Origin of the sequence: Mesorhizobium sp. M0437 (genome assembly GCF_040321335.1) — a bacterium.
In the GTDB taxonomy this organism is placed as follows: Bacteria; Pseudomonadota; Alphaproteobacteria; order Rhizobiales; family Rhizobiaceae; genus Mesorhizobium.
Window position 1 is genome coordinate 1 of record NZ_JAMYRK010000017.1, and the last position, 56,736, is coordinate 56,736.

Annotated in this window: 57 protein-coding genes, 1 tRNA gene and 1 pseudogene (1 of these 59 only partly in view); 35 read left to right on the forward strand and 24 right to left on the reverse strand. The window is 61.7% G+C overall.

The annotated features are described in order from the left end of the window. Positions 1-238 (reverse strand): annotated as a pseudogene (locus NKI72_RS13140) (hypothetical protein); the annotation flags it as partial. A 157-nt stretch (positions 239-395) separates the two neighbouring features. Between NKI72_RS13140 and NKI72_RS13145 the strand changes: the two are divergent. Continuing rightward, complete coding sequence (locus tag NKI72_RS13145; protein WP_023675099.1) at positions 396-869, forward strand: Lrp/AsnC family transcriptional regulator; 474 nt, start codon at positions 396-398, stop codon at positions 867-869. A gap of 13 nt (positions 870-882) precedes the next feature. Here the strand turns inward: NKI72_RS13145 and NKI72_RS13150 are convergent, their stop codons facing one another. Then, the gene (locus tag NKI72_RS13150; protein ID WP_352471829.1) at positions 883-1,539 is read right to left on the reverse strand and encodes a 5-formyltetrahydrofolate cyclo-ligase; all 657 of its coding nucleotides are present in this window, start codon (positions 1,537-1,539) and stop codon (positions 883-885) included. Positions 1,540-1,719: 180 nt separating this feature from the next. Between NKI72_RS13150 and NKI72_RS13155 the strand changes: the two genes are divergently transcribed. The 7 genes from NKI72_RS13155 to NKI72_RS13185 all read left to right on the forward strand — a co-directional run bounded on the left by NKI72_RS13155 (position 1,720) and on the right by NKI72_RS13185 (position 8,522). After that, on the forward strand, positions 1,720-2,985 hold the full coding sequence (locus tag NKI72_RS13155; RefSeq protein WP_352833548.1) for an NAD(P)/FAD-dependent oxidoreductase: 1,266 nt from the start codon (positions 1,720-1,722) through the stop codon (positions 2,983-2,985). A gap of 131 nt (positions 2,986-3,116) precedes the next feature. Beyond that, positions 3,117-5,096: a bifunctional 2',3'-cyclic-nucleotide 2'-phosphodiesterase/3'-nucleotidase gene (locus NKI72_RS13160; protein ID WP_352833551.1), complete on the forward strand. Its 1,980-nt coding sequence runs from the start codon at positions 3,117-3,119 to the stop codon at positions 5,094-5,096. A 371-nt stretch (positions 5,097-5,467) separates the two neighbouring features. Then, the gene (locus NKI72_RS13165; protein ID WP_292655342.1) at positions 5,468-5,602 is read left to right on the forward strand and encodes a hypothetical protein; all 135 of its coding nucleotides are present in this window, start codon (positions 5,468-5,470) and stop codon (positions 5,600-5,602) included. Between the two features lie 103 nt (positions 5,603-5,705). After that, positions 5,706-5,993 carry a Dabb family protein gene (locus tag NKI72_RS13170; protein ID WP_254817185.1) on the forward strand — a complete coding sequence of 96 codons (288 nt, stop codon included), beginning with the start codon at positions 5,706-5,708 and terminating at the stop codon, positions 5,991-5,993. Positions 5,994-6,299: 306 nt separating this feature from the next. Beyond that, the gene (locus NKI72_RS13175; RefSeq protein WP_352833554.1) at positions 6,300-7,187 is read left to right on the forward strand and encodes a VOC family protein; all 888 of its coding nucleotides are present in this window, start codon (positions 6,300-6,302) and stop codon (positions 7,185-7,187) included. Then, complete coding sequence (gene kdsA, locus NKI72_RS13180; protein ID WP_352833556.1) at positions 7,184-8,035, forward strand: 3-deoxy-8-phosphooctulonate synthase; 852 nt, start codon at positions 7,184-7,186, stop codon at positions 8,033-8,035. The genes NKI72_RS13175 and kdsA overlap by 4 nt, the downstream gene beginning before the upstream one ends. A gap of 121 nt (positions 8,036-8,156) precedes the next feature. Further along, positions 8,157-8,522: a PRC-barrel domain-containing protein gene (locus NKI72_RS13185; RefSeq protein WP_352833559.1), complete on the forward strand. Its 366-nt coding sequence runs from the start codon at positions 8,157-8,159 to the stop codon at positions 8,520-8,522. Between the two features lie 77 nt (positions 8,523-8,599). On the opposite strand, the gene NKI72_RS13190 is transcribed toward NKI72_RS13185, so the two are convergent. Beyond that, the gene (locus NKI72_RS13190; protein ID WP_084642452.1) at positions 8,600-8,722 is read right to left on the reverse strand and encodes a hypothetical protein; all 123 of its coding nucleotides are present in this window, start codon (positions 8,720-8,722) and stop codon (positions 8,600-8,602) included. A gap of 202 nt (positions 8,723-8,924) precedes the next feature. On the opposite strand from NKI72_RS13190, the gene eno reads away from it, so the two are divergent. The 11 genes from eno to NKI72_RS13245 all read left to right on the forward strand — a co-directional run bounded on the left by eno (position 8,925) and on the right by NKI72_RS13245 (position 19,138). After that, positions 8,925-10,199 carry a phosphopyruvate hydratase gene (gene eno, locus NKI72_RS13195; RefSeq protein WP_352471834.1) on the forward strand — a complete coding sequence of 425 codons (1,275 nt, stop codon included), beginning with the start codon at positions 8,925-8,927 and terminating at the stop codon, positions 10,197-10,199. Positions 10,200-10,333: 134 nt separating this feature from the next. After that, positions 10,334-10,654, forward strand: a complete 321-nt coding sequence (locus NKI72_RS13200; protein ID WP_023675088.1) for an FtsB family cell division protein — start codon at positions 10,334-10,336, stop codon at positions 10,652-10,654. A 171-nt stretch (positions 10,655-10,825) separates the two neighbouring features. Next, the gene (pdhA, locus tag NKI72_RS13205) at positions 10,826-11,866 is read left to right on the forward strand and encodes a pyruvate dehydrogenase (acetyl-transferring) E1 component subunit alpha (protein WP_352502934.1); all 1,041 of its coding nucleotides are present in this window, start codon (positions 10,826-10,828) and stop codon (positions 11,864-11,866) included. A gap of 15 nt (positions 11,867-11,881) precedes the next feature. Next, entirely contained in the window at positions 11,882-13,285 is a 1,404-nt protein-coding gene (locus NKI72_RS13210) for a pyruvate dehydrogenase complex E1 component subunit beta (RefSeq protein ID WP_352542001.1), read from the forward strand. An 18-nt stretch (positions 13,286-13,303) separates the two neighbouring features. After that, a complete protein-coding gene (locus NKI72_RS13215; protein ID WP_352542002.1) occupies positions 13,304-14,680 on the forward strand; it encodes a pyruvate dehydrogenase complex dihydrolipoamide acetyltransferase in 1,377 nt (458 codons plus the stop codon). Positions 14,681-14,697: 17 nt separating this feature from the next. Continuing rightward, on the forward strand, positions 14,698-15,117 hold the full coding sequence (locus NKI72_RS13220; protein WP_352448942.1) for a hypothetical protein: 420 nt from the start codon (positions 14,698-14,700) through the stop codon (positions 15,115-15,117). After that, positions 15,114-15,752 carry an SGNH/GDSL hydrolase family protein gene (locus NKI72_RS13225; RefSeq protein WP_352833563.1) on the forward strand — a complete coding sequence of 213 codons (639 nt, stop codon included), beginning with the start codon at positions 15,114-15,116 and terminating at the stop codon, positions 15,750-15,752. Before NKI72_RS13220 ends, NKI72_RS13225 begins: the two co-directional genes overlap by 4 nt. Positions 15,753-15,763: 11 nt before the next feature. Continuing rightward, positions 15,764-17,209 (forward strand): dihydrolipoyl dehydrogenase, encoded by a 1,446-nt coding sequence (lpdA, locus tag NKI72_RS13230; RefSeq protein ID WP_352471838.1) that lies wholly within the window; start codon positions 15,764-15,766, stop codon positions 17,207-17,209. Positions 17,210-17,308: 99 nt separating this feature from the next. Beyond that, a complete protein-coding gene (locus tag NKI72_RS13235) occupies positions 17,309-17,566 on the forward strand; it encodes a GlsB/YeaQ/YmgE family stress response membrane protein (RefSeq protein ID WP_292655302.1) in 258 nt (85 codons plus the stop codon). A gap of 137 nt (positions 17,567-17,703) precedes the next feature. Continuing rightward, positions 17,704-18,669, forward strand: coding sequence for a lipoyl synthase (gene lipA / locus NKI72_RS13240; protein ID WP_352471839.1), 966 nt, complete (start codon positions 17,704-17,706; stop codon positions 18,667-18,669). A 10-nt stretch (positions 18,670-18,679) separates the two neighbouring features. Beyond that, positions 18,680-19,138, forward strand: a complete 459-nt coding sequence (locus NKI72_RS13245; RefSeq protein ID WP_352833566.1) for a type II toxin-antitoxin system RatA family toxin — start codon at positions 18,680-18,682, stop codon at positions 19,136-19,138. Here the strand turns inward: NKI72_RS13245 and NKI72_RS13250 are convergent. Together NKI72_RS13250 and NKI72_RS13255 are read right to left on the reverse strand one after the other, a co-directional pair. Next, complete coding sequence (locus tag NKI72_RS13250) at positions 19,114-19,623, reverse strand: CinA family protein (RefSeq protein ID WP_352833569.1); 510 nt, start codon at positions 19,621-19,623, stop codon at positions 19,114-19,116. The two genes, NKI72_RS13245 and NKI72_RS13250, sit on opposite strands and share 25 nt — an antisense overlap. Then, a complete protein-coding gene (locus NKI72_RS13255; protein WP_352502929.1) occupies positions 19,620-20,840 on the reverse strand; it encodes a bifunctional 2-C-methyl-D-erythritol 4-phosphate cytidylyltransferase/2-C-methyl-D-erythritol 2,4-cyclodiphosphate synthase in 1,221 nt (406 codons plus the stop codon). Before NKI72_RS13255 ends, NKI72_RS13250 begins: the two co-directional genes overlap by 4 nt. Positions 20,841-21,021: 181 nt before the next feature. On the opposite strand from NKI72_RS13255, the gene dusB reads away from it, so the two are divergent. The 8 genes from dusB to hflX all read left to right on the forward strand — a co-directional run bounded on the left by dusB (position 21,022) and on the right by hflX (position 31,143). Continuing rightward, a complete protein-coding gene (gene dusB, locus NKI72_RS13260) occupies positions 21,022-22,047 on the forward strand; it encodes a tRNA dihydrouridine synthase DusB (RefSeq protein ID WP_352833571.1) in 1,026 nt (341 codons plus the stop codon). Beyond that, positions 22,044-23,186: a two-component system sensor histidine kinase NtrB gene (locus NKI72_RS13265; protein WP_023675075.1), complete on the forward strand. Its 1,143-nt coding sequence runs from the start codon at positions 22,044-22,046 to the stop codon at positions 23,184-23,186. Before dusB ends, NKI72_RS13265 begins: the two co-directional genes overlap by 4 nt. Then, on the forward strand, positions 23,183-24,643 hold the full coding sequence (ntrC, locus tag NKI72_RS13270) for a nitrogen regulation protein NR(I) (RefSeq protein WP_254817199.1): 1,461 nt from the start codon (positions 23,183-23,185) through the stop codon (positions 24,641-24,643). Before NKI72_RS13265 ends, ntrC begins: the two co-directional genes overlap by 4 nt. A 128-nt stretch (positions 24,644-24,771) precedes the next feature. Continuing rightward, entirely contained in the window at positions 24,772-27,057 is a 2,286-nt protein-coding gene (locus tag NKI72_RS13275) for a sensor histidine kinase NtrY-like (protein WP_352833574.1), read from the forward strand. Further along, complete coding sequence (ntrX, locus tag NKI72_RS13280; RefSeq protein WP_352471845.1) at positions 27,047-28,408, forward strand: nitrogen assimilation response regulator NtrX; 1,362 nt, start codon at positions 27,047-27,049, stop codon at positions 28,406-28,408. The genes NKI72_RS13275 and ntrX overlap by 11 nt, the downstream gene beginning before the upstream one ends. A gap of 88 nt (positions 28,409-28,496) precedes the next feature. After that, complete coding sequence (locus NKI72_RS13285; protein ID WP_352448933.1) at positions 28,497-29,360, forward strand: D-amino-acid transaminase; 864 nt, start codon at positions 28,497-28,499, stop codon at positions 29,358-29,360. A 145-nt stretch (positions 29,361-29,505) separates the two neighbouring features. Then, entirely contained in the window at positions 29,506-29,751 is a 246-nt protein-coding gene (gene hfq, locus NKI72_RS13290; protein ID WP_006202172.1) for an RNA chaperone Hfq, read from the forward strand. Then, a complete protein-coding gene (hflX, locus tag NKI72_RS13295; protein ID WP_352850212.1) occupies positions 29,752-31,143 on the forward strand; it encodes a GTPase HflX in 1,392 nt (463 codons plus the stop codon). Between the two features lie 6 nt (positions 31,144-31,149). On the opposite strand, the gene mazG is transcribed toward hflX, so the two are convergent. Next, a complete protein-coding gene (mazG, locus tag NKI72_RS13300; protein ID WP_352772849.1) occupies positions 31,150-31,974 on the reverse strand; it encodes a nucleoside triphosphate pyrophosphohydrolase in 825 nt (274 codons plus the stop codon). 136 nt (positions 31,975-32,110) lie between these two features. After that, entirely contained in the window at positions 32,111-33,295 is a 1,185-nt protein-coding gene (locus tag NKI72_RS13305) for an amino acid aminotransferase (protein ID WP_352682713.1), read from the reverse strand. Positions 33,296-33,513: 218 nt separating this feature from the next. Between NKI72_RS13305 and NKI72_RS13310 the strand changes: the two genes are divergently transcribed. The 4 genes from NKI72_RS13310 to NKI72_RS13325 are packed head-to-tail and all read left to right on the forward strand — an operon-like array spanning position 33,514 to position 36,136. After that, entirely contained in the window at positions 33,514-34,047 is a 534-nt protein-coding gene (locus tag NKI72_RS13310) for a sigma-70 family RNA polymerase sigma factor (RefSeq protein WP_502896504.1), read from the forward strand. Further along, a complete protein-coding gene (locus tag NKI72_RS13315; protein WP_352833580.1) occupies positions 34,044-34,817 on the forward strand; it encodes an anti-sigma factor family protein in 774 nt (257 codons plus the stop codon). Before NKI72_RS13310 ends, NKI72_RS13315 begins: the two co-directional genes overlap by 4 nt. A gap of 24 nt (positions 34,818-34,841) precedes the next feature. Beyond that, positions 34,842-35,549, forward strand: a complete 708-nt coding sequence (locus NKI72_RS13320) for a Bax inhibitor-1/YccA family protein (RefSeq protein ID WP_352448927.1) — start codon at positions 34,842-34,844, stop codon at positions 35,547-35,549. A 32-nt stretch (positions 35,550-35,581) separates the two neighbouring features. After that, positions 35,582-36,136: a DUF2076 domain-containing protein gene (locus NKI72_RS13325; RefSeq protein WP_352542012.1), complete on the forward strand. Its 555-nt coding sequence runs from the start codon at positions 35,582-35,584 to the stop codon at positions 36,134-36,136. 102 nt (positions 36,137-36,238) lie between these two features. On the opposite strand, the gene NKI72_RS13330 is transcribed toward NKI72_RS13325, so the two are convergent. From NKI72_RS13330 to NKI72_RS13370, 9 genes are all read right to left on the reverse strand, one after another. After that, positions 36,239-36,829 (reverse strand): hypothetical protein, encoded by a 591-nt coding sequence (locus NKI72_RS13330; protein ID WP_352471855.1) that lies wholly within the window; start codon positions 36,827-36,829, stop codon positions 36,239-36,241. Positions 36,830-37,032: 203 nt separating this feature from the next. Continuing rightward, a complete protein-coding gene (locus NKI72_RS13335; RefSeq protein ID WP_352542013.1) occupies positions 37,033-37,851 on the reverse strand; it encodes an MBL fold metallo-hydrolase in 819 nt (272 codons plus the stop codon). A 3-nt stretch (positions 37,852-37,854) separates the two neighbouring features. Next, a complete protein-coding gene (locus NKI72_RS13340) occupies positions 37,855-38,649 on the reverse strand; it encodes a TatD family hydrolase (protein ID WP_352815551.1) in 795 nt (264 codons plus the stop codon). Then, entirely contained in the window at positions 38,649-40,235 is a 1,587-nt protein-coding gene (gene metG / locus NKI72_RS13345; RefSeq protein WP_352815662.1) for a methionine--tRNA ligase, read from the reverse strand. The genes NKI72_RS13340 and metG overlap by 1 nt, the downstream gene beginning before the upstream one ends. A gap of 122 nt (positions 40,236-40,357) precedes the next feature. After that, positions 40,358-41,413 carry a DNA polymerase III subunit delta' gene (locus NKI72_RS13350; protein ID WP_352542015.1) on the reverse strand — a complete coding sequence of 352 codons (1,056 nt, stop codon included), beginning with the start codon at positions 41,411-41,413 and terminating at the stop codon, positions 40,358-40,360. Then, positions 41,410-42,084 (reverse strand): dTMP kinase, encoded by a 675-nt coding sequence (gene tmk, locus NKI72_RS13355; RefSeq protein WP_352833584.1) that lies wholly within the window; start codon positions 42,082-42,084, stop codon positions 41,410-41,412. Before tmk ends, NKI72_RS13350 begins: the two co-directional genes overlap by 4 nt. Positions 42,085-42,148: 64 nt before the next feature. Further along, positions 42,149-43,309, reverse strand: a complete 1,161-nt coding sequence (locus tag NKI72_RS13360; RefSeq protein ID WP_352471861.1) for a D-alanyl-D-alanine carboxypeptidase family protein — start codon at positions 43,307-43,309, stop codon at positions 42,149-42,151. Between the two features lie 101 nt (positions 43,310-43,410). Further along, a complete protein-coding gene (locus tag NKI72_RS13365) occupies positions 43,411-44,634 on the reverse strand; it encodes a septal ring lytic transglycosylase RlpA family protein (protein WP_352833586.1) in 1,224 nt (407 codons plus the stop codon). A gap of 271 nt (positions 44,635-44,905) precedes the next feature. Next, the gene (locus tag NKI72_RS13370) at positions 44,906-45,637 is read right to left on the reverse strand and encodes a hypothetical protein (RefSeq protein ID WP_352615785.1); all 732 of its coding nucleotides are present in this window, start codon (positions 45,635-45,637) and stop codon (positions 44,906-44,908) included. Positions 45,638-46,098: 461 nt separating this feature from the next. Here NKI72_RS13370 and NKI72_RS13375 point away from each other — a divergent pair. From NKI72_RS13375 to rimO, 4 genes are all read left to right on the forward strand, one after another. After that, positions 46,099-46,188 (forward strand) — tRNA-Ser (locus NKI72_RS13375). Between the two features lie 278 nt (positions 46,189-46,466). Then, complete coding sequence (locus NKI72_RS13380; RefSeq protein ID WP_352834955.1) at positions 46,467-46,874, forward strand: DUF930 domain-containing protein; 408 nt, start codon at positions 46,467-46,469, stop codon at positions 46,872-46,874. A 188-nt stretch (positions 46,875-47,062) separates the two neighbouring features. Beyond that, the gene (locus NKI72_RS13385) at positions 47,063-47,722 is read left to right on the forward strand and encodes a TerC family protein (protein ID WP_352834953.1); all 660 of its coding nucleotides are present in this window, start codon (positions 47,063-47,065) and stop codon (positions 47,720-47,722) included. A gap of 141 nt (positions 47,723-47,863) precedes the next feature. After that, positions 47,864-49,177 carry a 30S ribosomal protein S12 methylthiotransferase RimO gene (rimO, locus tag NKI72_RS13390; protein ID WP_352834950.1) on the forward strand — a complete coding sequence of 438 codons (1,314 nt, stop codon included), beginning with the start codon at positions 47,864-47,866 and terminating at the stop codon, positions 49,175-49,177. 64 nt (positions 49,178-49,241) lie between these two features. On the opposite strand, the gene NKI72_RS13395 is transcribed toward rimO, so the two are convergent. The 8 genes from NKI72_RS13395 to NKI72_RS13430 all read right to left on the reverse strand — a co-directional run. Next, positions 49,242-50,309: a BMP family ABC transporter substrate-binding protein gene (locus tag NKI72_RS13395; RefSeq protein WP_352502446.1), complete on the reverse strand. Its 1,068-nt coding sequence runs from the start codon at positions 50,307-50,309 to the stop codon at positions 49,242-49,244. A 47-nt stretch (positions 50,310-50,356) separates the two neighbouring features. Further along, positions 50,357-51,331 carry an ABC transporter permease gene (locus tag NKI72_RS13400; RefSeq protein ID WP_352448916.1) on the reverse strand — a complete coding sequence of 325 codons (975 nt, stop codon included), beginning with the start codon at positions 51,329-51,331 and terminating at the stop codon, positions 50,357-50,359. Further along, positions 51,331-52,443: an ABC transporter permease gene (locus tag NKI72_RS13405; protein WP_352636755.1), complete on the reverse strand. Its 1,113-nt coding sequence runs from the start codon at positions 52,441-52,443 to the stop codon at positions 51,331-51,333. Before NKI72_RS13405 ends, NKI72_RS13400 begins: the two co-directional genes overlap by 1 nt. Next, a complete protein-coding gene (locus tag NKI72_RS13410) occupies positions 52,440-54,032 on the reverse strand; it encodes an ABC transporter ATP-binding protein (RefSeq protein ID WP_502898600.1) in 1,593 nt (530 codons plus the stop codon). The genes NKI72_RS13405 and NKI72_RS13410 overlap by 4 nt, the downstream gene beginning before the upstream one ends. 152 nt (positions 54,033-54,184) lie before the next feature. After that, on the reverse strand, positions 54,185-55,162 hold the full coding sequence (locus tag NKI72_RS13415) for a quinone oxidoreductase family protein (protein ID WP_352502445.1): 978 nt from the start codon (positions 55,160-55,162) through the stop codon (positions 54,185-54,187). 18 nt (positions 55,163-55,180) lie between these two features. Further along, positions 55,181-55,957 (reverse strand): phosphatidylcholine synthase, encoded by a 777-nt coding sequence (gene pcsA, locus NKI72_RS13420; protein ID WP_502893794.1) that lies wholly within the window; start codon positions 55,955-55,957, stop codon positions 55,181-55,183. A 35-nt stretch (positions 55,958-55,992) separates the two neighbouring features. Next, positions 55,993-56,607 carry a DUF1326 domain-containing protein gene (locus NKI72_RS13425; protein ID WP_352502444.1) on the reverse strand — a complete coding sequence of 205 codons (615 nt, stop codon included), beginning with the start codon at positions 56,605-56,607 and terminating at the stop codon, positions 55,993-55,995. 14 nt (positions 56,608-56,621) lie between these two features. Beyond that, positions 56,622-56,736: the 3' end of a DUF2182 domain-containing protein gene (locus NKI72_RS13430; protein ID WP_352834944.1), read on the reverse strand. It continues 782 nt past the right edge of the window; 115 of the gene's 897 nt are visible here — the last part of the coding sequence; its start codon lies off the right edge, out of view; it ends in the stop codon at positions 56,622-56,624.

The following is a 56,736-nucleotide window of genomic DNA, read 5'->3' on the forward strand; positions in this document are numbered from 1 at the left end:
GGGGCGGCGCCCCCCCCCCCACCCCGAGCCGCGCGGCCATCCCAAACCCGGCCGGGGCGGGGGGGGCGCGGGGGCCGCCGGCGCCCCGATCCGCGTTGGCGGCGGCGCCGAGGCCGGCGCCGGCGCCGGTCTCGATCAACACTTCATGGCCATGCGCGACATATTCGCGGACCGAACCCGGCGTCAGGCCGACGCGATATTCGTGATTCTTGATTTCCCGGGGGCAGCCGATGCGCATCGTTCTTCTCCTGATCCGGCCCTTTGGGGCTCGTTCCCTGTCTAGAGATAGTGAACCACGAATCGTTCGGTAAGTGTTTGCGAATGCGCTTGCCTGAGAAGCCACTGTTCGATAATCGTTGCGCGAAACATTAGAATTGTCGCAGGAACCCGCAAAAATGCCGCTCGACAGGATTGATATCGCCATTCTCGAGACGTTGCAGAAGGATGGGCGGATACCCAACGCAGCGCTCGCCGAGAAGGTCGGCCTGTCCCAGTCGGCCTGCTCGCGGCGGCTGGACAATCTGGAGAAATCCGGAACCATCCGCGGCTATCACGCCCGGCTGTCCAACGCTGCACTTGGGCACCAGATGACGGCGATCGTGCATATATCGCTGTCCGGGCAATTCGAGAAGACGTTGTCGGATTTCGAGGCAGCGATAAAGCGCTGCCCGAACGTCTTGTCCTGCCATTTGATGTCGGGCGAATATGACTACATCCTGCGCATAGCGGCAAAGGATCTCGTCGACTACGAACGTATCCACAAGGAGTGGCTGTCGGCAATGCCGCATGTGACGAAGATCAATTCGTCCTTTGCCTTGCGCGAAATCGTCGATCGCACAGCCGTGGGAATGAAGCCTGAACTCGCCTAGGCCCCGAACTCGCCTAGGCCTTGGATGCCTCAGTCACCACACGGTCCATCGGAATATCGTGCGGCTGCGGGTAGATGGTGGTGATGCGCTGCAACTCGTAGCCGACGCCGATGACCAGCGGCTTGAACGGCATCGCGGCAAGCGTGCGATCGAAGAAGCCGCCGCCATAACCCAAGCGGAACTGCCCGGGATCGATGCCGACGATCGGCGAAATGACGACGTCGGGCAACACCGGATCACCGTCAGCCGGTATCGGGATATTCCAGACGCCCTTCTCCAGCCGGTCTCCGTGGGCATAGGCGCGAAAGACAAGCGGCCGGTCTTTCTCGACGACGACGGGCAACGCCGTGCGCCCGCCTCGCGCGTTAACGGTTTCCATCCAAGGGCGCAGGTCCGGCTCGCCGCGAAACGGCCAGTAGAGGCTGACCAAACGGCCGGCGATGTCGCCGATCACCGCGTCGAGCCCTTCGGCAATACGCTGCGACATAGCTGCGCGCGTGTCGGCTGAAACGGCAAGGCGGGATGCGATCAACCGCTCGCGCTCGGCCTTGCGCCAGCGCCTTACGTCGGTCCAGTCGGATAGCGGCGCTTGGAACTCCGGATCGAGCTCGTGCATAAAACAAGGCGGCGAGGCGTACTGCGCTGAGCCTTCGTCTTCATCGCTAGCCATGCTTCACCTGCAATATACAGTTCCAACCAAGTAGTATCCTGGACGCAGGCTATATCCGGGAACGAGTCCGCAGCATGCGTATTCACGACATCAAGCGACGACTCCCAGGTAGTTGCAGCGCAGGCATTGCTGCACTGCACAACGATACTTACATCAGCCTTGGCGAGAGGGATGAGCGAGATGAACACAGCCAACCATCACGTCGTCGTCGTAGGTGCCGGTTTCGGCGGCCTCGAGTTCACCCGCGCACTAGCCGGCTCGCCGGTGCGCATCACGATGATCGACAGGCGCAATCATCACCTTTTTCAGCCGCTGCTCTACCAGGTGGCGACGACGGCGCTGGCCACCTCCGAAGTCGCCTGGCCGATCCGCCATCTTCTGCGCAGGCGCAAGGACGTGACGACGCTGCTCGCCACCGTTACCGGCATCGACCGCACCGGCAAGCGCGTGCTGCTGCAGGACGGCGGCACGGTCGCTTACGACACGCTGGTGCTGGCCACCGGCGCGCGGCACGCCTATTTCGGCCATGACGAATGGGAACCGTTCGCCCCTGGCCTGAAGACGCTGGAGGACGCCACCACCATTCGACGGCGTATTCTTTTGGCTTTCGAGCAGGCCGAGCGGGAAACCGATCCCGCCCAGCGCCAGGCATTGCTGACCCTGGCGATCGTCGGCGGCGGGCCGACCGGCGTGGAACTGGCCGGCACCATTGCCGAGCTGGCGCACGACACGCTGCGCGGCGAGTTCCGCAACATCGACACGCGGCAGACGCGTGTGGTGCTGATTGAGGCCGGTGACCGCATCCTCACCAATTTCGCTCCCGAACTCTCCGATTATGCAACGAAGGCGCTCGAACGGCTCGGCGTGACCGTCGAACTCGGCCGGGCGGTTACGCGCTGCGATGCCGAGGGTGTCGTCTTCGGCGACACACATTTGCCGGCCAGGACAATCCTGTGGGCGGCGGGCGTCGCCGCTTCGCCGGCCGCCGAATGGCTCGGCGCGGCAGCGGACCGCGCGGGCAGGGTGCTTGTCGAGCCCGACTTGAGTGTGCCGGGAAACCCGGAGATTTTCGTCATCGGTGACGCAGCGCACGTCCTGCGGCCGGATGGCCGGCTGGTGCCGGGCGTCGCGCCCGTCGCCAAGCAGCAGGGACGGCATGTCGCCGCGACGATCAAGGCAAGGCTTACCGGTGACACGACACCGCGTCCTTTCAGCTACAGGCATGACGGCGACCTGGCGACGATCGGCAAGCGCGCCGCGGCCATCGATTTCGGCTGGATCAAGCTTACCGGCCGGCTTGCCTGGTGGCTATGGGGCTTGGCGCATATCTACTTCCTGATCGGCTTTCGTAACCGGCTTGCGGTTTCCCTGAGTTGGCTATGGATCTACTTCACCGGTCAGCGCAGCGCGCGGCTGATCACGCAGGGCGACGACGACAAGGGCTGATTGTTCGCTGCCGGACATTTATCGGCGCGTCACCTCCTCTTGATGGAATCGGCTTCTGGACTCGACTGGATTTCGGCGCGAAGCTTTGCTTCGGGCAGGACTTGTCACGTCGTGGAAGAAAGAGAAAACGAATGTCCCAATTGCGCCACCTCGTCTCACGCCGCGATTTCCTCGCCGGCGTCGCCGCCAGCGGAGCGCTGATCATGCTGCACCCGTTCTCCGCCCGGGCTCAAGCCAATCAGGCGCATCTGAGGATTATGGAGACGACCGACATCCACGTGAATGTGCTGCCTTACGACTACTACGCCGACAAAGCTAACGACACGATGGGGCTGTCGCGAACGGCATCGTTGATTGAAGCCGTGCGCAAGGAAGCAACCAACGCGATGCTGATCGATAATGGCGACCTTCTGCAAGGCAACCCGATGGGCGACTACATCGCCTACGAGAGGGGGATGAAGGATGGCGATCTGCATCCGGTCATGAAGGGCATGAACCTGCTCGGCTACGAATGCTCGACCCTCGGCAACCACGAGTTCAACTACGGCCTGTCGTTCATGGACAAGGTGCTGGCCGGTGCCAACTTCCCGTTTGTCTGCGCGAATTTGATCCGCGGCACGGAGCTCGCCGCGAACCCGCGCGACGACAGGCTTTATCTCAAGCCTTACGTCATCCTCGACAGGAAGATCAAAGACGGGTCGGGCGCCGAGCAACCGATCAGGATCGGCATCATCGGCTTCGTGCCGCCGCAGATCATGGTCTGGGACCTGAAAAATCTCGAGGGCAGCGTCAAAACACGCGACATCGTCGAGGCGGCCAAGGCGTGGGTGCCGCAAATGAAGGAAGAAGGCGCCGACATCGTCATTGCGCTCTCCCATTCCGGCATCGACGTGAAGCAAAGTGACATGATGGAGAACGCCTCCTTCTTCGTTGCCGGTGTCGAAGGTATCGATGCGGTGTTCACCGGTCACCAGCATCTGGTCTTCCCCGGCAAGAAGGACTTTCAGTCGCTGGAAGCCGTCGATACGGCGAAAGGCACGTTGCAAGGCAAGCCCGCCGTCATGGCCGGCTTCTGGGGCTCGCACATGGGGCTGATCGATCTGTTGCTGGAGCGCGACGGATCGACGTGGAAAATCGTCTCGGCGACCTCTGAGGCCAGGCCGATCTTTGAGCGGGTCGACAAAACGAACAAGCCGACCGTCGCGGACGACCAGCGCATCATCGACGCGCTCAAACAGGACCACGAGGCGACGCTTGCCTATGTGCGCCGGCCGGTCGGCAAAACCTCGGCGCCGCTCTATTCCTATTTTGCGCTGGTCGCCGATGATCCATCGGTGCAGATCGTCAGCCAGGCGCAGACCTGGTATTTGAAGGACATCCTGAAGAACACAGAGTGGAAGGATATGCCGCTGTTGTCGGCGGCGGCACCGTTCAAGGCCGGCGGGCGCAACGGCGCCGACTATTACACCGACGTGGCGGTGGGCGATATCGCCATCAAGAACGTCGCCGATCTCTACCTCTATCCAAACACGGTGCGCGCCGTTGAAATCACCGGGGCAGAGGTGAAGGAATGGCTGGAAATGTCGGCCGGCATCTTCAACCGGATCGAACCGGGCAAAGCCGACCAGGCGCTCATCAACACTGACTTCCCATCCTATAATTTCGACGTGATCGACGGCGTCACATACAAGATCGATCTGTCGCAGCCACCGAAATATGATTCGAAGGGCGGGCTGGTGAATGCTGGCTCGACCCGCATCATTGACTTGATGTTCGACGGCAAACCGATTGACCCCAAGCGGAAATTCGTCGTCGCCACCAACAACTACCGAGCCGGCGGCGGGGGCAATTTCCCGGAGATCAATGCCTCGAAGATCATCTACGAAGCGCCCGACACCAACCGCGATGTGATCGTGCGCTATATCGTCAGCAAAGGCACCATCAACCCGTCGGCGGACGCCAACTGGTCGTTTGCGCCACTGCCGGGAACCAGCGTCGTATTCGAGACCGGCGCCAAGGCGAAGGAGTTTATTGCGCAAGTGAAGTCGCTGAAGATCGAGCCGGCGGGCGAGGGCGAAGCGGGCTTTGCAAAATACCGCATCACTCTTTGAGGCGAGGATTTGAACGTCGGCTCGAAACTGTCTCAGCGTTAAGATACTGCCCCGATACGGCCAATCCGTTTGAGACAGGGGGCCTCTTCAAGCAGGTGGTGCGAAACGCCGCTTGACGGCGGCATGACCAGATCCAGCGCGTCCGTCGAAATCCCGCCGGAATAATGGTGTGGCAGTCGGTCGATCGAGGCGGGAAGCGGTCGTCGAAGCCGAGCGGGGTTATCTTTCCAAGGCGCCCTGTGGCGGTGGCGCCATTCTGGCCAGCAAGCATCGCAGCAGACAGACCACAAAGGCCATTAAAATTCGGGGAGGGTCCCCAGCAGCGTTGGAATCGCTATGGTTGCAACCGTCCATATGCGCTAGTTTTAGTCATGCGTTATGTCATCGTCATCACGACCGTCACCTTTTTCCTGATCTGGGACGGCATTTACAACCAAGGCCGCTACCTCGACAGGACGGTCAGGGAGGTGACCCGCATCGTGCACTATGTAACCAGCATGGTGTAGTTTCTCTTCGCAGCTATGGTTCGCAGACGCGACAAACCTGCCGATTGACGGCACGCTGCCGCTGACACAAAAGAACGCCGGTCCAACGGTCGAGGAGGCTGGGTTGATCCGGCATATCGTTTTCTTCAGCGCACGGCATAAAGCGGATGTCGAGGCAGTGCGCACGGGCCTCCTGGCGCTTGGCAAGATACCTCATTCGCGTCATTTCGAGGTAACGCTCAACACCAAGGTCGACCCGCTCTCGGATGAGATCGATGTGGTCGTCTACGCCGAGTTCGAGGACGAAGCGGCGCTCGCCGCCTACAAGGCGCATCCGCTCTATGCAGAGACGACCAGCCGGGTCAAACCTCTGCGCGAATTACGCTATTCGGCCGACATCGTTGCAAGTTGACCGCCTCCCAAGGCAGATTTGACGTCGCGGAGGGGCTCCGCGCCGTAGCCCGCTTCACTCCGTCTGAGCCGCGGAGGTTTCGGTCGGATCGACGCCCGGCCGCTTTGGCGCGTTCCAGATCAGCACGGCGATAACTGCTATCGCAATAACGGCTAGGGCGATGAAAAGGTCTCTTCCCATGGCAATGAGCTAGGATGATTTTTGCGGGCGGCAAGTCGGCTCCTCGCGGCCGAGGCCTGCGATCGCCGCTGAGGCACCGGCTAAGCCCTTGAACCATTTTCAGGAATGAGGCACATCGCGCGGGACATGACCGAAAACACCCCCGCAAGGCCTCATCCGCTCGATCACCTGGTGCTGCCGACAGCAAGCCTCGATGTTGCGCGGGCGCGCTTGACCCTGCTCGGCTTTACCGTTGCGCCGACAGGTATCCACCCTTTCGGAACGCAAAACTGCTGTGTCTTTCTCACCGACGGCACCTATCTCGAGCCGCTCGCGGTCGCTGACCGGCAGGCCGTGGCAACGGCGATCGCGAACCGCAATGTCTTTGTCGTGCGTGATCGCACGTATCGCGAAGAAAACGGCGATGAAGGATTTTCTGCCGTGGCGCTGGGCACCGAAAGCGCCGCCGCGGACCACGCGCGCTACATGGAAGCCGGTCTGTCGGCGGGAGACGCGCTAAGCTTTTCGCGCGCCTTCACCGATGCGGCGGGAAAGAGCGATACCGCATCGTTCAAACTGGCCTTCGCGGCTACAGGCAAGACAGCGGACGCTTTTCTCTTCGCCTGCGAGCGGATCAATGCGCCGAACGTTGACCGCACTGCGTTGCAGGCCCACGCTAATGGCGCAACCGGCATTGTCGAAGTCGTGGCGGTCACTGGCGAACCTTTCGAACAAGGCCGTTTGATTTCGATCGCAGCCGGAATGGAGGCGCAGGGCGGCGGCACTGTCTATGAGCTGCCGAATGCCGTCGTGACCGTTCTGGATCCTGCAGCCTATTCGGCACGCTTCGGCATTCCTGCCGGCGCACCATCTGAACTCCGCTTTGCTGGGATCGTCTTTTCGATTAGGCACGGCGATGCCGTCGCCAAGCTGCTTGCAGCCAATTCTGTCGAACACCACATGCGCGGCGGTGATACCATCGTGCCGCCGGCGCCAGGGCAGGGCGCAGCCTTCATTTTCCGGGAGATCGCATGAACAAGCTCAATCCACTGATGCCGAACTCTTCCGTTGCGGTCGGCAAAGTCATTTTCGGCAACAGCGCGCCCCTATCGCTGATCGCCGGTCCATGCCAGCTGGAATCGCGGCAGCACGCTTTCGACATGGCCGGTGCGCTAAAGGAAATGACCGACAGGCTCGGCATCGGGCTCGTCTACAAGACCAGCTACGACAAGGCCAATCGCACCTCGCTTGGCGGCACGCGCGGCGCGGGACTTGAAGCGGCAATGCCGATCTTCGACGACTTGCGCAAGAATTTTGCCCTGCCGATCCTGACCGACGTCCACACTGAGGAACAATGCGCGATCGTCGCTCCGCATGCCGATATCCTGCAGATTCCTGCCTTCCTCAGCCGCCAGACCGATCTGCTGATTGCTGCGGCAAGAACTGGCAAGGTGGTCAATGTGAAGAAGGGGCAATTCCTCGCGCCGTGGGACATGAAGAACGTCGTCGCCAAAATCATCGGCTCCGGCAACGCCAATGTCTTGGTCACCGAGCGCGGCGCATCCTTTGGTTACAACACCCTGGTGTCCGACATGCGGGCGCTGCCGATCATGGCCGAGATCGGCGCGCCGGTGATTTTCGATGCCACCCATTCCGTGCAGCAGCCGGGTGGGCAGGGCGGTTCGTCTGGAGGCGACCGGCGCTTTGTCGAGACGCTGGCGCGCGCGGCCGTCGCGGTTGGCGTCGCCGGCGTCTTCATCGAGACGCACCAGGACCCCGACAACGCGCCTTCCGACGGTCCCAACATGGTGCCGCTAAAGGATCTTCCCGCATTGCTTGAACGGCTGATGGCGTTCGATCGCGTTGCCAAAAGCGTGGGTTGAACCAGCAGTTGCGCCACAGCAGCGCCGCCAGGAAACTTTGAAGAATTTCGAACCCGCCTGGAACCTTAGCCCGCGGCCCTCATTGTCAAAATCTAATGTCAACGACGACGAGGAGCACACCATGACGACCCAGACGGGACACACCGAAGCCATCGCCGCTTCGCGGGTTATCGGCACATCGGTCTACAATACGGAAGGCACTCATATCGGCGACATCGAGGACGTCATGCTCGACAAACTGTCGAACGGAATCATGTTTGCCGTGATCGGTTTTGGTGGATTTCTCGGCATCGGCGAGAAATACCACGCCATTCCGTGGGCGAGCCTTGACTATGACGAGAACAAGGGCGGCTATGTCGTGCCGTTCACCAAAGACCAGCTGAAGGCCGCTCCTTCCTATTCGATCAACGAGTTGACCGGCGCCGACGGCGAGGCCGCGCGTGATGCCTCATACAACTACTACAAGGTCGAGCCTTACTGGCACTGACCTTACTGGCACTGACTAAGTCTCCTGGAATCAAAAAGGCCCCCGGGAAATCGGGGGCCTTTCGATGTGGCGGGATGCTACTGCGCAATCTGCAGGGCCGGCAAAGGCGACGATCCCTGCGGGGGTTGCTGATTGTCGCACGACGTCAGGAACGCAGCCGCGATCAGGAACAAACTCACAATACCGCTCAACTGGGACATGGCGAAACTCCTCCTGTTTCGCCCCGCGCGACAACAGCCATAAACCAGAAACCGGCATGCCGCGTATGACAAATGATGACAGCGCTTCGTGCTTCGTGAATCCGTAGCGCACGGGCAATATTTGCAAGTGCCCCGATTGCGTTTTGCGGCGCTTTGGCTAAGAGGTGCGCGACGCTTCAATCGATCAATCGGGGACATCGCAATGACGGCCATCATCGACATTGTCGGGCGTGAAATCCTGGACAGCCGCGGAAATCCGACCGTCGAGGTCGACGTCGTGCTCGAAGACGGCTCGATGGGTCGCGCCGCGGTGCCGTCCGGCGCCTCGACCGGCGCGCATGAGGCGGTCGAACTGCGCGATGGCGGCCCCCGCTATCTCGGCAAGGGCGTGCTCACTGCGGTCGAGGCGGTGAACGGCGAGCTGTTCGAGGCGATCGGCGGCATGGAGGCAGAGAATCAGATTCATATCGACCAGACCATGATCGAGCTCGATGGTACGCCCAATAAGAGCCGGCTCGGCGCCAATGCCATCCTCGGCGTGTCGCTGGCTGTGGCCAAGGCTGCGGCCGAAGCCGCCGACCTGCCGCTCTATCGTTATGTCGGCGGCACCAAGGCCCATGTGCTGCCGGTGCCTATGATGAACATCATCAATGGCGGCGCGCATGCCGACAACCCGATCGATTTCCAGGAATTCATGATCCTGCCGATCGGCGCGCCGACGCTGCGCGACGGCGTGCGCTGGGGCTCGGAGATCTTTCATACGCTGCGAAAGAAGCTGAAGGACGCCGGCCATAACACCAATGTCGGCGACGAGGGCGGCTTTGCCCCCAACCTGAAGAGCGCGCCGGCCGCGCTCGACTTCATCATGGAATCGATCGAGCAGGCTGGCTTCAAGCCCGGCGAGGAGGTTGCGCTAGGCCTCGACTGCGCGGCGACCGAATTCTTCAAGGATGGCAACTACGTCTATGAAGGCGAGAGGAAAACCCGCGACCCGAAGGTGCAGGCCAGATATCTGGCCAAACTTGCTGCCGACTACCCGATCATCACCATTGAGGACGGCCTGGCGGAGGATGACTGGGACGGTTGGAAAATACTGACCGATCTCATCGGCAAGCAAACGCAGCTGGTTGGCGACGATCTGTTCGTCACCAACACGGCGCGGCTGCGCGACGGCATCCGCATGGGTGTCGCCAATTCGATCCTGGTCAAGGTCAACCAGATCGGCTCGCTTACCGAAACGCTCGACGCCGTCGAGACCGCGCACAAGGCCGGCTATACCGCGGTGATGTCGCACCGCTCGGGCGAGACCGAGGATTCGACCATCGCCGACCTCGCCGTTGCCACCAATTGCGGGCAGATCAAGACGGGCTCGCTGTCACGCTCGGATCGCATGGCCAAGTACAACCAGCTCATCCGCATTGAGGAGGAGCTCGGCAAGCAGGCGCGATATGCCGGCAAGTCGATCGTGAAAAGCTGATTTCGAGAGAAAATCCGTGGCGGCGAGGGCGGGGACATTCCCGCCCTTTTTTGCTTCCTGGCTCTGAATCCAACAGGCTGTAACCGTCCATTAAGCACAATCGGGCGACAAAGGCGGCGTAGAGGATTCGGACCATGTGGACACGCCAGCACAAGCAAAGAAACACCGGCCGGCTGATCATCCCCTCGCTCTGCGTGGTGTTCCTGACTTATTTCGGCTTCCATGCCTATCATGGCGAGTTCGGCATCTATTCCAAGTATCAGCTCGAAGCTGAGACTGCCGAATTGCAGGGCAGGCTCGATGCCGTCAGGGCGCGCCGGATCGATCTCGAGCGCCGCGTTCAGCTGATGCATGAGGGCACCCTGGAGAAGGACATGCTGGACGAGCAGGCGCGCAAGGCGCTTAATCTGTCCCACGCGGACGAGATCACCATCATGCTGCCGGTTGCAAGATAACCGGATTTCAGTTAATCGGTGATATTTGCAATGATTTTAATTGCTTAGATGCATGACAGCCATGCGTTTTCGGCATGGCGAAAGCCTTCCCTGCATGTTAGCCTGCCTCAAACCGGTGGGAGAACTGATCTCCCTCGCTGTCCGCCAAGAGACGCCAACAGGGAGTGATGCATGGCCACCGCCACCAGAAAAGCGCCTGCCAAATCCAAATCGGACGGCAAAACGCCGGGCCTTTCCACCCCAAAGCCTGTTGAATTCACCAAAGACCAGGAGCTTGCCGCCTACCGGCGCATGCTGCTCATCCGCCGCTTCGAGGAAAAGGCCGGCCAGCTTTACGGCATGGGCTTCATCGGCGGTTTCTGCCACCTCTACATCGGGCAGGAAGCGGTCGTTACCGGCATGAAGATGGCGCTGATCGATGGCGACCAGATGATCACCGCCTATCGCGACCATGGTCATATGCTGGCCATGGAGTTGTCGCCGCGCGGCGTCATGGCCGAACTGACCGGGCGCCGTAGCGGCCTGTCCAGAGGCAAGGGCGGCTCGATGCACATGTTCTCCAAGGAGAAGCATTTTTACGGCGGCCACGGCATCGTCGGCGCGCAAGTGTCGCTCGGCACCGGCATTGCGTTCGCCAACCGCTATCGCGGCAACAACAATGTGACGCTGACCTATTTCGGCGATGGCGCGGCGAATCAAGGCCAAGTCTACGAAAGCTTCAACATGGCCTCGCTGTGGAAGCTTCCGGTGATCTACATCATCGAGAACAACCGCTACGCCATGGGCACCTCGGTCTCGCGCTCGTCGGCCGAGACGGATTTCTCGCACCGCGGCGCGTCCTTCAAGATTCCAGGCATCCAGGTCGACGGCATGGATGTGCGCGCTGTAAAGGCAGCCGGCGACCTCGCCGCCGAATGGTGCCGCGCCGGCAACGGGCCGCTCATTCTCGAAATGCAGACCTATCGTTACCGCGGCCATTCGATGTCGGATCCGGCTAAATACCGCTCCAAGGAAGAAGTGCAGAAAATGCGCTCCGAACGTGACCCGATCGAGCAGGTCAAGGCGCGGCTGCTCGATAAGAAATGGGCAAGCGAGGACGAACTCAAGGCCATCGACAAGGAAGTCCGCGACGTTGTCGCCGACGCCGCAGAATTTGCCCAGAACGACGCGGAGCCAGATCCGTCCGAGCTCTGGACCGACATCGTACTTTAACGAGAGGGCAAGGACATGCCGATCGAAATTCTCATGCCCGCCCTCTCGCCGACCATGGAAGAGGGTAATGTTTCGAAGTGGTTGAAGAAAGAAGGCGACAAGGTCGCGGCCGGTGACGCCATTGCCGAAATCGAGACCGACAAGGCAACGATGGAAGTCGAAGCCGTCGACGACGGCACGCTTGCCAAGATCGTGGTTCCTGCCGGCACCGAAGGCGTCAAGGTCAACACACTGATCGCTGTGTTGGCCGTCGATGGCGAAGACATCGACGAGGCGGGCGAAGGCATTGGCGAGGAGGCTGTCGTGTCGCAAGCGGCAGCGCCCGCGGCTGCTCCGCCCCCCGTTGCTGCTCCGGCCAAGAGCGAAGCGGCAGCACCTGTTGCCGCCGCACCCAGGCTGGAAATTGCCGCCGATCCGGACATCCCGGCCGGCACCGAAATGGTCTCGACCACGGTGCGTGAAGCGTTGCGCGACGCAATGGCTGAGGAAATGCGCCGCGACGGCGACGTCTTCGTCATGGGCGAGGAAGTCGCCGAGTACCAGGGCGCCTACAAGATCACACAAGGCCTGTTGCAGGAATTCGGTCCGCGGCGCGTAGTCGACACGCCGATCACCGAGCACGGCTTTGCCGGCGTTGGTGTTGGCGCGGCGATGGCCGGCCTGAAGCCGATCGTCGAATTCATGACCTTCAACTTCGCCATGCAGGCGATCGACCAGATCATCAATTCAGCCGCCAAGACGCTCTATATGTCCGGCGGCCAGATGGGCGCCCCGATCGTCTTTCGCGGCCCGAACGGCGCGGCTGCCCGCGTCGCCGCGCAGCATTCGCAATGCTATGCCGCCTGGTACAGCCATGTTCCCGGGTTGAAGGTGGTGATGCCCTATACCGCCGCCGACGCCAAGGGTCTGCTCAAGGCGGCGATCCGTGACCCGAACCCGGTCATCTTCCTCGAGAACGAAATCCTTTACGGCCACTCCTTCGACGTGCCGAAGATGGACGATTTCGTGCTGCCGATCGGCAAGGCGCGCATTCACAAATCCGGCAAGGACGTGACCATCGTCTCGTTCGGCATCGGTATGACCTACGTGATCAAGGCCGAGGCGGAGTTGCGCGGCATGGGCATCGATGCCGAGATAATCGACTTGCGCACCATCCGCCCGCTCGACTTCGACACGATCATCGCCTCGGTCAAAAAGACCAATCGCCTCGTGGTGGTCGAGGAAGGCTTTCCGCAGAACTCGGTCGGCGACCATGTCGCCAATCAGGTCTCGCAGCGCGCCTTCGATTTCCTCGATGCACCGGTCATTACAATTGCCGGCAAGGACGTGCCGATGCCCTATGCGGCGAACCTCGAAAAGCTGGCGCTGCCCAATGTCGGCGAGGTCGTCGAGGCGGTCAAAGCCGTCACGTATCGCTGAGCAGGGCGGGAGGACAAAATGCCGATCAACATCACCATGCCGGCGCTTTCGCCCACAATGGAAGAGGGCAACCTTTCCAAGTGGCTGGTCAAGGAAGGCGACAAGGTCTCGCCGGGCGACGTGATTGCCGAGATCGAGACGGACAAGGCAACGATGGAAGTCGAAGCCGTCGACGAAGGCACGGTTGCCAAGCTGGTGGTTCCGGCCGGCACTGAAGGCGTCAAGGTCAATGCGCTGATCGCGGTATTGGCGGCTGAGGGGGAGGATGCTGCTTCTGCCGTCAAAAGCGGTGATGGCGCTGCGCCGGCCAAGGCTGAGGCTCCGAAAGCGGAAGCCGCCAAAGCGGAAACATCAAAGCCCGAAGCGTCGAAGCAGGAGCCTGCCGCACCTACGCCTAAGGCGGACGCGGTGCCGGTCGCCAACGGCCACGCAAACGGTGAGCGCATCTTCGCCTCGCCGCTGGCCCGGCGCATCGCCAGCGAAGCTGGTATAGATGTCGCGGCGCTGACAGGCTCCGGCCCCCGCGGCCGCGTGGTAAAGGCCGATGTCGATGCCGCAATTTCCAGTGGCGGCGCCAAGGCGGCACCAGCAGCAAAAGCGGCGCCCGCCGGCGCTCCGGCGCCTGCGGCCGCAGCACCCAAACCAATGTCCGACGAGCAGGTGCTCAAACTGTTTGCCGAAGGCTCCTACGAGCTGGTCCCCCACGACAATATGCGCAAGACCATTGCGCGGCGGCTGGTCGAGGCCAAAACCACCATCCCGCATTTCTATCTGACGCTCGACTGCGAGCTCGACGCGCTTCTGGCCCTGCGCACGCAGATCAATGCGGCCGCCCCGGCGAAGAAGACCGAGAAGGGCGAAACGCCGGCCTACAAGCTTTCGGTCAACGACATGGTTATCAAGGCTCTGGCCATGGCGCTGATGGCGGTGCCGGATGCCAATGTGTCGTGGACAGAAAACGCCATGGTCAAGCACAAGCATGCCGATGTCGGCGTTGCCGTGTCGATCCCCGGCGGCCTGATCACCCCGATCATCCGGCGTGCCGATGAAAAGACGCTGTCCGTCATCTCCAACGAGATGAAGGATCTTGCCGGCCGCGCCCGTAGTCGCAAGCTGAAACCGGAAGAATATCAGGGCGGCACCACGGCGGTGTCCAATCTCGGTATGTTCGGCGTCAAGGATTTTTCTGCCGTCATCAACCCGCCGCATGCGACGATCCTGGCGGTCGGCGCCGGCGAGCAACGCGCAGTGGTGAAGAACGGCGAGATCAAGATCGCCACGATCATGTCGGTGACGTTGTCGACCGATCACCGCGCCGTCGACGGTGCGCTCGGCGCCGAGTTGCTCGTCGCCTTCAAACGCATGGTCGAAAACCCGATGGGCATGCTGGTTTAAGAGAGGGGAACAGGGCGGTGCGGAAATTCTTCACCAGCCTTTTTGCCTTTTTTCTTTCCGGTTTGGCGGGCGGATTGGTGGCGCAGTGGCTCGCCGTCGCCACCAATGCCGACGTAGAGTACATCCTTGTGTTCATGATCTCGGTTCTCGTCACCGTCCTCGTGACGGTCGCGTTCTTCATCGCACAATTCATGTCGGACCCACGACGGGCAACAAAGCTGACGGCGACCATAGGGGTAGCGTTTTTTGTGCTCGTTGGAGTTGCCCTGATCGGCTGGACTTTCTCCCAGCCCCCAGGCAAGAGCCAGTGGTCGGGCGATCTTCCCGTAGTCGCCGGTCTCGTTCTGCCGGGCATCGCTACAGTGCTGGTCCAGTGGCTTTTCGTGCGCTGGCGATTGGCGCGCTCGCAACCAGGTTTCGGCGGGGCAGGCACATGAAGACGGTCCTCTGCTACGGCGATTCGCTGACCTGGGGCTATGACGCGGCAAACCTCGGCCGTCATCCGCCGGCGGATCGCTGGCCGAGCGTGCTGCAGGCAACATTGGGCAGCGGCGTCGAGGTCATCGCCGAAGGCCTGAATGGCCGAACCACCGCCTTCGACGATCACTTGGCCGGGGCGGACCGCAATGGCGCAAGGCTGTTGCCAACAATCCTGACGACGCACGCACCGATCGACTTGATCGTCATCATGCTCGGAGCCAACGATATGAAGCCGTGGATTCACGGTAATCCGGTCGCGGCCAAACAAGGCATGCAACGCCTGATCGACATCGTGCGCGGTCACGATTACCCGTTCGATTGGCTGGCGCCGCAGATCCTGATCGTCGCGCCGCCCGTAGTCAGCCGCACGGAAAACGCCGAGTTCAAGGAAATGTTCGCCGGCGGCGATGACGCGTCAAAGCGGCTGGCGCCGCAATATTCCGCCCTTGCCGACGAGGCCGGCTGCGGCTTCTTCGATGCCGGCACGGTGGCCAAAACCACGCCGCTCGACGGCGTCCACCTGGACGCGGAAAACACGCGGAACGTCGGGCAAGCGCTGGCGCCGCTCGTGCGCCTCATGTTGGAATTGTGAAGGAGAAAGCCGTGGCTGAGAACTACGACGTCATCATCATCGGCTCCGGCCCCGGCGGCTATGTCACTGCAGTGCGTTCGGCCCAGCTTGGCTTCAAGACGGCGATCGTCGAGCGCGAGCACTTGGGCGGCATCTGCCTCAACTGGGGCTGCATTCCGACCAAAGCGCTGCTGCGCTCCGCCGAGATCATGCACTATTCGGATCATCTGAAGGACTACGGCCTGAAGATCGATGGCAAGGTCAGCGTCGACACAGCCGCCGTCGTCGATCGCTCGCGAAAGGTCTCGCTGCGGCTCAACGGCGGCGTCGGCTTCCTGATGAAAAAGAACAAGGTTGACGTCATCTGGGGCGAAGCCAAGCTGACCAAACCTGGCGAGATCGTCGTGTCGAAATCGTCGAAGAAGCCGATGGAGCCGCAGCCGCCGGCGCCCAAGGGCGTCAAGGGCGAGGGCACCTACAGCGCCAAGCACATCATTCTGGCGACCGGAGCGAGGCCGCGCGCATTGCCCGGCATCGAGCCGGACGGCAAGTTGATCTGGACCTATTTCGAGGCCATGGTGCCGAAAGAGATGCCGAAATCGCTGCTGGTGATGGGCTCGGGCGCCATCGGCATCGAGTTCGCCTCGTTCTACCGCACCATGGGCGCCGAGGTGACGGTGGTCGAACTGCTGCCGGCTGTGATGCCGGTCGAGGACGCCGAGGTCTCGAAATTCGCGCAGAAGCAGTTCGAGAAGCAGGGCATGAAGATCATTCTAGAAGCCAAGGTGACCAAGGTCGAGCAGGGCACTAACTCGGTCACGGCGCATGTCGAGATGAAGGACGGCAAGGTCGAGAAGATCACCGCCGATCGTATGATCTCGGCCGTCGGCGTACAGGGTAACATCGAAAACCTCGGCCTCGAGACGCTCGGCGTGAAGACGGACCGCGGTTGCGTCGTCGTCGACGGCTACGGCAAGACAAATGTGCCGGGCGTCTACGCCATCGGCGACGTTGCCGGACCGCCGATGCTCGCCCACAAGGCCGAGCATGAGGGCGTGGTCTGTGTGGAAAAGATCGCCAATTTCCCCGGCGTGCATGCCATCGACAAGCTGAAGATCCCGGGCTGCACCTATTGCAATCCGCAAGTCGCCTCGGTCGGACTGACGGAAGCCAAAGCGAAAGCCGATGGCAAGGACATCCGCGTCGGCCGCTTCCAGTTCGCCGCAAACGGCAAGGCGATTGCGCTGGGCGAAGACCAAGGTTTCGTCAAGACCATTTTCGACAAGAAGACCGGCCAGTTGCTGGGTGCCCACATGGTCGGCGCAGAAGTAACCGAACTGATCCAGGGCTTCGTCGTGGCGATGAATCTGGAGACCACCGAGGAAGAGCTGATGCACACGATCTTCCCGCACCCGACGCTGTCGGAGATGATGAAGGAGAGTGTACTCGACGCCTATGGTCGCGCACTGAATGCATGATAAATTAGTTGGGGCGAGTCTCACACGGAAGACACAGAGGAACTCGACGGCAGAGCAATTCGTTTCGCAGGCATCATCCATCATACAAGGAGAGGGCATATGGAAATGAACGGCGTGGGCTGGGTTGCAGCCATCATCATCGGTGGCCTGGCGGGGTGGCTGGCCGAGATGGTCATGAAGAGCAATACCGGCATCCTCATGAACATCATTCTCGGCATTGTCGGCGCAATCGTGTTGAACGCCATCTTGCAGGCCCTGAACATCGGCATCTTCGGCGTCGGCTGGATAGCCTATCTGATCACCGGCTTCATCGGTGCCTGCATTCTGATTGCGGTCGGACGACTGGTGCGCCGCTAACCTCTGTCGGCACTTGCTATGCGAAAAAGGTCACCGCGGCATGCGTGATCGCGGCCTTTTTCTTTTCGCCGAAAAGTCCTAGATGATGTGGGTAGAGCGAGCGCTGGACAAGCGCTTGCCAATGAGCCGGGTTTCACATGGTCACCGTCCTCGACACGATTGCCAATGCGCCGCGCCTGCGGCATCCCGAAAAGGCGCACAAGCCGGATCAGGACGTACTGCGCAAGCCTGACTGGATCCGCGTCAAGGCGCCGATGTCGAAAGGCTATGCCGAGACGCGCGAAATCGTGAAGTCTCACAAACTGGTGACGGTTTGCGAAGAGGCGGGCTGCCCCAATATCGGCGAGTGCTGGGAGAAGAAGCACGCCACCTTCATGATCATGGGCGAGATCTGCACGCGGGCCTGCGCCTTTTGCAATGTCGCCACCGGCATCCCGACCGCACTCGATCCCGACGAGCCGGCGCGCGTCGCGCATGCGGTCAAGCAAATGGGCTTGAGCCATGTCGTCATCACCTCCGTCGATCGCGACGATCTGGCCGACGGCGGGGCCCAGCATTTTGCTGATGTCATCCGTGCGATCAGGGCAGCAACCCCGTCGACGACGATCGAAATCCTGACGCCCGATTTCCTGCGCAAGGACGGTGCGCTGGAGATCGTGGTGGCGGCCAGGCCGGATGTTTTCAACCATAATCTCGAGACCGTGCCGTCTAACTATCTGACGGTTCGGCCGGGCGCGCGCTATTTCCACTCGATCAGGCTCTTGCAGCGGGTCAAGGAGCTTGACCCCTCGATCTTCACCAAGTCCGGCATCATGGTCGGCCTTGGCGAGGAGCGGAACGAAATTCTGCAGCTGATGGACGATTTGCGTTCGGCCAATGTCGACTTCATGACCATCGGCCAATATCTGCAGCCGTCGAAGAAGCACCATCCGGTGATCCGCTTCGTCACGCCGGAGGAATTCAAGTCCTTTGAGACGATCGGCAGGACCAAGGGCTTCCTGCTGGTAGCGTCGAGCCCGCTGACGCGCTCGTCGCACCATGCCGGGGACGACTTTGCCAGGTTGCGCGCGGCGCGCGAAGCGTTTCTCAAAAAGTCCGCCTAACACTGGTTTTATGCCACAATTCGAAGCCCATCGCCGCGTTGCGCATACGCCGGAGCAGATGTTCGCTCTGGTCGCCGATGTCGAATCCTATCCGCAATTCCTGCCGCTTTGCGAGGCACTGACGGTTCGCTCACGCAAGGAACGCGACGGGCGCACCTTGCTCATCGCCGACATGAGCATCGGCTACAAGGCGATCCGCGAGACTTTCACCACGCAGGTGCTGCTGAAGCCTGACGAGAACGCCATAGATGTCAAATACATCGACGGCCCTTTCAAATATCTGAGCAATGTCTGGCGCTTCGACCCGGCGGACGGCGCTTGCAACGTCTGCTTCTTTATCGACTACGAGTTCAAGAGCCGCATTTTGGGTGCGTTGATGGGAACCATGTTCGACCGCGCCTTCCGCATGTTCTCCGAGGCGTTCGAGAAACGGGCCGAAATCATCTACGGCGCGCCATCGACGGCCTGATCCGCAGCGAGCGCGCGCAGACCCAGTTCAAGCGCATGACGGACCGTCTCCCTGCGGATGTAATCGCGGCCCTTGTCGGCGAACAGCTGGCATTCGCTGACTACCGGCCGGCCAGCCACGGCAACGCCGAACCAGACCAGGCCGACAGGTTTTTCCGCCGAGCCGCCGTCCGGACCGGCGATGCCGGTCACCGCCAGGGCGAGCCCGGCCGGCGAATGCGCCAAGGCTCCGGCCGCCATCTCCACCGCAGTCTCGCGCGAGACCGCGCCGTGCGCCTCGAGCGTAGCGGCCGAGACGCCGAGCATCTCGGTCTTGGCCTGGTTGGAATAGGTGATGAAGCCGCGATCGACCACCGCGGAAGAGCCGGCGATGTCGGTCAGCGCGGCGATGATCATGCCGCCGGTGCAGCTCTCCGCCGTCGCCAGCATCATGCCGCGCTGCTGGCAGGCCTTAAGCAGGGCATCTGCGAGACCGCTATTGCTCATTCAGGGACATCCCCTGGAAACACAACGCTGGCAGTCGCGATGGCCGCTATGCCTTCCTCACGGCCGACGAAGCCAAGCTTCTCATTGGTTGTCGCCTTGATCGAGATGCGATCGCGCGAAATTCGCAGCATTGCCGAAAGCGCTTCGGTCATGGCCTCGCGATGCGGGCCGACGCGCGGCGCCTCGCAGATCAGGGTGATATCGGCGTTGGCGATGCGTCCGCCGCGCGCGCGCACCAGCTTCACCGCGTGTTCGACGAAGATGCGTGAAGCGGCCCCTTTCCACTGCGGGTCGGAGGGCGGGAAATGCGTGCCGATGTCACCGGCGCCGCAGGTGGCGAGCAGGGCGTCGGTCAAGGCGTGGAGACCGACATCGGCATCCGAATGGCCGGACAACTTCCTATCGTGTGGAATGGCGACGCCGCACAGGGTGACATGGTCGCCGGGCACGAACGCATGGACGTCATAGCCATTGCCGGTTCGGATGTCGGGAAAACGCGGGGCGCTGGAAAGCCGCTGATCCGCCATTGCAATATCCCGTGCCCAGGTCAGTTTGACGTTGTCCGGCGAGCCGGGAACGATCTTCACCGGAATATGCGCCCATTCGGCGATTGCCGCATCGTCGGTGAAATCCGCTTTGCCCAGATGATGAGCCTTTTCGTGCGCAGCCAGGATCGGCCAGAACGGAAAGCCTTGCGGTGTCTGTGCGGCATGAAGCCCGGCCCTGGACACGGTTTCGCCGATCATGCCTTCGGCCGTTTCGCGCTTGAGCGTATCGGCAACCGGCAAGGCAGGCAGTGCCCCCTGGCGCTCGCCAATGGCGGCGATCGTGCGGTCTATCAGTTCCGCATCGACAAACGGCCGGGCCGCATCATGGATCAAGACCCGGCCCGGCGCATTGCTTCTCAACGCCAGCAGTCCAAGGCGGACGGACTCCTGCCGTGACGTACCGCCGGTCACCGCGACGACACGGTCGGCGTTCGCACCGGCCGCACGGCGGAAAAGCGCGCCGTCGTCGGCATGGATAGCAACGACGACAGGTCCAATCTTCGGATGCGTCAGAAAGGCGCCGAGCGTGCGTGCGATAACGGCGCCGCCGCCGATTTGCTGGTACTGCTTCGGCCCCTTGGCCTGTCCGGCGCGCGCGCCGCGGCCGGCAGCAACGATGACCACGGCGACCTTGTCGTCCGCAGCTTGCTTTTCGCTCGCATCTCTCATGCCGAGACGCTTAACGCATGATCCCGAAAAGTGGTATCGCTTTTGGAAGACCCAGGATTGATGCGGTGCGGCGATCCGTATTTTTCCCAAATGCGCCTTAATGTCACGACATTGCGCGTTGCACATTGCCGCCGTTCTGGCTAGAGAATGTGCAGCAACCGAAGGTGCTTGGTTTTTGTGCATGCCTGATGTGACCAAATTGGCTTCGCCGCTGGATGTGGGTGGCGTGAGAATCCGCAATCGCGTATTTCTCGCGCCCATGTCGGGCATCACCGACGAACCGTTCCGGCAACGCGCCCATGCGCATGGCGCCGGGCTGGTCGTATCGGAAATGGTGGCGAGCGGCGAGCTTGCAAAGGGCAGGGCTGGTTCCGGCCTGCGCATCCGTCATTCCGGGCTGCCTGTCCACATGGTCCAGCTTGCCGGCCGTGAGGTGGCGCACATGGCCGAGGGCGCGCGAATCGCAGCCGGCGAAGGCGCCGACATCGTCGACATCAACATGGGCTGTCCGGCCAAAAAGGTGACGGGCGGCTATGCCGGTTCGGCACTGATGCGAGATCTCGACCACGCGCTGTCGCTGATCGAAGCGGTAGTCGGCGCGGTCGACGTGCCGGTCACGGTCAAAATGCGGCTCGGCTGGGACGAAGGCGCGCTCAACGCGCCGATGCTGGCGCGACGCGCCGAGCAGGCCGGGGTGATGATGGTGACGGTGCATGGCCGCACACGTTGCCAGTTCTATCAGGGCACGGCCGACTGGCGTGCCATCGCACGCGTCAAGCAGGCCGTCTCGATCCCTGTGGTTGCCAATGGCGATGTCGGCTCGCCGGCAGAGGCTGCGTCGATCCTTGACCAATCCGGCGCCGACGCGGTGATGATCGGCCGTGCGCACTATGGCGCGCCGTGGACCGCCGGCAGCATTGTAGCGGCCGCGCTGGCCGAGCCGGTATCCGGCATGCCGGAAAGCCCGCAAGCGCTGACCGATTACGTCATTGCCCATTACGAAGACATGCTGACGCTCTATGGCGTGGAAAGCGGATTGCGCCAGGCGCGCAAGCATCTCGGCTGGTATCTCGACCGCCACGCCGCCACAAGCGACGACCGGCGCAAGGCCATACTCACGTCTTTCGAGCCTGGGCGCGTCATTTCCTTGCTGCGCGACGTATTTTCAAGCGCTCCCGAAGCAGCGAACCTGCGGAGTGCGGCATGAACGCCACCGTCACACAGAGCACGGATATGGCGGACGCCGCGCATATTGTGCTCAACACCATTCGTCGGCCGGTGATCATGGTCGATCCGCAAGGCTTCATCACCTTCGCCAATGCCGATGCCGAGGATTTTTTCCGTTCGAGCGCCACGATGCTCGCCCGCAACACGCTGCACAAGCTCATTCCTTTCGGCAGCCCGCTGCTGACGCTTGTCGACCAGGTGCGCGAGCGCCGGGCGCCAGTCAACGAATACCGGGTGGACGTGTCGTCGCCGCGGCTCGGCATCGAGAAGGTGGTCGATCTCTACGTCGCGCCTGTGACGGAATTTCCAGGCTCCGTCGTGGTAATGTTCCAGGAACGCTCAATGGCCGACAAGATCGACCGGCAGATGACGCATCGCGGTGCGGCGCGCTCGGTCACCGGCCTTGCCGCGATGCTTGCCCATGAGATCAAGAACCCGCTGTCCGGCATTCGTGGTGCCGCGCAGCTGCTTGAACTGTCGGCGTCCGACGAGGATCGCGCACTGACCAGGCTGATCACCGACGAGACCGATCGCATTGTCTCGCTGGTCGACCGCATGGAGGTGTTTTCGGACGAGCGGCCGATCGACCGCTACCCCGTCAACATCCATGTCGTGCTCGACCATGTCAAGGCAATCGCCAAGAACGGTTTTGCCAAGCGGATCAAGATATTGGAGGATTATGATCCATCATTGCCTCCGGTTTTTGCCAATCGCGACCAGCTCATCCAGGTCTTCCTCAATCTGGTAAAAAATGCCGCCGAGGCGATCGGCAGCGATCCGCAGGGCGAGATCATGCTGTCGACCGCCTTCCGTCCGGGCATCCGTGTTTCCGTACCCGGGACTCAGGACCGCGTATCGCTGCCATTGGAATTCTGCGTGCGTGACAACGGTTCGGGTGTTTCCGAGGATATCCTGCCGATCCTGTTCGATCCCTTTATCACCACCAAGCCGAACGGCTCCGGTCTCGGTCTGGCGCTGGTCGCAAAGATCGTCGGCGAGCATGGCGGCATCATTGAATGCGAATCGACGCCGCGCGGGACCACCTTCCGTATCCTGATGCCGGCATGGAAAGAAACCCAGTTTGGCACCGACGACGACGGTGAAGGAGACCGCAAATGACCGTTCGCGGCAATATTCTCGTCGCTGACGACGATGCGGCCATCCGCACAGTCCTCAACCAGGCGCTTTCGCGCGTCGGTCACGACGTGCGCGTCACCTCCAATGCCTCGACGCTGTGGCGCTGGGTGGCGGCGGGCGAGGGCGATCTGGTCATCACCGACGTTGTCATGCCCGACGAGAACGCCTTCGACATGCTGCCGCGCATCAAGAAGGCGCGACCGGAACTGCCGGTCATCGTCATGAGTGCGCAGAACACGTTCATGACCGCGATCCGGGCCTCCGAAACCGGAGCCTATGAATATCTGCCGAAACCGTTCGACCTGACGGAACTGCTCAACATCGTCAACCGCGCGCTTTCCGAGCCGCGGCGGCCCAAGATCGATACGCGTGCCGACGAGCCGCCTGAAACGATGCCGCTGGTCGGCCGCTCGGCGGCCATGCAGGACATCTACCGCATGCTGGCGCGCATGATGCAGACCGACCTGACGGTGATGATCTCGGGCGAATCGGGTACCGGCAAGGAACTGGTGGCGCGCGCGCTGCATGAATATGGCCGTCGTCGTGGTGGCCCCTTCGTCGCCATCAACATGGCGGCGATCCCACGCGACCTGATCGAATCGGAACTATTCGGGCACGAGAAGGGCGCCTTTACTGGCGCACAGAACCGCTCCACTGGCCGTTTCGAGCAGGCCGAAGGCGGCACGCTCTTCCTCGACGAGATCGGCGACATGCCGATGGAAGCGCAGACGCGGCTGCTGCGTGTGCTGCAGCAGGGCGAATACACCACGGTCGGCGGCCGCACGCCGATCAAGACCGACGTGCGCATCGTGGCTGCCACCAACAAGGACCTGCGCACGCTGATCAATCAGGGGCTTTTCCGCGAGGACCTGTTCTACCGCTTGAACGTTGTGCCGCTCAGGCTGCCGGCGCTGCGCGAGCGCTCGGAGGACATTCCGGACCTCGTCCGCCACTTCTTCAAGCTCGGCGTCAGTGAAGGCTTGCAGACCAAGCGCATTTCCACCGGCGGCATCGAGCTGATGAAGCGCTACCCATGGCCCGGTAATGTGCGCGAACTCGAAAATCTCATCCGCAGGCTGGCCGCACTGTATTCGCAGGACGAGATCTCCGCGGAGATCATCGAGGCGGAGTTGAAGACCGGCGAAAGGCCTGTCGTTCCAGGTGGCGGCAACCTCATTCCCGACGACCTTTCCATCGGCCAGGCGGTGGAGCATTTCCTGCAACGCTATTTTGCCTCGTTTGCCGGCGACTTGCCCCCGGCCGGGCTCTATCAGCGAATCCTCTCCGAGGTCGAATATCCGCTGGTCCTCGCCTCGATGACCGCAACGCGCGGTAACCAGATCAAGGCTGCGGAATTGCTGGGGCTCAACCGCAACACGCTGCGCAAGAAGATTCGCGAACTCGGCGTCAACGTCTACAAGTCGTCCAGGCAGGTCTAGACGAATCCCTTTAAGAGCGCTTTCCAGGGGATCGATTGCCGAAAGATTTCCGTCTCGGCCACACTTGTTGCATAATCGCCACAATGCGTTGCATACATCCGACGCAATCACTGGCTCTAGACGGCGACATGGCCCTGCACGCACCGACACTGAGCAAATCGCTTTTCAGCAATACCGGCGCGCGAGACGGTCGCCGGCTGCTTGCGCTGCCGGGCGTGATCGCCGTTGCCGGGGCGCTGGTGACGGCGGCGATCTCCTTCGCCATTCTGGTCGGCGCGACGCCGATCACGCCCGACGCGAGGACGACGCTGGCGCTGATTGCGCTTAATGCGGCGTTCGTCCTGTTTCTGATCTTGCTGGTCGGCCGCGAGGTGCATCGCATCCTGATGGCACGCCGGCACGGCAAGGCTGCGTCGCGCCTGCATGTCCGCATAGTCGCGATGTTTGCGCTGGTCGCCGCCATCCCCGCGATCATGGTGGCGATCATCGCGTCGATCACGCTCGACATCGGCCTCGACCGCTGGTTCGAGATCCGCACCAAGACGATCGTCAATTCGTCGTTGTCGATCGCCGACGCCTATGTGCAGGAAAACGCGCGAAATCTTCAGGGCACGACGTTGTCGATGGCTTACGACCTCGACGCTTCGCGCACGCTCTACGGTCTCGATCGCACCGGGTTCCTCGATCTCATGAACAAGGAGGCGGTGGGACGCTCGCTGGCGCACGCAGCACTCATCAAGCCCGATGGTTCCTTCGTTATGAGCGCCAAGACCGACGCCGACTTTGCCATGCCGGAGCCGCCTGAGGGCGCCGTGGCAAGCGCTGCCGACGGCAAGCCGGTGCTGATAGAGCCGCGCACCCGCAACATCATGGGTGCGATCGTCAAGCTGCGCGAGATCGACGGGCTCTATCTCTACACCATCCGCCTCGTCGATCCCGAGGTGATCAAGGCACGGCAGATCGTCAAATCCAACACCGCCGAATATCGCGGTCTCGAAGACAATCGCCGCACCTCGCAAGTGGCTTTCGCGCTTCCCTATCTGTCGCTGACGCTGATCATCATCCTGTCTGCCATCTGGACCGGCATTGCGGTGGCCGACCGCCTGGTGCGGCCGATTCGTCAGCTCATCGGCGCGGCCGATGAGGTCGCCACCGGCAATCTCGACGTAGCCGTGCCTGTCCGCCCCTCCGACGGTGACGTCGCCTCGCTCGGCGACACCTTCAACAAGATGCTGATGGAGCTGAAATCGCAGCGCAACGAGATCCTGTCGGCCAAGGATTTGATCGACGAGCGGCGGCGCTTTTCGGAGGCGGTGCTTGCCGGCGTCACCGCCGGGGTCATCGGCGTCGATCCATATGGCATCGTCACCATCGTCAACCGTTCGGCGGAAACGATGCTGGCCATATCCGCCACGGCAGCGCTTGGGCAGAACCTTTCGGCCGTGCTGCCGCATGTCGGCCGCGTCTTCGAGATCGGCCGCAAGTCGGGCAAGCCGGTCTATCGCGAACAGGTCACCTTCTATCGTGCCGGCACTGAACGGACCTTCAACGTACAGATCACGATCGAAGCCGGCGACGACGGTTCGGAGGATAAATCCTACGTCGTTACAGTCGATGACATTACCGATCTGGTCCAGGCACAGCGTTCCTCCGCATGGGCCGACGTGGCGCGACGCATCGCCCACGAGATCAAGAATCCACTGACGCCGATCCAGCTTTCGGCCGAGCGTATCAAGCGGCGTTACGGCAAAGTCATCACCGAGGACCGTGAGGTTTTCGATCAATGCACCGACACCATCATCCGGCAAGTGGAGGACATCGGCCGCATGGTCGACGAGTTCTCGGCGTTCGCCCGCATGCCGAAACCGGAAATGAAGGCCATCGATCTGCGCGATTCGTTGCGCGAAGCCTCGTTCCTGGTCGAAGTGAGCCGGGCCGACATCACCTTCGAGCGCTTCTTCGGCAATGAGCCGCTCAAAGGCACGTTCGACAGCCGGCTGATGGCGCAGGCTTTCGGCAACGTCATCAAGAATGCTGCCGAAGCCATCGACGGACTTGATGCAGAGGATCGTCCGCACGGCATAATCCGGATTCAAGCCGGGCGTCAGAATGGCGCGATTCGAATCGACGTCATCGACAACGGCAGGGGCTTGCCGCGCGAGAACCGGCAGCGCTTGCTCGAGCCTTACATGACGACACGCGAGAAAGGCACCGGGCTTGGCCTCGCTATCGTCAAGAAGATCGTGGAGGACCATGGCGGGCGACTCGAGTTGCACGATGCACCAGCGGACTTCCACGATGGGCGGGGTGCAATGATCAGCATCATCCTGCCGGTTGCCGCCACCGTTCCGGTACGCGGCGAGGGCAAGACGGAACACGAAAAAGAAACTGAAAAGGTCGGTAATGGCGTCTGATATTCTCATCGTCGATGACGAGGAAGACATCCGCGAACTCGTCGCCGGCATCCTGAGCGACGAAGGTCACGAAACACGCACGGCGTTTGATGCCGACAGCGCGCTGGCGGCGGTCGCCGACCGGGCACCCAGGCTGATCTTCCTCGACATCTGGCTGCAGGGCTCGCGGCTCGATGGCCTGGCCTTGCTGGACGAGATCAAGACGATGCACCCGAACCTGCCGGTGGTAATGATCTCGGGCCACGGCAACATCGAAACGGCAGTCTCGGCCATCCGCCGCGGCGCCTATGATTTCATCGAAAAGCCATTCAAGGCCGACAGGCTGATCCTCATTGCCGAACGGGCGCTCGAAACCTCCAAATTGAGACGCGAGGTTTCGGATCTCAAGCTGCGCAGCGGCGAGACTTTCGACCTCATCGGCATGTCGTCGGCAATGAGCCAATTGCGCCAGACCATCGAGCGCGTCGCGCCGACCAACAGCCGCGTCATGATTATCGGCCCCTCCGGCTCGGGCAAGGAACTGGCGGCGCGCGCCATCCACGCACTGTCGGCGCGCAAGAGTGCACCGTTTGTGACGCTGAGCGCCGCCAACATCACGCCTGAGCGTATGGAGATCGAGTTGTTCGGCACCGAATCGAACGGCGTCGAACGCAAGGTCGGCGCGCTGGAGGAAGCCCATCGCGGCATTCTCTACATCGATGAAGTGGCCGACATGCCGCGTGAGACGCAAAACAAGATCCTGCGCGTGCTGGTCGAACAGCAGTTCGAGCGGGTAGGGGGCACCAAGCGGGTCAAGGTCGACGTGCGCATCGTCTCGTCGACCTCGCAGAACCTGGAAGCCATGATCGCCGACGGCCGTTTCCGTGAGGACCTTTATCATCGCCTGGCCGTGGTTCCGGTCATGGTGCCGGGACTGGCCGAGCGTCGCGAGGACATTCCTTATCTGGTCGACAATTTCATGAAGCAGATCGCTCGCCAGGCCGGCATCAAGCCGCGCCGCATCGGCGACGACGCGCTGGCGGTGCTGCAGGCGCATAACTGGCCGGGCAACGTTCGCCAGTTGCGCAACAATGTCGAGCGGCTGATGATCCTGGCGCGCGGCGACGATGTCGATGCGCCGATCACCGCCGATCTCCTGCCTGCCGAGATCGGCGACGTCATGCCGCGCACTCCAAACAAATCCGATCAGCACATAATGGCGCTGCCGCTGCGGGAAGCGCGCGAACAATTCGAGAAGGACTATCTGATCGCCCAGATCAACCGTTTTGGCGGCAATATCTCGAAGACGGCAGAGTTTATCGGCATGGAACGCTCTGCATTGCACCGCAAGCTGAAGTCGCTGGGCGTCTGACAGCCAAACCAGTCGTGGCCCACGCAATTATCGGTTACGGCGGTCTTGGAATCGCATAAGAAAGCTGGACTTCTTTCAGGGGTTAGCCATGCCGCGCATTGCGTATGTGAACGGGCGCTACGTCGCTCACGCCGAAGCTTCCGTGCATATCGAGGACCGTGGCTATCAATTCGCCGACGGCGTCTACGAGGTCTGCGAGGTGGCACGAGGCTTCATCGTCGACATGCCCCGCCATCTCGCCCGATTGAACCGCTCACTTGCCGAACTCTCGATCGATTGGCCGATCACGCGCGGCGTGCTGCCGCTCGTCATGCGCGAGGTGGTGCGCCGCAACCATGTCGTCGACGGCCTGGTCTATGTCCAGGTGACACGCGGCGTCGCCAGCCGCGAGTTTTTCTTCCCGCCGGCGGAGACGAAGCCGTCGCTGGTGGTGACTGCCAAAAAAGCCGATCCTGCAGCTGCCGCGAAGCGGGCCGAGAGCGGGATCCGGGTTATCACAGTGCCGGAGAACCGGTGGGATCGGGTCGATATCAAGTCGGTCGGCCTGTTGCCGAACGTGCTGGCCAAGCAGAAAGCCAAGGAAGCCGGCGCTCAGGAGGCCTGGTTCGTCGATGTCGACGGCACCGTCAAGGAAGGTGGATCGTCGAACGCCTGGATCATCACCGGGGACGGCGTGCTGGTGACGCGGCCGGCCGAGCACGGCATCCTGCGCGGCATCACCCGTACGACGCTGTTCGACGTGGCCGCCAAGCTCGGCCTGAAGATCGAGGAGCGCGGTTTTTCGGTGGCCGAAGCCAAGGCCGCGCGCGAGGTTTTCATCAGCTCCGCGACCACGATTGCCATGCCGGTGGTGGCGATCGATGGCGCTCCCGTCGCCAACGGCCACCCGGGCTCGATAACAGTTTCATTACGGCAGGCCTTTTTTGACGTTGCGGAAAAAAGTCCAGCCTGATAACCGCACAGATGGAATGAACATCAATATATCTCGTTCTGCTTGTCGTTACTGACGGCAAGATGGTGTTTGCGTGCTTGACATGTGCCGGCTAATTTGGCGCATTGGCCTGCAAACCGAAGGGGATCGGCGAAAGACAAGAACAATGGCGGAACGATCGCAAAATCTTCAGGACCTGTTCCTGAATTCAGTTCGCAAGAGCAAAAATCCACTCACCATCTTTCTCATCAACGGCGTGAAGCTGACCGGCGTGGTCACTTCGTTCGACAATTTCTGCGTTCTGCTACGTCGCGACGGCCATTCCCAGCTTGTCTACAAGCACGCTATTTCCACGATCATGCCGAGCCAGCCGGTTCAGATGTTCGATGGTGAGGAAAGCCAGGGCGCCTGATTGGAACGTGAGAAAGACGCGGACCGCCGCGTTCGCGGAAAACCAGCACATCAGACCGGGACAGAGGCCAACGGCCCGACCCGGGCGGTGGTAATCGTGCCGGTGCTTACCCGGCAGCCGCGTGGCGGCGACGACACCAACCGCCCCCGCCTGACCCGTTCCGCCGAGGCTCGTCGCGACGAGGCCGTCGGCCTCGCCAGCGCCAGCGACCTCTACCTGGTCCACACGGCGGTGGTGACCGTCAACGATCCACGCCCGGCGACCTTGCTCGGCAGCGGCAAGGTGGCGGAGTTCGCTGAGATCGTCAAAGAGGGCCACGCGGAAGTGGTCATTGTCGATCATCCGCTGACCCCGGTACAGCAGCGCAACCTCGAAAAAGAGTTGAACGCCAAGGTGCTCGACCGCACCGGGCTGATCCTGGAGATTTTCGGCGAGCGCGCCCGCACCAAGGAAGGCACGCTGCAGGTCGATCTTGCCCATCTCAACTACCAGAAAGGCCGCCTTGTGCGGAGCTGGACCCACCTCGAGCGCCAGCGTGGCGGCGCCGGCTTTCTCGGCGGCCCTGGCGAGACCCAGATCGAGTCGGATCGGCGTGTGCTGCAGGACAAGATCACCAAGCTGAAGCACGAGCTCGAAACTGTGCGCCGCACCCGCGACCTGCACCGCGCCAAGCGCAAGAAGGTGCCATTTCCGGTAGTGGCGATCGTCGGCTACACCAATGCCGGCAAGTCGACTCTGTTCAACCGGCTGACCGGAGCAGGGGTGCTGGCCGAAGACATGCTGTTTGCCACGCTCGACCCGACGCTGCGCCGCGTGCGTCTGCCGCACGGCACGCCGATCATCCTTTCCGATACGGTCGGCTTCATTTCCGACCTGCCAACGCATCTGGTCGCGGCCTTCAGGGCGACGCTGGAGGAAGTGGTCGAGGCAGACCTCGTCATTCATCTGCGCGACATCTCCGATCCCGATACGGCCGCGCAGGCCGAAGATGTCGAGCGCATCCTTGCCGATCTCGGCGTCGATGCCCGCGATAGCAAGCGCGTCATCGAAGTATGGAACAAGATCGACCGGCTCGACGAGGGCAACCGGGCGCGGCTGCTTGCCGATGGTGCTGACGGCAAGAAGGCACCGCCGATCGCCATATCGGCGGTAACCGGCGAAGGCATCGATGCGCTGAAGGCGATCATCGAGACGATGATGTCGGGCGAACTGGAGACCTTCACCGTCACACTCAAGCCCGACCAACTCGGCGTCGTCGACTGGCTTTACCGCAACGGCGACATCATCTCGCGCGACGACAATGAGGATGGCAGCGTAACCGTCGCGCTTAAAGCTACACACAGCGCTCGGCAGGAGATCGAAAGCCGATTGCGCCGTCAAAACAACGGGTAGAGGCGGTTACTTCGCGCTTTTTGCCTGCTGCCAGAGCGCTTCCATCTCGTCCAGTGTCGCCTCTTCCAGGCTGTTTCCCGACGCTTGCAGCGTCCGCTCGACATAGTGGAAGCGCGACCGGAATTTTTCGTTGGTGCCGCTGAGTGCCGCTTCGGAATCAATTTTGAGGTGCCGGCCGAGATTGACGACCGCAAACAGCATGTCGCCGAACTCGTCCTTGATCGGCGCAGTGTCGCCTTTGGCCAGCGCCTCGCGTAGTTCGCCGATCTCCTCCTCGATCTTGTCGAGGATCGGCGCCGCCTCGCTCCAGTCGAAGCCGACGCGGGCGGCCTTTTCCTGCAGCTTGAGCGCCCGGGTCAGCGCGGGCAGGGCGACCGGCACGCTGTCGAGAAAGCCCTTGCCATGGTCTTCCGGGTCGAGCCCACGGGTGAGGCGCGCACTGCGCTTCTCCGCCTTTTCCTCTGCCTTGATTTTTTCCCACATGCCCTTGGCCATGCCGGCGCTGCGCGCCTTGTTGTCGCCGAAGACATGGGGGTGGCGGCGGATCATTTTTGTGGTGATGGCCTGGACCACATCGCCGAATGAAAATTCGCCGGCCTCCTCGGCCATTTGCGCGTGGTAGACCACTTGCAGCAGGAGATCGCCGAGTTCATCCCGCAGATCGTCCAGATCGCCGCGCGCAATGGCGTCCGCCACTTCGTAGGCTTCCTCGATCGTGTACGGCGCGATTGTCGAAAAGTCCTGCTCGATATCCCACGGGCAGCCGGTTTCCGGCGCCCGCAGCGCTGCCATGATCTCGATCAGTCGGGAAATGTCTTTCGAGGGTTTCATCTGGGAAACGCTATCCTGTACACGGCTGTGCGGCCAACGGCTTCAGCCGGTGAGGGCGCCTTGTCCACAGACGGGCCGCCAGACCATGATACGAAAGTGGAAGCCGGTTTCCGGAAGATCCTAGTTAGCAAAAGCATCAGTCGAGCACGGAGACTATCGCCTTGGCGAGCGCATCCATGCCGTCCTCGGGCAGGCCGGCAACGTTGATGCGGCTGTCGCCGACCATATAGATGGCATGCTCGGCGCGCAGCCGCTCGACTTGCGCCTCCGACAGGCCAAGCCGGGAAAACATGCCGCGATGGCTGGCGACGAAATCGAAACGGTCGGAGTTGGACTGCCGCCGCAGCGCCTCGGCGAACTGGACGCGCAGCCGCAGCATGCGCAGCCGCATCTCTTCAAGCTCTGCCTCCCAGTCGGAACGCAATGCGGGGTCTTCAAGCACGATGCGCACCGCCGCCGCGCCGTGGTCCGGCGGCATCGAATACATGGCGCGCGCCGCCGACAGCATCTGGCCCATCGCCAAATCCGCCTGCGCGCCACCTTTCGCCATGATCAGCGCTGCACCGACTCGGTCGCGATAGACGGCAAAGTTCTTCGAGCAGCTGGAGGCAACGACCATTTCCGGAACTTTTGCCGCCAGAAGGCGCAAGCCGGCGGCATCCGCATCAAGTCCCTCGCCAAAGCCCTGATAGGCGATGTCGACAAAGGGCAGCAGGCCGCGCTCAACGACAAGATCGGCAATGGCAGCCCATTGCGAGATGTCTAGATTGGCGCCTGTCGGGTTATGGCAGCAGCCATGCAACAATACGACGTCGCCAGGATTCGCGGTTCTCAATGCATTCAGCATGTCGTCGAAGCGAACCGCACCAGAAGCAGCGTCGAAATAGGGATATTCGCGTATCTGCAGGCCAGCGGCGCGCATCACCGGCATGTGGTTCGGCCATGTCGGATCCGACAGCCAGACCATCGCGTCGGTGCGGGTCCTTTTCAGCAGCTCTGCTACCAGCCGCAGCGCGCCGGAGCCGCCTGGCGCCTGCGCCGCACGAATGCGCGTCATGTCGGCGGCTGGGCCGAACACCAACCTGGCCATCGCCGCGTTGAAGGCGGTATCGCCGGCAAGGCCGAGATAGGTCTTGGTATCCTGGCCCTGCAGCAGCCGCTTTTCGGCTTCGCGCACCGCGCGCATCACCGGCGTCTTGCCGTCGCGATCCTTATAGACGCCGACCCCAAGATCGACCTTGTCGGGACGCGGGTCGGCGCGATAGAGGCCGATCAAGGCCAGGATCTTGTCGGCAGGCGCGGGCTGGAGATTTTCGAACATCGATAAGGTTCCGTTGGCGGCGGAGTGATACGCAAACCGGCCGTGCTTTGCCAGCAGTTTCATATGCGCCAACTCGGCGCCGGTTTGCCTCGAAGGCGGCCGATACTATCTGGCGGGCGAGAGCGGGCCCGATACCTCCCAGGACGAGAACGCGGCGAGCCGTAAGAAAATTTCGGGGAGAGCGGGATTAACATCCCGACCTGCTCCGTAAACAGGACATGAAACGGCCGATGCCACGCTTCGATATTCTGGGACAGCTCGGTTCGCTGCGCCGCTATGCACGCTCGCTGACGCGCGACAGCGCCGATGCAGAGGATCTGGTGCATGATGCGCTGGTGCGTGCCTATGAGCGACGCGGCAGCTTCCGCTCCGGCGGAAATCTTCGCGTATGGCTGCTGTCGATCGTCCATAATGCATTCATCGACGGTCTGCGGTCCCGCAAATCCGAAGCAATGCGCATCGAACAGGCCGGCTATCTCGCCGAGGCGAATGTCCCGGCGCCGCAGGAACATTCGGTCCGTCTGGCGCAGGTGCGCGAAGCGTTTTTCGAATTGCCGGAGGAGCAGCGTTCGGCGTTGCATCTCGTCGCCATCGAGGGGCTTAGCTACAGCCAGGCCGCTGAGGTGAGTGGCGTGCCGCTTGGCACGCTGATGTCGCGCATCGGCAGGGCGCGTGCGGCCCTGCGCGAGATGGAGGACGCGGTGCCGGCACGCGCGAAAGGCCATCTGAAGATCGTCGGAGGTGGATCATGAACCAACTGCGCGATCCCGTGACCGACGCCGATCTCGACGCCTATGTCGACGATCAGCTGGACGTGGCTCGTCGCATCGAGGTCGAGGCGTTCCTTTCGGCCCGCCCGGACGCGGCCGCGCGGGTGATGTCCGACTTACGGATGCGTGACGAATTGCGCGTGGCGCTTGCCGGATCGAAAGGCATGGCGCGGCCCGCGACGGCCGATGCTGCACGGCGGCTGGAGCGGGGATTGGCGCGCGGCCGCGTCCTTGGTGCTTTGCAGCGAGCTGCGGCAGTCGCTGTCTTCGTCGCTGCCGGCTGGCTTGCGAACGGGCTCATCGGACCGATATCGGTGACGGAAGTCGTCGCTTCGACCCATCCGCCGGCCTATGTGGAGGACGCGGTCCGGGCGCACCGCACGACGCTCGTGCGTGAGGCGATGTCGTCGCAACCCGAAGCACCCGGCTACAATGCCGACGAAATCCGCGCCGCGACGGCGATCGTGATGCCATCGCTGTCAGCGGACTGGACGGTCCGTGACGTGCAGATCTATCCATCGCAATTCGGACCGAGCGTCGAGATGGCTGTCGAGACGAAAGAGATGGGGCTGGTCTCGTTGTTCGCGATCAGGCCCGGAACATTCGACGTCGTCAAGCCGACCGTCGTTCCCTCGGGCGAAGTTTCCTCGGCTTATTTCCAGATCGGCGAGGTCGCCTACGCGGTCGTCGGACGCAGCGATGTCGGCGGTCTCGATCGCACGGCCGAAGCGCTCGCCAAAACGCTTTACTGATCGACCTGCAAGAAGGAGAACCACATGAACAATCTCGGATATATCGGGGCCGGAGCCCGAGCCGGAGCCGTCTACGATGAAGGCCTGCGCCGGCACATGCTGCGCGTCTATAACTATATGGGCCTTGGCCTCGTCGTTACGGGCGTGATCGCGTTCGTGGTGGCTTCCACGCCCGCTCTTTACGTGCCGATCTTCTCCACACCGCTGAAATGGGTGGTGATGCTGGCCCCGCTGGCCTTTGTGCTCTTGTTCTCGTTTCGGATGCAGGCGATGTCGGCAGCCGGCGCCCAGGCGATGTTCTGGGCATTCTGCGCGGTCATGGGCCTGTCGCTGGCTTCCGTGTTCCTGGTCTTTACCGGCACCAGCATCGCACGCACCTTCTTCATCGCCGCCACCATGTTCGGCGCGACCAGCCTTTACGGGTACACGACCAAACGCGACCTGACGCAGTTTTCGTCGTTCCTGATCATGGGCCTGATCGGCGTGGTGATCGCCAGCATCGTCAATATCTTCCTGGGCTCGACCGCGCTCCAATTCGCGATCTCAGTGATCGGCATCGCCGTCTTCATAGGCCTCACCGCCTGGGATACCCAGACGATCAAAGAGCAGTATGCGGAAAACTTCGGCGCGGAATCACAGCAGAAACTCGCTGTCTTCGGTGCATTCTCGCTCTATCTGAACTTCATCAACATCTTCCAACTGCTGTTGAACTTCACCGGCGAGCGCGAATAGCCGGCGTTGAACCAAGACCGGAGTTGGACATCATGGACAGAAACGATCAGCAAGCGATCGGACAGCTCTTCGAGAAGTTGGCAAGCGCCGAGCGCCAGGCGCCCCCGCGCGATGCCGAAGCAGAGCGCTTCATCCAGGACCAGATCACCCAGCAGCCTGGGGCGCCATATTACATGGCCCAGACGATCGTGGTGCAGGAGCAGGCCCTGAACGCAGCTCAGGCGCGCATAGAAGAACTGGAGGAGCAGGCGCGGCAGCCGGCCGGCGGTGGACCGCTCAGCGGCTTCTTCGGCCGCAGCGGCGGCAGGCGCTCAGGCTCGGTTCCGCGGGTAGGGCGCACCGCCTCCGTTGCAACTGAAGGGCCGCAGGACACGCCACAGCGGGCAGGCGGCGGTTTTCTTGCCGGCGCCGCGCAGACCGCGATGGGCGTGGCGGGCGGCGTGCTGCTCGGCAACGCGATCGCCGGCGTGTTTGGCGGCAGCGAAGCGAAGGCAGCTGAACAGCCGACGCCGCAGCCGGACGAAGCCGATCAGGCAGGCGATGCCAGCTCCGACAATGGCGGTGACTTCGGTGATATGGAGTTCTGATGAGCGACCCAGACTGTGCCTGTACCGGCGCTGGGGACGATTGCGGGTAAGCATAGGCGAGATGGCGAGGGCAACATCCGGGAAGCGAGCCCTCGCCGGCGGCTAATAACCCAGGCGCTTCAGTTCAGCCTTGACCGCTGCGATCGTCTTGAAGCGGAAGTGCTTCGTTGTGCCGTCGCGCCAATGGCAGTCGCATGTGGCGTCGAACTTCCGGCTCGCTTTCAATTGAGTCAGCGCCTTCTGGCCTGGCTTGGGGCCATCGAAGATGCGAACTTCGTAGAGCGTCCCTTCGACATCGTAGTGCATCTGAGCCCAGGAAAGTATCACGATCAGTTCCTTTGCCGGGTCGTGGTCGGCGTTGGCGAGGCCGAGCGCGATGTCCGGTGTGTCGCCCTCTTGTTCACCGAGCGTGACCTGGATTGCGCGATATCTGTTGTCAGCTAGCCGTTGCAGCGCGACGAGCGGGCGTTCCGGATATTCCTCGGCGGTCTGGTAATCGACGAAGAGTGTCTGGAGGCCGTTCCAGCTCACGGCTGTGGTGTGCGGATCAGCATTGTCGGCGAACCCAACAACACGTTTGGCGAAAGCCAGGTCGTTCTCGCCTGGCGTACGACTGACATCCTGAGCTCGCGCATCGGTGAGCGCGCAGGCGAGGGTGAGGGCAAGACCTGCAAGCAGCGGAAGCGTCTTCATGATTCGCAATCCTAGCATGCCCGTTGCCCCACAGCGCTGTTGCGAACGTCTACGAGTGACCGGCCTGATCTCGCCGCCATCGGATGCTATAGGCGTAGTCGCATAAGATAGATTATGGAACTGGCGTAGCCGATTGGATGTGGCGTGAAGATAGCACTCCGCGAGATCCAAACCCGCGAACCCAGCCGTAAAAACCTCGCCCTTCACGCTGATTCGTAAGGGATTTCGATCGTCATGCCGTCATAAGCAGGCTCGACGTTGGCCGGCGTCTCGGCCATTACCGTGGCGTAGTCGAGCGGAACATGCATATGCGTCAGCACCGCGTTCTTCGGCGCCAGTCCTTCGATCCAGCCAAGCGCCTGGCCAAGCGACAGATGGCTCGGATGGACGGTGTATTGCAGCGCGTCGATGACCAGCATGTCCAGCCCGCGCAAACGCTTGGCGGTCGCCTCCGGAAAGTCGCTGACGTCAGGGCAATAGGCCAGCCCGCCGATGCGGAAACCCAGCGAGGTGATGTCGCCATGGAGCTGCAGCAGCGGTTCGAGGGTGAGGGCGCCGCCCTCGCCTGCGATCACCACCGGCCTGTGGTGGTCGATGATATGGGCGTTGACGATCGGCGGATACGAACTGCCTTGCGGTGTTTCGAAACAGTAGCGGAACGCCTCGCGTAGGCGCAGCATGGTAGCCTGATCCGCATGGATGTCGATCCGGTGGCGCTGCTCGAGCACGAAGCCGCGCAGATCGTCGATGCCGTGGATATGGTCGGCATGCGGATGTGTATAGACCACCGCATCGATGCGCTTGACGGATGCCAGCAGCATCTGCTCGCGGAAATCCGGGCCGGTGTCGATGACGACCGTGGTCCGGGCGCCATTCGCCGCGATCCGCTCGACAAGCGCTGCGGTGCGCGTGCGCCGGTTCCGGGGATTTGCGGGATCGCAATTGCCCCAGTCGCCGGTGATGCGTGGCGTGCCCGGCGATGAGCCGCAGCCGAGGACGGTAAGACGTAACCGGTCGCTCATGCGTCAGGCGCCCGTCGCGCTCGGGCGCGGCATTTTCCTGAACAGCCGGATGAAGTTATCCGTGGTGATGTCAGCGATCTCGGCATCGCTGACGCCGATCGTCTCGGCCAGCACCTTGGCTGTATGCGCGACATAGGCGGGCTCATTGCGCTTGCCGCGAAACGGGATCGGCGCCAGGTATGGCGCGTCGGTTTCGACCAGCAGACGGTCGCGCGGCACATCGGCGGCGACGGCGCGCAGCTCGGCGGAGTTCTTGAAGGTCAGGATTCCGGAAAACGAGACGTACCCGCCGAGCGCCACGCCGATCTCGGCCAGCCGGCGTCCCGACGAAAAACAGTGCAGGATGAAGGGGAAGGCGCCCTTCCCTGTTTCTTCTTCGAGGATATTAGCCATGTCGTCGTCGGCGTCGCGCGAATGGATGACCAGCGGCAGACCGGTCACGCGCGCCGCGGCGATGTGGGTGCGAAAGCCCTGCGCCTGTGCGTCGCGCGGCGCATGATCGTAGAAATAGTCGAGTCCGGCCTCGCCGATCGCCACCACTTTGCGATGAGCAGAGAGCCGCACCAGATCATCGACAGTGACATCAAGCTCTTCGGCCGCATTATGCGGATGGGTGCCGACCGAGCAATAGACCTCATCGAAAGTCTCTGCAATCTCAAGCACTTGGTTAAATCGCTTCACCCTCGTCGAGATCGTCACCATTCGGCCGATGCCGGCCGCTAGGGCGCGGGCGACAATGGCCGCCCGCTCTTCGGCGAAATCCGGAAAGTCGAGATGGCAGTGACTGTCGACCAGCATCAGGCGCTTGTATCCGTTTGCTCGACATAGCGTGGAAATACCGGTTCCGGCGCCGGCAGCGGCGTACCGGATACCAGCGAATGGCCTTCCGCGACATGCTCGAAATTACGGCTGCCGGCCGGCACCGCCAAAAGGTCTAGTAGCTTTGCCGCCGACTGCGGAATGAAGGGCTGGCACAGCAACCCGACACGCCGGATCACCTCAGCGGTCGTCCACAGTACCGTTTCCATGCGCGCCGGATCGGTCTTCTTCAGTGCCCATGGCTCCTGCCCGGCGAAATAGCGGTTGGCTTCGGCCACCACGCCAAAGATCGCCGCCAGAGCAAAGTGGATGCCCTGGTCGGCCATCGTCCTGCGCGCCGTGACAAGGGCGGTATCTGCCTGATCGAGGATCGCTTTGTCGGCATTGCTCAATTCGCCGCGCTTAGGCACCACGCCGCGGCAGTTCTTGGCGATCATGGACAGCGAGCGCTGCGCCAGATTGCCGAGATCGTTGGCGAGGTCGGCATTGGTGCGGTTGACGATTGCATCATGGCTGTAGCTGCCGTCCTGGCCGAACGGCACTTCGCGCATGAAGAAATAGCGCACTTGGTCGAGGCCGTAGTGCTCGATCATCGCGAACGGGTCGACGACATTGCCGACCGACTTCGACATCTTCTCGCCACGGTTGAACAGAAAACCATGCGCAAACACGCGCTTCGGCAATTCGATGCCGGCCGACATCAGGAATGCCGGCCAGTAGACCGCGTGGAAGCGGATGATATCCTTGCCGATGACGTGGACGTTCGCCGGCCAGAAAGACCATCTCTCATTGGTCGGATCCGGATAACCGGCGGCGGTGATGTAATTGGTTAGGGCATCGACCCAGACATACATCACATGCTTCTCATCGCCGGGCACCGGCACGCCCCATTTGAATGTGGTGCGCGAGATCGACAGATCCTTCAGGCCGGATTTGACAAAGCTGATGATTTCATTGCGCCGCTCCGCCGGTCCGACGAACTCGGGGCTGTTCTCATAGAGCGCGAGCAGTCTGTCCTGATAGGCGGAAAGGCGGAAGAAATAGCTCTCTTCCTCGGTCCATTCGACAGGCGAGCCGAGCGGTTCGCGGCGCACGCCGTCGTCACCGACCTTGGTTTCGGCCTCGTCGAAATAGGCTTCCTGCCGCACCGAATACCAGCCACTGTAGCGGTCGAGGTAGATGTCGCCATTCTCAGCCATGCGCGTCCAGATCGCCTGGCAGGCCTTGTAATGACGCTCTTCGGTGGTGCGGATGAAAACGTCGTTCGAGCAACCGGTCGCTTCGAGCATCGAGCGGAAGATCGCCGAGTTGCGATCGGCAAGCGCTTTCGGCGTCAGGCCTTCGGCGTCCGCCGTCTGCTGCATCTTCAAACCGTGCTCGTCGGTTCCCGAGACGAAGAAGACGTCCTTGCCATCGAGCCGCTGGAAGCGGGCCAGCGTGTCGCTGGCGATGACATTGTAGGCATGGCCGATATGCGGCTTGCCGTTCGGATAGAAAATCGGCGTCGTGACGTAGTATTTTTCGCGTGCCATGGATGAGCCGTCATGAATGTCTGAATGAAAGATGTCGCGGTGAGATATCGCATCGAAACGGCAATTGCCATCCGACGCCAATGTGGTGGCTTCGAAGTTCCTGCGATTGATTGGGAATCAATACTCAGGGGCTTCAAAAGCCACGCCAGCGGCCGTCACATTCGCATTGCAGAATTCAGGCGGTCGATCATGGTCAGGGCGTGCTGCTTTTTGTCGAGGTTGTAGGTCTCGGTTTCAGATATAGCGTTCAAAGCCGCGTGCCAAGTATCCGACAGCGTTTTGGCTCGCGCGAGATCGCCGACGAGCGCGGCCTGGCTGGCGCCGGCCGACAGCAGATCAAGCGCACGGCGATTGAATATCTCGAACGGGATCGCCTGGTCGCGGCCGGCGACCGCCTCGGCAAGACGGTAGGCCGCCGCGACATCTAACTTCTTGGACATCACCAGAGCGTCGAGGGTGGCGGCGATTTCGAGCCCGCCATACTGCGTCAACAGGATCGCATTGCGCGCGCTGCCCCCTGACCGCTCCGCCAGCGCCGCGCGCGCCGCAGGATCCTCCGGTGGCGGCGGCTCGATGCCCTCCAGAACCGTCATCAAGCTCTCGGCATCGAGCGGCGCCAACCGCACCATCTGGCAGCGCGACCTGATCGTCGGCAGCAGACTGCCCGGCGCATGGACGATGAGGATGAATAAGGTGCGCGCGGGTGGCTCTTCAAGATTCTTCAGCAAGGCATTGGCAGCATTGGTGTTCATGTCGTCGGCGGGATCGACGATAACCACCCGGTAGCTGCCGTCGTGCGAGGTCAGCGACAGAAAACGGCTGACCTTGCGGATTTCGTCGACCGTGACCACTGTCTTGAAGCTCTTGGTCTTGTCGTTCGCCGGGCGTGTAAGATGCAGCACCGAAGGATGCGCGCCGGTGGCGATCTGTCGAAACAGCGACGAAGCCGGATCTGGAACGGCAAGGCTTTCCGGCGCCTGCTCGAAGGCCGGGTGCTTCAACAGATGATGCGCCAGGTGAAAGGCCAGCGTCGCCTTGCCGATGCCAACCGGTCCGGCAAAGATCAGTGCGTGCGGCAGCTTTCCCGAGCGGTAAGCGGTGGCGAGCATGTTGGCCGCCTGCAGGTGACCGACAAGACGCGGCGTCTCGGATGGCTCGGGCACCCCGTCCAGCGTGTCGTGCTGTTCGGGCGCGATGCGTTCGAAAATCATGCTGGCGCCGCCTGCTTTCTTTGCGCCGGCATCATCCTCTCGAGAGCCGCGAAGACCGCGGCGGTAACGACATCCTCCACCGCATCTAGGTCGGCTGAGGCATCGACGACAACGCAGCGTTCGGGTTCAGCTGAGGCGATCGCGAGAAACGCCTCGCGCCGGCGTTGGTGGATGGCCAATGTTTCTTTCTCGAAGCGGTCCGGTCCGTCACTGCTGGCCCGCCGGGCGGTAGCGCGCCTCAGGCCCTCGGCGGGGTCGATGTCGAAGATCAGTGTCATGTCCGGCACCATGCCGTTGATGGCGACCTTCTCCAATGCGTCCATGAATGCCGGGTCGAGGCCGCCGGTGACGCCCTGGTAGACGCGCGAGGAATCCATGAAACGATCGCAAAGTACGACCGAACCGCGCTCGACTGCCGGCCGGATGACCTGTTCGACATGGTCGGAACGCGCAGCGGCGAAAAGCAGAGCTTCCATCTTGGGGCCGAACGGCTCGGCTGCGCCTGAAAGCAGGACATGCCTGACCGCCTCCGCGCCCGGCGAGCCACCCGGCTCACGTGTCACCAGCACATCGTATTTCTTGGCGCGCATCTTCTTTGCCAGCCGCTCGATCTGCGTCGACTTGCCTGCTCCTTCGCCGCCTTCAAAAGTGATGAAAAATCCGCGCGCCAAAGCCTTTGTCCATACTTCGGGGACCGTATAGTCCCGGCGGAAAAAAAGGTCCACCGCGACGGTGCTAACGCAGCCAGCCGACGGCCAGTTCCTTGGCGGCGTCGAGCGCGCGCTGCGGAAGCGAACCGACACCGATCGACTCGGCGGCAAACAGCGGCGTCTCCTGGCTCAGCGTATCGCCGATCCAGACGCGCAGCGTACCCACCGGCTGCCCCTCCTCCACCGGCGCTGCCACCGGTCCGTCATAGACGATCCTGGCGGTGAGCTTGTCGCGGTTGGTGATCGGCAGGAAGATCTGCACCGGTCCTTTTGCCTTTAACGCGACACCGGACTTGGCACCGCCAAAGACCTGGGCTTCGCCAACCACTTCGTCCTTGGCGAATACTTCAGTCTTCTCGAAGGAGCGAACGCCCCAGTCGAGCAGCTTTCGCGCTTCCTCAGCCCGCTCACGGTCGTTTGCCAGACCGCTCATCGCCGCGATCACCCTTGTGCCGTTGTGGCTGACCGAGCCGACAATGCCGAACCCGGATTGCTCGCTGGCACCGACCGCGAGCCCGTCGGCGCCTATGTCCATGGCCAGTAGCGGATTGCGGTTCCTCTGGGAAATCTTGTTCCAGGTAAAATCCTTCTGGCCGTAATAGCGGTAGAGATCCGGGTAGTTGCGCCAGATATGCAGCGCCAGAAGCGCGAGTTCGCGAACGCTCGTTTGCTGCCCATCGGCCGGCAGACCGGTGGAATTGACGAAAGTCGATTTCTGCAAGCCGATCTGGCGGGCACGCCCGGTCATCTGCGCCGCGAAGTTTGCTTCGGACCCGGCCATCCCTTCAGCGATGACGATACAGCCGTCATTGGCCGCCTGCACGGTCACGCCCTGGATCAGGTCTTCCAGCCGGATCGTCGACTTGAGCTTGGCGAACATGGTCGATGTCCCCGAAGGAGCGCCGCCTTTGCGCCAGGCGTTCTCGCTCACCACGAAGGTGTCATCGAGCGTCATGCGCCCTGATTTGATGGCGTCGAAAGCCACTTCCATCGTCATCAGCTTGGCCAGCGAGGCCGGCGGGATCAACCTGTCGGCGTCCTTGGAAAACAGCACGGTTCCGGTTTCGGCATCGATCATGAAGGCCTGGGCGGCCTTGGTCTCGAAAAGCTGAGCTGAGGCCTGCGCAAGCGAGAGCAGCAGCAGGCCGAGCGCCACAAGCCCGGTGAAAGGGTGAAAAGATTTCATCAGGTTCGACCAATGAGCCGGCGCTTTTGCAAGTTGGCAGAAGCTATCAGGCTTTTGCCTGGCGGATCAATCGCGCGCGAAAAAACCAGGCAGCCCCAAGCTCAGTTGCGTACAGCAAGCGCATCCGGCGCACCATGCGACCACGCTGCCTGCAGCATCTCGTCCAGGCTGCCACGACCGTCGGCAAAGAGGTTGACCGAGTACCAGTCCTTGCCTTCAAGTTCCGAGCGCTGGATTTCGGTCTTGCCGAAGCTGGAAAGCTGGGCCGCCACACGCTCCGCTTCGGCGGCATTCTCGAATGAACCCGCCGCGACATAGGCGGTGGGCGACCCGGCTGGAGGGGCTTGCCGCTTCCACGGTTGAAGAAGCTCGGCGGACGACATGCCGGTGCGATCCAGCCCGGCAAACGCGTTAGAGGCGCGCTGCACGCGCTCGTCGGCGTAAGACAGCGACGCCATGGTGAACGGCGATTGCGCCGGCAGGTTGATCTCCGGACGCTCCGGCACGATCGGGCCGAAATCGGGCAGTACAATGTCTCCCGAAGCAGATGCTTGCACCGCCATGACAGGCCGTGCATCGGATCCCTGCCCGGAATTCGTCAGCTGACCGGGGAACGGCACGGCAGCAGCGCTCACCGGCAGGCTTGGCGACGGCCCATTCATCGCGACCATGACGCCGCTGGGCAGACCGTCCGACGGATCCGGCGCCCTGTTGCCTGGACGATACGAAGCCACCAGATACTGCCCGTCATTGCCTTCGAGCGGCGCACGGCCGACATATTCAACCTTCACCTCGGCCGTACCGACACTGGCATAATCGAGCATTTCAGCAGCGCGCTTCGACACATCGATGATGCGTCCATCATGATAGGGCCCGCGGTCGTTGACGCGCACGATCACCGAGCTGCCGGTCTTCATGTTGGTGACCCGCGCATAGCTCGGCAGCGGCATGGTCGGATGCGCCGCCGTCAGATCTGCCATGTCGTAGACTTCGCCGTTGGCCGTCAACCGGCCGTGGAAGGCCTCACCGTACCAGGATGCGAGGCCAACCTTGGCGTAACGTTTGTCTTCCTTCGGATAATACCACTTGCCGCGCACCTGATAGGGCTTGCCGAGCTGGTCGCGTCCGCGAGACGTCTTGAACATGACGCGCGGGCTGGCTTTCACGCCGTATTCGGCTTCGGAAAAATATTCCTTGGAGCGAGGTTTCTTGTTGACCATCGCCCTTTGCTGCGGCCCGGCACATGCTGCAAGAAAGGCTGCCGACAAGGCAAACAGCGCGAAAGCGGAAGCGCGACGAAGACGCGGGCGCGCCGTGGTCTGCATATTTTGATTGTCCCCTATAGCATCGACGAAGGCACCGCAGCATGAACGTCAGCGATGCCAAAGCACCCACTCCAGAAACGCCGGCGACGCCCTACCCCAATCCTTTTTGTGCGCAGGAATTGTTTATCACCGTATTAACCGATTGTGGTCGGAACCGGGCGAGATTGTGGCACGGACCGCCTCGCCGATCGGCATGAAAATCATCGCTGATCGATCAGCAATGCGGTTCGTGGCGCGTTGCCCTTGGCTTGGCCTGGCTGCGAGCGCAGATTCAGGGACCGAAGATCACAAGCTCGGTGAACGTCAGATCTCCAGGTGCGGGTGGTCTGGGACCCTTGAAGTATTTCAGCCCCTTGTTGGGCCGGTACCATCCCACCAAACCTGGAATCGGCTCCTTGGCGTCGACAAAGCAAACCAGGATTCCGCTTCGCAAGAGAAAGCGCCCCATCGCGCCGGCGCAGCGGCTCAAATCCGCAAGCGAGCGGCAATAGATGACCTGATGGCACTGGATAACACCGTGCAACATTCGGCGCGGCATCAACACCAGGGGGAACGCTGCTCCGTCGCAAATGCAGATCAACGACAGGCAGCCCAGCGCGGCGTGTTCCGACAGTATGTATCTCTCACTCTCGGGCAGCATCGCCAATTCCGGGAGATCGGGACGCACTTCGACCACGCGACATGACCGCTGCGCCGAACTCAAAGCCGGCAAGAAGGTAAATTGTCCGCTGGAGAAGAGCCGAAAGCCTAGCGCCCGGTTGGCTTTCAATGTCGCTTGTGCCGGCGAAATGTTCGTGTAGGTCACGTCCTTCCGCTTGAGAACCGCCGCAACCAACATGGCGCCATAGGGACGGAAATCTGCATCGACTGACCAGCTTGAAAGATTGCAGCGAATTTCCTCGCTCTCCGACCCCTGATAGCGAGCATAAAGGGTGAGCACAACGCCGACGATCCGACCGGCATGCTCCAAAGCAAAGCCATATTGTGGGAACTCGGCAACCACAGGCCGCTGCGACAAGCGGGTCAGAGCGTGTATCCAGTAACTCCGGTTACGCGCCGGAAAGCCCCTGCACAGGCAATCAACCACTCCCTCCCAGTCGGTTTCGCGGATTGGTCTACAGCGAAGACCGGGCGGGAGAGCGCCAAGTACGGCCAAAATCAACTCCGGAATACGATTTAGTTACATGTGCCTAATGCGCTCCACATATCAGCGCTCAACGATTAATAGTCCGTGCGGGTTTTAAAAACGATTTTCCACACTCAGCACAAACACAGCTCGCTATGACGCTGCTCACCGCCCCGGATCGCGCCGAAAGGTGCGGCTGCCACGGTTGACTTGGCGTCGAATGCGGCTTTACAGGAATGGAGCGCGAACCGGTCGGGGAACGTCCTGGTGCCAATCCGGTACCGACAGCTCGAACCCGCTCCTCTCGCGATATCCTAAGGTGATTGAAATATCACCTTGGAGGGATGGCCGAGCGGTTTAAGGCACCGGTCTTGAAAACCGGCGTGGGTGCAAGCCCACCGTGGGTTCGAATCCCACTCCCTCCGCCATATCCAATTTCTTCAATTCTGCAGGCATGACGTCGAGTTTTCCGCTCGTCGGATTCTCGACTGCCTGGGTTTAACAGGCCGGTCCGGTTAGGGGAGAACCGCCGCTCTGCCCCATGCCGCGCGCCACCTCTCGCGTCGCTGAAATGCGACAGGTGCTGATCATGGCAACGATACCAAAGTACCGGTGATACTATTGCGTAATCAACAACCTGCCACAAAGCGAAGACTGTCACCCGCCGCGCAGCCGCGCTTCGTCGGGTTGATTTCTCCGCCCGAATATGATGCTTCTCCCGCCCATGAATAAACTATTTTCTGCGGTCCTCGCATGGACGATAGTGGCTTGGCCGGCCAGCGCAATGGACAGCGCATTGCGCGCCGGCCTGCTGAAACTCGATCCGCAAACCCGGCTGGAGCAGCGATGCGACGCCGAAATTCTCGACCGGATTACCCGCGACGACCACAAATACAAAGCCGATCGTGTCGTCGCCTACGCTTTTGCGACGCCCGAAATGGGCGCCGATGCGATCAAGAGCCCGGGTGCTGCGTTTCGCAGCAAGGGACAGTGGTACCGGCTGAAATTCAAATGCGAAACAGTGCCGGACCATATGGAAGTCCTGCAGCTCCGCTACCGGATCGGTGATGAAATTCCGGAAAGCGACTGGCCCAAATACAATCTCTATAACTAGGCATTCACGACCTGTGGCCGCATTTTGTCGGTGTTCGGGCCGATCGTCGCAAACTCTGTATATCGCCGCAATAACGGGCGGTTTGCCGACCGTGTTCCAACCAGTCCCTTGACGCGCGGGAACCATACACGTTAGGCCCTCCAGGCATTCGACGCGAACGCGGCCAACCAGCAAGGGACTTCCAGTCGATGGAAATTTTCACTGCCGCGGGCTTCTCTGCCCTGCTCCAGGTCATCGCCATCGACCTCGTGCTTGCAGGCGATAACGCCATCGTCATCGGCTTGGCCGCGGCGGGCTTGCCCATCGAGCAGCGCAAGAGAGCGATTCTCATCGGTGTGGTGGCGGCGACGGTGCTGCGCATCGGTTTTGCCGCGATCACCGTCACTCTGCTGCAGATTGTCGGCCTGCTGCTGGCCGGCGGCATCTTGCTGCTGTGGGTGTGCTGGAAGATGTATCGCGAGCTGCGCACGTCGCATGCCGACGAGGTGGAGGCGACCGAAGCGCTGTCCAATTCCGATATCAACAGCGATGCTATGGTGGCCGGCAAGGCGCGCAAAAAGACCCTGGGTCAGGCGGCATTGCAGATCGTCATCGCCGACGTGTCGATGTCGCTCGACAACGTGCTGGCGGTCGCCGGCGCGGCGCGCGATCACTTCCAGGTGCTGGTGATCGGCCTCGTCCTGTCGATCGCGCTGATGGGCCTTGCCGCGAGCTTTATCGCCAAGCTGCTGCACCGCCATCGCTGGATCGCCTACATCGGCCTTTTGATCATCTTCTATGTCGCACTCGATATGATCTATCGAGGCGCTGTGGAAGTATTGCCGCATGTCAGCAGTGCGATGAGCTGACGCATCGACTCGAACTCGCATCGGCGGGGCCTTTCAGCTTCGGCGACGCTGGCGGTTGCGTTTCGCCGCAGCCGCCGCCCATACCAATGCCGCGACAAGTGTGGTACTGCGCCGCCAATCCTGAAAATCCGGAAAGCTTTGATGTCCGCCCCTCGCGTCAGTTTCGTCAGCCTTGGATGCCCGAAAGCCCTTGTGGATTCGGAGCGCATTATCACGCGCCTGCGCGCCGAGGGCTACGAGATCGCCCGCAAGCACGACGGCGCCGACCTGGTCGTCGTCAACACCTGTGGCTTCCTCGATTCGGCTCGCGATGAATCGCTCAACGCCATCGGCTCGGCACTTTCGGAGAATGGCAAAGTTATTGTCACCGGCTGCCTCGGCGCCGAGCCGGACATCATCCGTGAAAGACATCCCAACGTCCTCGCCATCACCGGACCACAAGCTTATGAAAGCGTGATGAGGGCGGTGCATGAGGCTGCCCCCCCGAGCCACGATCCCTACATCGACCTTTTGCCGCCGCAAGGGGTCAAGCTCACGCCGCGCCACTATGCGTATCTCAAGATCTCGGAAGGCTGCAACAACCGCTGCACCTTCTGCATCATCCCGGCGCTGCGTGGCGACCTGGTATCGCGGCCGGCCGCCGACGTGTTGCGCGAAGCCGAGAAGCTGGCCAAGGCCGGGGTCAAGGAGATCCTCGTCATCTCGCAGGATACCAGCGCCTACGGCATCGATATCAAATACCAGACCAGCATGTTCGGCGATCGCGAGGTGCGGGCGAAATTCTTGGATTTGTCGGAGGAACTCGGCAAGCTCGGCCTCTGGGTGCGCATGCACTATGTCTACCCCTACCCGCATGTCGCTGATGTCATCCCACTGATGGCCGAGGGCAAGATTCTTCCCTATCTCGATATCCCATTCCAGCACGCCTCGCCGCAGGTGCTGAAGAACATGCGCCGGCCCGCTCATGGCGAAAAGACGCTCGAGCGCATTCGCGGCTGGCGCGACGTCTGCCCGGACCTTGCCATCCGCTCCACCTTCATCGTCGGCTTCCCCGGCGAGACGGACGACGACTTCGAGATGCTGCTCGACTGGCTGGACGAGGCCAAGATCGACCGCGCCGGCTGTTTCAAATACGAGCCGGTCAGAGGCGCCCGCTCCAACGAGCTCGGCCTCGAGCAAGTGCCGCAGGAGATCAAGGAAGCCCGCTGGCACCGCTTCATGCAGCGCCAACAGAAGATTTCGGCAACGCAGCTAACCAAGAAAATTGGCAAGCGCCTGCCGGTCCTGATCGACGAGGCGCATGGCAATTCGGCCAAGGGCCGGACCAAATACGACGCGCCCGAAATCGACGGCTCGGTCCATATCCAGTCGCGGCGGCCACTGCGCGCCGGCGACATCGTCACGGTCAAGATCGAGCGCGCCGACGCTTACGACCTTTACGGCTCAGCAGTCTGATATTCCGTCCAAAATGAAAAAGGGCGCCACGTGGCGCCCTTTCGTTCGATATGTTTCCGACCACCTACTGCGGCAGCTTGTCGTCGACGCCCTTCACGTAGAAATTCATGCCGAGCAACGTGGCGTCGTCGGCGACCTCGCCCTCCTTCAGCCAAGGTGTGCCGTCCTGCTTGGCGACCGGCCCGGTGAAGGGGTTCCAGCCGTCGGCGATCTTCTTGGTGGTGGCTTCGGCCATCGCCTTGACGTCGTCGGGCATGTTGGTGAACGGCGCCAGCTTGACGGCGCCGTCCTTAATGCCGAGCCAGACATTATCGGGCTTCCAGGTGCCGTCGAGCGCCGCCTGGACGCGGCTGATGTAGTAGGGACCCCACTCGTCGGTCAGCGCGGTCAGCTGCGCGTGCGGCGCGAACTTGATCATGTCGGAGGACTGGCCGAAGCCGTGCAGCTTGCGCTCTTCCGCCACCTGCAAGGCAGCGGTCGAGTCGGTGTGCTGGACGATGATATCGGCGCCCTGGTCGAACAATGCCTTGGCAGCATCGGCCTCCTTGCCCGGATCGAACCAGGAGTTCACCCACACGATCTTCGCCTTGAAGTTCGGATTGATCGACTGTGCGCCGAGCATAAAGGAATTTATGCCCATCACCACTTCCGGGATCGGGAAGGAAACGATGTAGCCGGCGACGCCCGACTTCGATTGCTTGGCGGCGATCTGGCCAAGCACGTAACGGCCTTCGTAGAAACGCGCATTGTAGATGCCGAGATTTTCGGCGGTCTTGTAGCCGGTGGCGTGCTCGAACATCACCTTGGGGAATTTCTTCGCGATCTTCACTTCCGGGTCCATGAAGCCGAAGGACGTGCCGAAAATGATCTTGCATCCCTCGCGCGCCAGGCGCTCGAAGGCGCGGTCGGCATCGGGGCCTTCGGAGACGTTTTCGAGATAGGCGGTCTCGACCTTGTCGCCGAGTGCCTTTTCCACCTCGAGGCGGCCTTGGTCGTGCTGGTAGGAGTAGCCGAAATCGCCGATCGGGCCGGTGTAGACCCAGCACGCCTTCAGCTTGTCCGCCGCCTCGGCTGATGCCGCCAGCGACAATGCGGCCGTCGCCGCCATCAGGGCAATAAGCAGTTTTTTCATTGTGTTACCTCTCTGAGTTAAGCCTTGGAGCTTCCGTCTTTTTGTTGTCAACGATCCGGAACGAATGGCTGGCCCAAGGAGGCCGGCGTGTTCATCATCGTCAAACGCTTGTTGCGCGAGATTAGAACGAGAACCACGACGGTTGCCAGATAGGGCAGCGAAGAAAGCAGTTGCGAGGGAAACGATTTTAAGAACGCAATTAACTTGTAGAGCAACCAGGGCGCGTCGACGAAGTCCTGCAGATTTATGGCTTGGACGTGAAGCTGGCCAACCCAGATCGCGCCGAAAATATAGGCGCCGGCCAGCACCCGCCAGGGCCGCCAGGAGGCGAAGACGACCAGAGCCAGCGCGATCCAGCCGCGGCCGGCGGTCATGTTCTCCACCCATTGCGGTGTGTAGACCAGCGATAGGTGACCGCCGGCGAGGCCGGCACAAGCGCCGCCGAAAATCACTGAGAGATAGCGGTAGCGGATGACATGGATGCCAAGCGCATGGGCGGATGCATGGCTGTCGCCGATCGAGCGCAGCGTGAGCCCGGTGCGGGTCTTGAACAGGAACCACATGACGGCGGCGGTCAGCGCGATCGAGATGTAGAAGATTGGATCCTGGCCGAACAGCAGCCTGCCAACGACCGGGATTGCGGTCAGGCCGGGAATATCGAGGTTTGGCAGCCTTTCGCCGGGCTGGCCGACAAAATTCGTTCCCATCATGCCGGAAAGGCCGAGGCCGAGCAGTGTCAGCGATAGGCCGGTGGCCACCTGATTGGTGGCCAGCGACAGCGTCATGACGGCAAACAGCAGCGAGAACACTGCCCCCATGGTGATTGCCGCCAACAGCCCTATCCAAGGCGAGCCGGTGAGATAGCCGGCGCCGAAACCGCCGACGGCACCCATGATCATCATTCCTTCGACGCCGAGATTGAGCACACCCGAACGTTCGACCACCAGTTCGCCGATCGCCGCGATCAGCAGCGGCGTCGCCGCCGTCGCGATGGTCAAGAGGATGTTGACGGTGATGTCCATCAGCGGGCTTCCTCCAGCTTCGGCGCTGCCTCGAGCTTCGGCGCGGAAAAGCCGGTCAGGCGAATGCGGTAATGGATGAGCGTGTCACAGCCGAGCACGAAGAACAAAAGCATGCCCTGGAACACGCGCGCCACCTTGTCGGAGATGCCGAGCGCGCTTTGCACTGCCTCGCCGCCCAGATAGGTCAGCGCCAGCACAAGGCCTGCGGCGACGATGCCGAGCGGATTGAGCCGGCCGAGAAATGCCACGATGATAGCGGTAAATCCGTAGCCGGGCGAGATCACCGGCTGCAATTGTCCGATGGCTCCCGAGACCTCCGAAATCCCTGCAAGTCCGGCCAGTGCGCCCGACAGCAGGAAGGCAAAGAAGACCATGCGGTTAAGGCCAAACCCGGCGAAGCGCCCTGCCCTCGGGCTTGAGCCGAGCACGCGGACCTCGAAGCCTTTCAGCATACGGCTCATCAGGATCCAGATCAGTATCGCCGCGATCAGCGCGAAGACAAATCCCCAGTTTGCCCGGCCGGATTCCGGGAGGAGTTCCGGCAGTATGGCCGAGTCGTTGAACTGGATGGTCTGCGGGAAACCGTGGCCCTGCGGATCGCGCCACGGCCCGCGTACGAGCCAATCGAGGAAGAGCTGGGCGACATAGACCAGCATCAGGCTGGTCAGGATCTCGTTGGTGTTGAAGCGCGTCTTCAGCAGTGCCGGGATTGCAGCATAGGCGGCCCCACCGACCATGCCGAGCAGAAGCATCAGCGGCAGCACCAATGGGCCTTCGAACTGCGGAAACAGCACGGGGATGATCGAGCCGACAATGCCGCCCAGGATGAACTGGCCTTCGGCGCCGATGTTCCAGATGTTGGCCTTGTAGCAGACCGACAGTCCGACTGCGATCAGGATCAGGGGGGCGGCCTTGATCGCCAGCTCATGCAATTGCCAGACCTGGCTGATCGGTTCGATGAAGTAGATGCGGAACGCGGTCAACGGGTTGACGCCGAGCAGCGCGAACATGATGGCACCGGCAATGATCGTCAAAACGAAAGCGATGAAAGGCGAGAGTGCCGAAAACAGCATCGAGCGCTGCGGGCGTTTTACAAGTTCGAGGCGCATCAGGCTGTCTCCAGCTTATGTTCGGCATGACCGGGTTCGGCGCCGCCCATCAGCAGCCCGATTTTCTCGAATGTCGCTTCAGCTATCGGCAGCGGCTTCGACAATTCGCCATTGTGCATGACCGTGATCGCATCGGAAATCTCGAACAGCTCGTCGAGGTCCTGGCTGATCACCAGCACCGCCGAGCCGCTGCGCGCCAGTTCGATCAGCGCTTGGCGGATGTGGGCCGCCGCACCCGCGTCGACCCCCCAGGTCGGCTGATTGACCACCAAGACGCTCGGCCGGCGGTCGAGTTCGCGGCCAACGATGAATTTCTGCAGATTGCCGCCCGAAAGAGCCGCAGCCTCCGGATCCGGCGCGCTCTTGCGCACGTCCATTGCCTTTATGATGCGCTGGGCAGCGGTATGGATCGCATCGCCCTTGACCATTCCACCGGCGCCGACAAACATCTTGCCATCGGTGGCGTGGCGCGACAGAAGCAGGTTCTCCGAAAGCTTCATGCGCGGTGCTGCGCCATGGCCGAGCCGCTCTTCCGGGACGAAGGCAGCGCCCATCAGACGCCTGCCGGTGATGGTGAGACCGCCGGCATCCTTGCCGCGGATGCGGACCGAGCCGGCATCCGGCTGCAGCACCTCGCCGGAAACGGATTCGAAGAATTCGCCCTGGCCGTTGCCGGCGACACCGGCAATGCCGATCACCTCGCCGGCGCGGACTTCAAGATTGATGTTCCTGAGCGGGATCGAGAACGGGGTCGCCGGCTTGCGGGTGAGTTCGCGGATTTGAAGCAGCACCGGCGCGGTCTCGATACCCTCGGCCGGCGCCCGCACCACGGCCAGCACCTCGTTGCCGACCATCATCCGCGCCAACGAAGACGCGGTTTCCTGGCGCGGATTGCAATGGCCGACCACCTTGCCGTGACGCAGCACCGTGGCGCGGTCGCAGATCCGTTTGACCTCTTCCAGCCGGTGCGAAATGTAGAGGATGGACTTTCCTTCCGAACGCAGCCGTTCGAGCGTCTCGAACAACTTATCGGCCTCCTGCGGCGTCAGCACCGAAGTTGGTTCGTCGAGGATGATAAGTTGCGGCGTCTGCAGCAGGCAGCGGATGATTTCGATGCGCTGACGCTCGCCGACCGACAGATCACCGACCAGCGATAGCGGATCGAGAGGCAGGCCGTAACTGTAGGAGAGCGCCCTCGCCTTGGCCGCGATCGTACTGATCGGCGAGCCGTCATCCAGCGACAGCGCGATGTTCTCCGCCGCCGTCAGCGCTTCGAACAGGGAAAAATGCTGGAAAACCATGCCGATGCCGAGCTTTTTTGCGGTGCCGGGGCTGGTGATCCTGACCGCTTGGCCATTCCAGAAAATCTCGCCGGAATTCGGTTCCAGCGATCCAAACAGCATTTTCACCAGGGTCGACTTGCCGGCGCCGTTCTCGCCAAGCAACGCATGGATCTCGCCCTTGGCGATGTTGAGATCGACATGGTCGCACGCCGTCAACGTGCCGAATATCTTTGTGAGGCCGCGAACCTCAAGCAGGTTTGCGCCGTCCTGATCTGCACTCACGGTGCCTCCATCTGGTTTGCCAGACATGTTCTGTGTTCCCGCAACCATCGTATGCGCGGGCTGCTCTCTACGGTAAGCGCCTCACGACTTGAAAGAGCTTCAAGAATTTCAGCGGAAACTCAAGCGGTAAAGAGCAGTTCGCAAGAACGGCGGCGTCGGCGGCCCGAAACTGCGGGCGCCTAAGGGATAAGTATTGTTGTCCCGGTGGTCCGGCGCCCTTCGAGATCGGAATGCGCTTTGCCGGCCTCGCTGAGCGCGTAACGCTGGTTTATCTTGATCTTGACGGCGCCGCTGAGCACCACGTCGAACAAGGCAGCGGCGGAAACCTCGAGGTCTTCGCGCCTGGCATTATAGACGAACAGCGTCGGCCGCGTTGCGAACAGCGAGCCCTTCTGCGCCAGCAACGAGATGCTGAAGGGCGGGATCGGCCCAGACGATTGACCGAAGCTGACGAAAGTGCCGAGCGGCCGCAGGCAATCGAGCGAGGCTGGAAATGTGTCGTTGCCGACTGAATCGTAGACAACGTCGCATTTCTTGCCACCGGTGATAGCGGCAACGCCGGCCACGAAATCCTGTTCGCGATAGTTGATCACGTGGTCGAAGCCATGCGCCTTGGCGAGCTCGATCTTGTCGGTGGAACTCGCCGTGCCGATCACTGTCGCGCCGAGATGCTGGGCCCATTGGCCGAGGATCAGCCCGACACCGCCCGCCGCCGCATGAAACAGGATCGTGTCGCCGGCTTTCACCTTGAATGTACGGCGCAACAGATATTCGGCGGTCATGCCCTTTAGCATCATGGCTGCGGCCTGTTCGTCGCTGATGCCGTCCGGCACCTTCACCACGCGGTCGGCGGCGATCACGCGCTGCCCGGCATAGGCGCCGGTCGTCACGGCGTAGGCGATGCGATCGCCGGGTTTGAGCCAGTCGACATCCGAGCCGACATCCAAGACCACGCCGGCCGCCTCGCCGCCAGGGATCAGCGGAAATCCGCCCTGCGGCGGATAAAGGCCAGAGCGATAATAGACGTCGATGAAATTGAGACCGATCGCGGTATGCTTGACCAGGATCTGTCCCGAGCCCGGCTGCCCGGGATCGGCATCCTCATAGGTCAGGACCTCCGGGCCGCCATGGGCATGGATGCGGATCGCTTTGGACATTTTCTGGCTCTCTTGGGATCAGGCTTTCTTATCCGGCTTGGCGCCGAGATTTGGGAAGAACTGCATGATAGCGCCGATGCAAGCGAGGTAAAGCCCGGTGACCGTAATCCCGATCTTGATGAAATCGCTGACCTGCTCGCCCAGCACGCCGATCTGGTCGTAGAAGGAGGCAAGTGCGGCCTGCGCCAGCGCCAGCGCGCCGAAAGCGCACCAAAGCAGCGTCATACCGAGATTGATTGGCCGCAGCCGCTTCACCCGCACCGGATGGATGAAATTGATCGGCACGAAGGTGAGAATGCCGGCCACCACGACCACGGCGAAAGAAACCCATTGTCCGGGCTCGATGACGAACAGCGTGAACACCACCATGTTCCAGACGACCGGAAAGCCCTTGAAGAAATTCTCCTTCGTCTTCATGCCGGTATCGGCATAGTAGATTGCGCTCGACACCACGATGATCGCCGCCGACAGGAACGACAGGCGCTCGCCCATGAAGCCGCGCTGATAGAGCGCGAAGGCCGGAATCAACACGTAGGTCACGTAGTCGATGATGTTGTCGAGCAGTTCGCCCGACCAAGTCGGCAGGATTTCCTTGACATCGAGCTTCCTGGCGATCGGCCCGTCGATGCCGTCGACGAAAAGCGCCAGCCCCAGCCACCAGAACATCGCCGTCCAGCGCTGCTCGCTTGCTGCCACCAGCGACAGAAACGCCAGGAATGAGCCCGACGCGGTCAAGAGATGGACCGAGAACGCCCGCGCCTGAGGCCATGTGACTTTCTTCTTCGGCCGCGGAATCCGGTCGGCGATTTTCCTGGCCGTCGTCTTCTTGCTCACGGGCCCCGCCAGTCCAGCTTGCAGATTTCGGCCGAACGGCCAGCAAAGTTCCAGTTGCGGCCAAAGGCCCGCATTTTGCTCTTGTCGGATTTGGCGACGATGATTTCCGGCGCAATCCAGTATTCCGAATTGCTGATGACCGTATCCTTGTCGCGATCCTTGCCGGTGATTGGCGTCACCGCACCATCGATGATCTTCGGTATCTGAAAGATGCGTGTTTTCTCACGCGTCTCGTAGGTGATCGGCACCTGCTCGGCACCGAGGAACTGTCCGACCAGGATGGAGAGCAGCGATGTGGTTCCACCGGCCTTGCCGGTGAATATCTTCGTCAGTCCCTTCATAGCGTAAACCGAGGCGCGCTTGTCGATGAACAGGCCCGCCGTCCAGTTGCCGCGGCTCATATAACCGGGGATTTCCATGACCAGCCCAAGATTGAGGCCGGACAGGTCGACCTCGCCGAAATGGCCGGCATCGATCCGGAACCCCGCCCAGGTTTGGCAATAGCCTTCCGTGGGCGGATGATTGCCGAGCGACAGAACGCAAGGGCAAAAAACCGTGCAATTGCAGGAAAGGATGAGCTCTCCCTTCATTGCCCAGTTTTGATCTGTCATCGAATTCTCCCCCCTCATGCCGAGACTACTAGTAGCGCGGCTGCCCAGACAAGCAGTATCGCACCGCCCAACCGCGTCGGCAGATTGCCTGCCGTCTGTTTTTCGACCAGGCTGAACAAGCCGACCAGC

Coding starts and splice junctions, on each gene's coding strand:
- NKI72_RS13145 (WP_023675099.1), top strand. CDS start 396: ATGCCGCTCGACAGGATTGATATCGCCATTCTCGAGACGTTGCAGAAG.
- NKI72_RS13150 (WP_352471829.1), bottom strand. CDS start 1,539: ATGGCTAGCGATGAAGACGAAGGCTCAGCGCAGTACGCCTCGCCGCCT.
- NKI72_RS13155 (WP_352833548.1), top strand. CDS start 1,720: ATGAACACAGCCAACCATCACGTCGTCGTCGTAGGTGCCGGTTTCGGC.
- NKI72_RS13160 (WP_352833551.1), top strand. CDS start 3,117: ATGTCCCAATTGCGCCACCTCGTCTCACGCCGCGATTTCCTCGCCGGC.
- NKI72_RS13165 (WP_292655342.1), top strand. CDS start 5,468: ATGCGTTATGTCATCGTCATCACGACCGTCACCTTTTTCCTGATCTGG.
- NKI72_RS13175 (WP_352833554.1), top strand. CDS start 6,300: ATGACCGAAAACACCCCCGCAAGGCCTCATCCGCTCGATCACCTGGTG.
- kdsA (WP_352833556.1), top strand. CDS start 7,184: ATGAACAAGCTCAATCCACTGATGCCGAACTCTTCCGTTGCGGTCGGC.
- NKI72_RS13185 (WP_352833559.1), top strand. CDS start 8,157: ATGACGACCCAGACGGGACACACCGAAGCCATCGCCGCTTCGCGGGTT.
- NKI72_RS13190 (WP_084642452.1), bottom strand. CDS start 8,722: ATGTCCCAGTTGAGCGGTATTGTGAGTTTGTTCCTGATCGCGGCTGCG.
- eno (WP_352471834.1), top strand. CDS start 8,925: ATGACGGCCATCATCGACATTGTCGGGCGTGAAATCCTGGACAGCCGC.
- NKI72_RS13200 (WP_023675088.1), top strand. CDS start 10,334: ATGTGGACACGCCAGCACAAGCAAAGAAACACCGGCCGGCTGATCATC.
- pdhA (WP_352502934.1), top strand. CDS start 10,826: ATGGCCACCGCCACCAGAAAAGCGCCTGCCAAATCCAAATCGGACGGC.
- NKI72_RS13210 (WP_352542001.1), top strand. CDS start 11,882: ATGCCGATCGAAATTCTCATGCCCGCCCTCTCGCCGACCATGGAAGAG.
- NKI72_RS13215 (WP_352542002.1), top strand. CDS start 13,304: ATGCCGATCAACATCACCATGCCGGCGCTTTCGCCCACAATGGAAGAG.
- NKI72_RS13225 (WP_352833563.1), top strand. CDS start 15,114: ATGAAGACGGTCCTCTGCTACGGCGATTCGCTGACCTGGGGCTATGAC.
- NKI72_RS13235 (WP_292655302.1), top strand. CDS start 17,309: ATGGAAATGAACGGCGTGGGCTGGGTTGCAGCCATCATCATCGGTGGC.
- lipA (WP_352471839.1), top strand. CDS start 17,704: ATGGTCACCGTCCTCGACACGATTGCCAATGCGCCGCGCCTGCGGCAT.
- NKI72_RS13245 (WP_352833566.1), top strand. CDS start 18,680: ATGCCACAATTCGAAGCCCATCGCCGCGTTGCGCATACGCCGGAGCAG.
- NKI72_RS13250 (WP_352833569.1), bottom strand. CDS start 19,623: ATGAGCAATAGCGGTCTCGCAGATGCCCTGCTTAAGGCCTGCCAGCAG.
- NKI72_RS13255 (WP_352502929.1), bottom strand. CDS start 20,840: ATGAGAGATGCGAGCGAAAAGCAAGCTGCGGACGACAAGGTCGCCGTG.
- dusB (WP_352833571.1), top strand. CDS start 21,022: ATGCCTGATGTGACCAAATTGGCTTCGCCGCTGGATGTGGGTGGCGTG.
- NKI72_RS13265 (WP_023675075.1), top strand. CDS start 22,044: ATGAACGCCACCGTCACACAGAGCACGGATATGGCGGACGCCGCGCAT.
- ntrC (WP_254817199.1), top strand. CDS start 23,183: ATGACCGTTCGCGGCAATATTCTCGTCGCTGACGACGATGCGGCCATC.
- NKI72_RS13275 (WP_352833574.1), top strand. CDS start 24,772: ATGGCCCTGCACGCACCGACACTGAGCAAATCGCTTTTCAGCAATACC.
- ntrX (WP_352471845.1), top strand. CDS start 27,047: ATGGCGTCTGATATTCTCATCGTCGATGACGAGGAAGACATCCGCGAA.
- NKI72_RS13285 (WP_352448933.1), top strand. CDS start 28,497: ATGCCGCGCATTGCGTATGTGAACGGGCGCTACGTCGCTCACGCCGAA.
- hfq (WP_006202172.1), top strand. CDS start 29,506: ATGGCGGAACGATCGCAAAATCTTCAGGACCTGTTCCTGAATTCAGTT.
- mazG (WP_352772849.1), bottom strand. CDS start 31,974: ATGAAACCCTCGAAAGACATTTCCCGACTGATCGAGATCATGGCAGCG.
- NKI72_RS13305 (WP_352682713.1), bottom strand. CDS start 33,295: ATGTTCGAAAATCTCCAGCCCGCGCCTGCCGACAAGATCCTGGCCTTG.
- NKI72_RS13310 (WP_502896504.1), top strand. CDS start 33,514: ATGAAACGGCCGATGCCACGCTTCGATATTCTGGGACAGCTCGGTTCG.
- NKI72_RS13315 (WP_352833580.1), top strand. CDS start 34,044: ATGAACCAACTGCGCGATCCCGTGACCGACGCCGATCTCGACGCCTAT.
- NKI72_RS13320 (WP_352448927.1), top strand. CDS start 34,842: ATGAACAATCTCGGATATATCGGGGCCGGAGCCCGAGCCGGAGCCGTC.
- NKI72_RS13325 (WP_352542012.1), top strand. CDS start 35,582: ATGGACAGAAACGATCAGCAAGCGATCGGACAGCTCTTCGAGAAGTTG.
- NKI72_RS13330 (WP_352471855.1), bottom strand. CDS start 36,829: ATGAAGACGCTTCCGCTGCTTGCAGGTCTTGCCCTCACCCTCGCCTGC.
- NKI72_RS13335 (WP_352542013.1), bottom strand. CDS start 37,851: ATGAGCGACCGGTTACGTCTTACCGTCCTCGGCTGCGGCTCATCGCCG.
- NKI72_RS13340 (WP_352815551.1), bottom strand. CDS start 38,649: ATGCTGGTCGACAGTCACTGCCATCTCGACTTTCCGGATTTCGCCGAA.
- NKI72_RS13350 (WP_352542015.1), bottom strand. CDS start 41,413: ATGATTTTCGAACGCATCGCGCCCGAACAGCACGACACGCTGGACGGG.
- NKI72_RS13360 (WP_352471861.1), bottom strand. CDS start 43,309: ATGAAATCTTTTCACCCTTTCACCGGGCTTGTGGCGCTCGGCCTGCTG.
- NKI72_RS13365 (WP_352833586.1), bottom strand. CDS start 44,634: ATGCAGACCACGGCGCGCCCGCGTCTTCGTCGCGCTTCCGCTTTCGCG.
- NKI72_RS13380 (WP_352834955.1), top strand. CDS start 46,467: ATGATGCTTCTCCCGCCCATGAATAAACTATTTTCTGCGGTCCTCGCA.
- NKI72_RS13385 (WP_352834953.1), top strand. CDS start 47,063: ATGGAAATTTTCACTGCCGCGGGCTTCTCTGCCCTGCTCCAGGTCATC.
- rimO (WP_352834950.1), top strand. CDS start 47,864: ATGTCCGCCCCTCGCGTCAGTTTCGTCAGCCTTGGATGCCCGAAAGCC.
- NKI72_RS13395 (WP_352502446.1), bottom strand. CDS start 50,309: ATGAAAAAACTGCTTATTGCCCTGATGGCGGCGACGGCCGCATTGTCG.
- NKI72_RS13400 (WP_352448916.1), bottom strand. CDS start 51,331: ATGGACATCACCGTCAACATCCTCTTGACCATCGCGACGGCGGCGACG.
- NKI72_RS13410 (WP_502898600.1), bottom strand. CDS start 54,032: ATGTCTGGCAAACCAGATGGAGGCACCGTGAGTGCAGATCAGGACGGC.
- NKI72_RS13415 (WP_352502445.1), bottom strand. CDS start 55,162: ATGTCCAAAGCGATCCGCATCCATGCCCATGGCGGCCCGGAGGTCCTG.
- NKI72_RS13425 (WP_352502444.1), bottom strand. CDS start 56,607: ATGACAGATCAAAACTGGGCAATGAAGGGAGAGCTCATCCTTTCCTGC.